The following is a 55771-nucleotide window of genomic DNA, read 5'->3' on the forward strand; positions in this document are numbered from 1 at the left end:
CCGCCAAGCTCTACAAGTCGATGATCGACGAAGGCCTGACCGAGCCTGGCGTCACCTCGAACAACCGCGAGGACGTGCAGAACCTGTTCAAGCAGGGCAAGGTCGGCATGATGATCACCGCGCCCTTCCTGTCCAACCAGGTCAAGGACGAGGCGCCGAACCTGAAATATGGCGTGGCGGCGATTCCCGCCGGGCCGACCGGCGCGCGCGGCACCTATGGCGTCACCGATTCCATCATCATGTTCAAGAACTCCAAGAACAAGGATGAGGCCTGGAAGCTGCTCGACTTCCTGTTCACCACGGAGCAGCGCGCCAAGTTCACGCAAGGCGAAGGCTTCCTGCCGGTGAACAAGGAAGAAGCGAAAATGGACTACTACGTCAACAATGCCGACCTTGCGGCGTTCACGGCGCTGCTGCCCGACGCCCGCTTCGCGCCGGTCATCCCCGGCTGGGAGGAGATCGCCCAAATCACTTCGGATGCCATGCAGAAGATCTATCTCGGCAGCGCGGAGCCGGAGGCTGCCTTGAAGGAGGCAGCGGACAAGGCCAATGCGGTGCTGAAGAAATAGGGCGTTCACTCCCGACGCCCGTGGCGCGCCCTACCCGTCGGGGCGCGCCACCCCCCGACGCCCTCAGGTCAGCCGATGCAAAATCGCTTCTTGCCCTATCTCCTGACCTTGCCCAGCCTGTTCCTGGCGGCCGTCGTCATCTTCTGGCCGGTCTGGGACCTGATCCAGATCTCGACCCACGATGTCAGCCGCTTCGGCCAGTTGCGCGACTTCAGCGGCCTGACCAATTTCTGGGCGCTCACTGCCGATCCCGACTTCGTTGCCGCGCTCTGGCGCACAGGTGTGTGGACGGTGCTGGTCGTCGGTGGCGCGCTGCTGTTGTCCATCCCGGTGGCGATCATCCTCAACACCGACTTTTATGGTCGAGGCATCGCCCGCGTCATCATCATGCTGCCCTGGGCGGTGTCGCTGACCATGACGGCGGTGGTCTGGCGCTGGGCGCTCAATGGCGAAAGCGGCATGCTCAATTCGGCGCTGATCGGGCTCGGCCTGATCGACCAGAACATCCAGTGGCTGGCGAGCGCCGAGACGGCGTTCCCGATGCAGGTGCTGATCGGCATATTGGTGACGGTGCCGTTCACGACGACGATCTTCCTCGGCGGCCTGTCGTCGATCCCCGACGACCTCTACGAGGCCGCCGCACTCGAAGGCGCGACACCGCTGCAGCTGTTCCGCGAGATCACCTTTCCGCTCTTAAAACCGTTCATCAACATCGCCATCGTGCTCAACACCATCTACGTCTTCAATTCCTTCCCGATCATCTGGGTGATGACGCAGGGCGGACCGGCCAACTCGACCGACATATTGGTCACCCACCTCTACAAGCTCGCCTTCCGCATCGGCAAACTCGGCGAGGCGTCAGCCGTGTCGCTGGTGATGTTCGCCATATTGCTCGTCTTCACCATGATCTATGTGCGGCTGGCGATGCGGGAGCAACGCGCATGAGGAACGGCAAGCTGAAGCGTTCGATCATCGCATGGCTGCTGCTTTCGCCGCTGATCGTGGTGACGATCTTTCCCTTCGCGGTGATGTTTTTGACCGCGGTCAAGCCGCGACAGGAGGTGCTGTCGCCGACCTGGTGGCCGAGCGAATTCCGCTGGTCGAATTTTGCCGACATGTGGGTGGCGACCGGTTTCGGCCAGGCGCTGGCCAATTCGCTCTATGTCTCGGTGATCGCCACCGTCGGCGCCATATTGATCTCGGTGCCGGCGGCCTATGCGATGTCGCGCTTTCGTTTTGCCGGCTACGGTGCCTTCCGCCAGTTCCTGCTGGTGTCGCAGATGATCTCGCCGATCGTGCTGGTGCTTGGCCTGTTCCGGCTGATGGCCGCCTGGGGCCTGGTCGAATCAACCACCGCGCTCGGCTTCATCTACATGGCCTTCAACGTAGCCTTCACCGTGTGGATGCTGCAGAGCTATTTCGACACCATCCCGCGCGATCTCGAAGAGGCCGCATGGATGGAGGGAGCCGGCCGCTGGCTGACGCTGCGCAAGGTGTTCCTGCCGCTCTGCCTGCCGGCGATCGCGGTGACGGCCATCTTCACCTTCATCAATGCCTGGAACGAGTTCGTCGTCGCGCTCACCATGCTGCGCAGCCAGGAAAGCTACACGCTGCCGATCCAGGTCTTCTCGCTGGTCGCCGGCCGCTACACGATCGAATGGCACCATGTCATGGCCGCCACGCTGCTCGCCACCCTGCCGGTGGCGATCCTGTTCATCTGGCTGCAGCGCTACCTCGTCCGGGGCCTGGCGCTCGGGGCCGTCAAATAGCCTTCACTTTCCACGGAGCTTTCATGCGCATCTTCACCGCCTCGCTGGCGACGGAAACCAACACTTTCTCGCCGGTGCCGACCGACCGGGCCTCGTTCGAGATGGCCTTCTATGCCGGGCCAGGCAAGCACCCGGAAACGCCGACTTTGTGCTCGTCGCCGATCGTCGCCTTGCGGCGGCGTGCGGCCAGCGAAGGGCTGACCGTGATCGAAGGCACCGCCACATGGGCGGAGCCCGGCGGCCTGGTGCAGCGGCAGACTTTCGAGGCGCTGCGCGACGAGATCCTCGATCAGCTGAAGGCGGCGCTGCCGGTCGATGCGGTGATCCTCGGCCTGCATGGCGCGATGGTGGCGCAAGGCTATGACGACTGCGAAGGCGACCTGCTCGAACGCGTGCGTGCAATCGTCGGTCCGCAGGTGGTGATTGCCTCGGAGTTCGACCCGCACAGCCATCTGACGCCGAAGCGCGTGGCGGCGTCGGATATCATGGCCTACTTCCTCGAGTTCCCGCACACCGACTTCTACGAGCGTGGCGAACATGTCGTCGAACTAGGGCTGGCCGCGGCGCGCGGCGAGATCAAGCCTTTGATCTCGACCTTCGACTGCCGCATGATCCAGGTGCTGCCGACCAGCCGCGAGCCGATGCGTTCCTTCGTCGACCGCATCAAGGCGCTGCATGGCAAGGACGGCGTGCTGTCGGCCTCCGTCATCCACGGCTTCATGGCCGCCGACGTTCCGGAAATGGGCACGCGCATCCTGGTCGTCACCGACAATGACAAGGCCAAGGGCGATGCGCTGGCGGAAAGCCTGGGACGCGAGCTCTATGCGATGCGCGAAAAGACGGCAATGACGATGCTGAGTGCTTCCGACGGCATCGAGCGGGCGCTGGCCGTGCGGAAGGAAAACACGAACAAGCCAGTGGTCATCGCCGACATCTGGGACAATCCTGGCGGCGGCGTCGCCGGCGACGGCACCATCGTGCTGCGCGCCATGCTGGAGCGTGGCGTCAGCAATGTCGGCGTGGCGACGATCTGGGATCCGATCGCGGTGACGTTCTGTCAAGCCGCGGGCGAGGGCGCCGTCATCGATCTGCGTTTTGGTGGCAAGGCCGGCCCGCTGGCGGGCGAGCCGATCGACGCGCGGGTGCGCGTGCTGAGAGCGGTCACGGAAGGGTGGCAGAGTTTTGGGCCGAGCCGGGTGACGCTCGGATCGACAGCGCTGGTCCGCATCGAAGGCACCGAAGTCGATATCATCCTCAATACCAACCGCACACAGACCTTCGAACCCGATATTTTCTCCAATCTCGGCGTCAATCCACTCAGCAAGGACCTGTTATTGGTGAAATCGACCAATCACTTCTACGCCGGCTTCGCCCCGATCGCCGCCGAGATCATCTACGTCTCGGCGCCGAGTTCGTATCCCAGCAATCCGGCGGTCACCAACTACACGAAGCTGACGCGGCCGGTGTGGCCGCGGGTGGCTGATCCGTGGAAGGGGGCGGCCGGCGAGGCTGCCGATCTCCCCCCTCGTGGGGGAGATGCCCGGTAGGGCAGAGGGGGCGCGAAGGATCGCCAACCCTTCATCACCCTGCGAACCGGCGATAGCAAGCCCGTCGGCGCAAAAAGCCATCAATTGAGAGGCCGGAGGGACAGCGCCCCCCTCTGGCCTGCCGGCCATCTCCCCCACGAGGGGGAGATTGGCTAATTTACACCAGCCCCCGCTTCACCATCATCGCCTCCGGCGACGGCATCTTGCCGCGGAAGGCGGTGTAGAGTTCTTCCGGGTCCTTTGAGCCGCCGGCGGCGTAGATGTTCTTCCTCAGCCGCTCGGCCAGCGCCGGGTTGAAGGGGTCGCCGGTCTCCTCGAAGGCAGCGAAGGCATCGGCATCGAGCACTTCCGACCACATGTAGGAATAGTAGCCGGCTGAATAGCCGTCACCGGAAAAGACGTGGCCGAAATGCGGGGTGCGGTGGCGCATCGCGATGGTGTCGGGCATATCGAGCTTGTCCAGCGTTTCGGTCTCGAAACGAAGCGGCTGTTCCGGTGCATCCGGGCGCGCGTGATAGGCCATGTCGATGAGCGCCGAGGCCGTGAATTCGACCGTAGCGAAGCCGGCGCCAAAAGTGCGCGCCGCCAGCATCTTGTCGAGCAGCGCCTTCGGCATCGGTTTGCCGGTCTTGACGTGCAGCGCGTGCTTTTCCAGCACCGCCGGCGCCGTCAGCCAATGCTCGTAGAGCTGCGAAGGCAGTTCGACGAAATCGCGGCTCACCGAAGTGCCCGACACCGAAGGCCAGGTGACGTCGGTCAGCATGCCGTGCAGTGCATGGCCGAATTCGTGGAACAGCGTCTTTGCCTCGTCGACCGACAGAAGCGCTGCCTCGCCGGCCGGCGGCTTGGCGAAGTTCATTATGTTGTAGATCACCGGCTTCGAGCCATCGCCGAGCTTGTAGCCGGATTTCAGCGCGCTCATCCAGGCACCGGAGCGCTTCGAAGGCCGGGCGAAATAGTCGGCGAGGAAGATGCCGCGCTCGCTGCCGTCGGCGTTCTTCACCACAAAGACTCGGGCATCAGGATGCCAGGCGGCGATGCCTTTCCTTTCCTCGAAAGTGATGCCGAACAGTTTTGCCGCCACGTCGAAGCAGGCGTCGATGACGCGCTCGAGCTGCAGATACGGTTTCAGCTCGGCCTCGTCGAAGGCGAATTTCTCGGCGCGCAGTTTCTCCTGGTAGAAGCGCCAGTCCCAGGCGGCGAATTGTTCGTTGCTGCCGGCCGCGGTCGCCAGCCGCTGCAGTTCGGTCTGGTCGTTGGCGGCCTTCTCCAGCGCCTTTTCCCAGACGGGATCGAGCAGCGCGTGCACCGCCTTCGGCGTCTTGGCCATGGTGTCGTCGAGCTTCAGCGCCGCGAACGAGCCGTAGCCGAGCAGTTTTGCCTTCTCGGCGCGCAGCTTCAACATATCCCGAACGACATTCGTGTTGTCGCTGGCGCCGCCATTCTGGCCGCGCATGGTGAAGGCGCGGAAGGCGGTCTCGCGCAGGTCGCGCCGTTCGGAGAAGGTGGTGAACGGCTCGTAGATCGACCGCGACAGCGTGACGGCGTAGCGGCCTTTCTGGCCGCGCATCTCGGCAGCCTCGGCCATGGCGCTCTTGAGGAAGTCGGGCAGACCGGCAAGGTCGGCCTCGTCGAGGAACAGCGCCCAGTCGCGCTCGTCGGCCAGCACGTTCTGGCCGAAGCGGGTGCCGAGTGAGGACAATTCCTCATTGATCCTGGCCAGCCGCTTCTTGCCATCGGCGTCAAGTTTCGCGCCGGAGCGGACGAAGCCTTTCCAGGTCTTTTCCAACACGCGCAGCGTTTCGGAGTCGAGCTTCAGGGATTCACGCCGTTGGTAGAGGTCGTCGATGCGGGCAAACAATTTCTCGTTCATCGAGATCGCCGAGAAATGCCTCGACATCTTCGGCGAAATGTCGCGCTCCAGCGCCTGGATCGCCTCGTTGGTGTGGGCGCCGGCCCGGCACCAGAAGATCGACGAGACATGGTCGAGCGGCTCGCCTGCAAGTTCGAGCGCGGCCAGCGTGTTGTGAACCGTCGGCGCGTCTGCGTTGCCTGATATCGCCTCGATCTCGGCTTCATGCGCCTTCAGCGCCGCGTCGAACACTCCGGAAAAATCACTGTCGCCGATGCGGGAGAAGTCGGGCAGGCCAAGCGGCCCTTGCCATGCGGTCAGCGGATGGGCGGCGAGGTCGACATCTTTGGTGGATGGCATGGATGATCTTTCGGCTGTTGGCGGCAAGGCAGGGCGGGATCGCCACCGATGTAGGGCGCGGGCCTGTTGCGCGCAACATCGCGGCCAGTCAGGTTTTCGTCAGTAACCGTCGCAGCTTTCCGCGATCGCGGCCTGCGAACTGGCGGTGATGCGGCTGTCGGTGACGGAGAACGTCTCCTGCATCAGCATGTCGTTGTTGGGGAAGTCGTAGCAGGCGATCACCGTGGTGACACCGCCTTCGCTCTTGGCGATGCGATGCCGGATCGCCGCACCGGCGACAGCACCTTGCCAGTTATCGATCGAGGCGATGAACTCCTGCTTGTTCTGCACGACGCCGAGGTCTTCGAGCTTGATGCGCACGTCGTCGGCTAGCAGGTCCGACAATTCGGTGCGGTCGGCGACAAGCAACGCCGAATACCAGCGGTCGATGATCGCACCGTCATCGGCGCGAGCAGCGGTGAGCGTCGGCATCAGTGCCGCCACGACGAAAGTGATCGCACGCCAATTCCGCATTGCCACCTCCATGTTTGACCATGATCCTATCCGAAAACCGGTCCCGCTTTTCGCTGACGCGGACCTTCGGTTCCGGGATCATGGTCTATGCCATCTCCGGCCGTTCGAAATCGCCGGTCTCCTTGTTCATCACCCAAAGCTCGCCGGTCGAGATGTCGAACCAGGCGCCGTGCAGCGACAGCCGGCCCTTGCCTTCAAGGATGGAGACGCAAGGAAAGGTCCTGAGATTGGCGATCGAATAGCGGATCGAGATGCGCTCCAGCGCGGTTTGGCGCTCCGTCGCCGTCATGAAGGTGCTGGACGACACGGTTTCGGCCGCCGGCGCGATCAGGCTCATCCATTTGCCGATGAAGTCGCCAGGCGACAGTGGCGCGGAGTTGGTGTCGAGTGCGGCGCGGATGCCTCCACAGCGGCCGTGCCCCATCACCACGATGTTTTTCACCTTGAGGCTCTGCACGGCGAACTCGAGCGCCGCCGAGGTCGAGTGGAACTGGCCGTCCGGCGCATAGGGCGGCACCAGATTGCCGACATTGCGCAGCACGAACAGCTCGCCCGGCCCGGCGTCGAAGATCGCCTCGGGCGCCGAGCGCGAGTCGCAACAGGCGACGATCATGGTTTCCGGCGCCTGGCCCTCGCGGGCGAGCGAGCGGTAGCGTCCGCTTTCGGCAAGGTAGCGGCCCTTCATGAAATTGCGGTAGCCGGCGAGCAAGTGTTCAGGGAGGTGAGGCATGGGCGGCGTCTGGACCCTTTCCGGGTTGGATGCGGCGGCACGTTTCAGTTTGGAATGGCTCTAACGGCAAAAGCCCGTCGCGAGCAATGCCGAATTGCGGATGGTTTCGTCGCAAAACGCGATGCGGCGCGCATAGCTCAGGCGTCGCTTCACGCCCAGATGGCGACGGGAATGCCGAAACGGTCGGTCAGCGGCGGGTCCGGGAACGGCCGTGCCTCGCCGCTGGCGATGCGGCCGGCGATCAGCATCATCACTGCTGCGTCGAGGAAATCGTCGGCGGCCGCGCCCTTCGGCGGCGCCCCGTCGAGGAAGTCCTTCTCATAGCCATGCCGGCACAGCAGCGCCTTGCGCTCTGCCATGCCGGCGGGGTTGACCATACCCTTGATCTTCTTCGGCAGCGACATGGCCTGACCGTCGTTCAGCCTGCAGAAGGCGACTTCCGGATGTGATTCGAAGATGCGACCGCGCAGCTCCGGCCGGGAGATCAGAAGTGAGTCGATCTCGCGGATCTTGGCGAAGATGCCAAAAGCCTGGATCGAGACGCCGCGTGGCGGATCGGAGGTCGTCTTGGCCACTTCGCTGGCGCGGCGATGCGCGACATACCAGGCTTCGACCGTGGTGAAGTCATCCGTGTCTGTGTAAAGGGCGGCGCGCGATGGAATGGCGAAGACGCTGGATTGGCGCTGCCCGAGCAGCGGCCGCACCAGCGCTTCCGGCCCGCGTCCGCCTTTTTGCGAATGATCCGGCAGGCCGATCGGCATGTCGACGGCGACCACGGCATCGGCGGGCAATGCGTCGACCAGCATCGCGAAGGTTGGAAAGACCGAGACCGACGGCCAAGCGCCCGGATCGCGGCGGACGGCGATCCAGCCGGCCTTGCAGCCGTCGACGCCAACAAGAGTCACGCCCTTTTGTCCCGCCCCGGGTGCAGGAGGTGGCGAAGCTGCACCATTGCCATCGGGTGCGACAGGCTCTGGGCGTCGGTCTCGAGCTGCAACTCGTCGCCGCCGCGCTTGGCCGTGCGCGCCAGAATCTCGTAGACCGCCGCCGTGGTCGACTGCAGCGCCTTGATCGCCGGCTGGCCGGAGAGGATGCGCGCCAGATAGACAGCCGCTGTCAGGTCGCCCAGCCCGTTGGGCGGTTTGTCGATGAGGCGGTGCTCGGCGAGCAGCGCCTGTCTGGCGTCGAGCAGCAGATTTCCGGTACCGCCAGCCATCATCGACGGCGCCGAGGTGACCAGCATGGTCCCAGGCCCCGCGTGAAGGGCGGCCGCGATCACCGATTTGAGGTCGGGCAGCGGCGCGCCGGCCATCCATTCCAGCTCGTAGCGATTGGGGGTGGCAATGTCGGCGATCGGCATCAGCCGGTCGCGTAAGGCGATCGCCGTCGCTTCAGGCACATAGAGCCCGCCCGAATCGCCCATTACCGGATCGCAGATATAGACGGCATCCGGCGTCCTGTCCTTGACCGCGGCGACCAGCGAGGCGACGGCTTCGGCCTGGCCGGCCTCGCCGAGATAGCCCGACAGCACTGCGCCGACCTCACCCAGCCAGGGCGCGCGCTCGAGATCGGCCATCAGCGCCTTGAACTGGTCGAGCGGCGGCACGATGCGGGTGGCGCGGCCATGGCCGGGGTGCCAGGGCAGCACGATGGTCGGCACCGCCCATACCGGAAAGCCGAGCGTCTCCAGTGCGAAGACGGCGGCGCGGTTGCCGACCGAGCCGCGGGCGACATGGCTGGAAATGACGATGACCGCACGCGGCGCGTCGTTTTTTTCGTTCATTGATCCTGATTCCTAACGGGTGGCGAAATACACGAGCCAGGCCAACAGGCCGATTGCAATGATGAGCCCCAGTCCCCGGCCGATGCGGGTGCCCCAAACTTCGATAGGGTCCGCGCGGTCGGCATCCGCGGCCGTGACGTGGTCGCTCGCGCTCTTCGCGGTCCGCGCGACGAACGAGGTGCCGCCAGGCGCGGTTTCGTGTTCCACACGCTCGAGAATGCGGCGCGATTCGGTGTCGCTGTCCTGGCGCTGCGCCATGGCAATATCCTGTTTTGCCGGGACCTTAGCCTGTTCGCGAGGCCATTCACAGGGCCTCGTGCCGGACGCGGAGATGCCAGCGGAGGCGTCCGGGCCGAGGTCATTTTCTTGCGCGCAGATTGTGGTAATGCTTCGCGTGCAACTTCCGACGAGGGATCCAAATCATGTTTGCCCAGCGCCTCACTTCACCCTCCATTGCCCGCAAGCTGCCGGCCTTCCTGATGATGGCGATCGTGCTGCCGCTGCTTGCCGGCTGCGGCTACAACACCATTCCGACGGCGGAGGAGAATGCCAAGGCGGCCTGGAGCGAGGTGCTGAACCAGTACCAACGCCGCGCCGACCTGATCCCCAACCTGGTCGAGACGGTCAAGGGCTATGCGGCGCATGAGAAGGATACGCTCGACGCGGTGGTCGAGGCGCGCGCCAAGGCGACGCAGGTGACGGTGACGCCGGAAACATTGAAGGACCCGGAAGCTTTCAAGAAATTCCAGGACAGCCAGTCCAGCCTGACCAGCGCGCTGTCCAGGCTGCTCGCGGTGGTGGAGAACTATCCCGACCTCAAGGCCAACCAGAATTTCCTGGCGCTGCAGGCGCAGCTCGAAGGCACCGAGAACCGCATCGCGGTGGCGCGGCGCGACTATATCCAGGCGGTCAGGGACTACAATTTGACGCTGAGGACCTTCCCGTCGGTGCTGTGGGCAACCTTCTGGTTCCGGAGCAACGAGCCGTTCGCGAACTTCACCATCGAGGAAGACAAGCTGCAGACGCCCAAGGTCGATTTCGGGACGAAACAGGGCGGGTGAACGGCGAAGCCGGCAAATCCAATACTTGCGACGAGACGGACCGCAGGCGTGTCCACACCCCCCTCTGTCCTGCCGGACCCAGCCCTCCGCTATCGCTCCGGGCGTTCGTCGTTCGGAAAGCCAAGCAATTGGCTTCCCGTCCGCTGCGCGGAGCACTCCTCACCCCCCTCAAGGGGGAGATGGCCGGCAGGACAGAGGGGGGTGGGACGGAACGCCACTCTGACGTTTCTGGCGATCATTCTAAGCTTCCTTTTCTTCCCCCTCGCCGCCTTCGCCGCCGATCTTCCCGCCCTCACCGGTCGCGTCGTCGACAATGCCGGCATCATCGATGCCGCGACCAAGGCGGTGCTGACGCAGAAGCTCGCCGATTTCGAGAAAAAAGGCTCCGACCAGATTGTTGTGGCGACGATCCCCAGCCTCGACGGCGAGGAGATCGAGCCCTACGCCAACCGCCTGTTCCGCTTCTGGAAGCTCGGCCAGGCCAAGGAGAACAACGGCGTCCTGCTGCTGGTGGCGCCGAACGACCGCAAGATGCGCATCGAGGTCGGCTATGGGCTGGAAGGCACGCTGACCGACCTGCACACCAAGCTGATCATCGAAAACGACATGGTGCCGGCCTTTCGCGCCGGCGATTTCTCCGGCGGCATCAGCAAAGCCGTCGACGACATGATCATGGTGCTGGAAGGCAATCCGGAGGAACTGGAAGCCCGCGGCGAGCGCAACCAGCAGGCACCGTTCAATTCCGACGACCTGTTCTTCACAATTTTCATCGCCATCTGGATCACCATCCTGGTCGGCAGCCTAGCCGCCTCGATCCTGCCGCCGATCTTCGGGCAGAAGATCGGACCCGGCCGCTATCGCTGGCTGGGCATGACCTTCGAACCCAGCCGGCGCTCGTCCAGCGGCTCGAGAAGTTCCGGCGGCGGCTGGTCGTCGGGGTCAAGCGGCGGCGGTTTTTCCGGTGGCGGCGGCTCGTCCGGCGGCGGCGGCTCCTCGGGAAGCTGGTGACGGCATGACGGGACGCGCCCTCGCAACATCCGGCTCTGTCGCCACGCGGATCGATGCCGCCCTGCTGGCCCTGGCGCTGCTGCTGTTCCTCGGCTTCACGGCTTTCGCCGCGGAGTTGCCGGCGCTAACCGGGCGGGTCGTCGACAATGCCGGCATCATCGATGCCGCGACCAAGGCGGCGTTGACGCAGAAGCTCGCGGATTTCGAGACGAAAGGTTCGGACCAGATCGTCGTCGCGACGATCCCCAGCCTCGACGGCGAGGAGATCGAACCCTACGCCAACCGACTGTTCCGCTTCTGGAAGCTCGGCCAGGGCGGCGAGAACAATGGCGTGCTGCTGCTGGTGGCCAAGAACGACCGCAAGATGCGCATCGAGGTCGGCTATGGGCTGGAAGGCACGCTGACCGACCTGCACACCAAGCTGATCATTGAAAACGACATGGTGCCGGCCTTCCGCGCCGGCAATTTCTCCGGCGGCATTTCCAAAGCCGTCGACGACATGATCATGGTGCTGGAAGGCAATCCGGAGGAGCTCGAGGCGCGCGGCAAGCGCAATCCGGCTGACGACAGCTCGCCCATCGACCCAATCGTCGCGCTGTTCCTCATCCTGTGGGCGACGATGTTCTTCGGCGGCATGGCGATGGCCTTCCTGCCGCCGATCTTTGGCACGAAGCTGTCGCCGGGCGTGTATAAATGGCTCGGCATGACCTTCCGCTATGGCTCTTCGTCTTCCGGCAGTGGCTGGGTGACGGGATCCTCATCCGGCAGCGGCTGGTCGTCGGGCAGTTCCGGCGGCGGCTGGTCTTCCGGCTCGAGCAGCGGCGGTGGCGGATTTTCAGGTGGCGGCGGCTCGTCCGGCGGCGGCGGGTCTTCAGGGAGCTGGTGAGACGAGATGGCAACACGACCGATCAGCCCGCTGGACCATGACCGCATCGCCGAGGCGATCCGCGCCGCCGAGACCAAGACCGACGGCGAGATCTATTGCGTCGTGGCGCAGGCCAGCGACGGCTATTTCTTTCCGGCCGCCTTCATGGCGACACTGGCGATGCTGATCGTCAGTCTCGCCGTCGCCTACGGGCTGGAGGTCTGGTGGCTGTCGATCCGCCTGCCGCATTTCGTCTTCGACCAGCTGCTGGCGCTGGCCTCGGTGCTTGTCCTGCTGTGGGCGCTGCCCGGCTTGCGCATCCATCTCGTGCCGCGGCGACTGCGCTACCAGGCGGCGCATGCCAACGCGATCAAGCAGTTCCTTGCCCGCAACGTCCACCGCACCACGGCGCGCACCGGCGTGCTTGTCTTCGTCTCGATCGCCGAGCGCTATGCCGAAGTGATCGCCGACAGCGGCATCGACGCCAAGGTCGGCCAGCATGTCTGGGATGACGTGGTGGGCGACCTCACCCGGCATGCCGGCGACGACCGGCTCGCCGACGGTTTCGTCAAGGCGATCGAATCAGTCGGCGCGGTGCTGGCCGAGCATTTTCCGGTCACGGCCGGCGACGGCAACGAGTTGGACGACCACCTGGTCGAAATCTAACTCTTCAGTCAGCTCAACCGCGGCTTTTGCCTGCCGATCGTCTGTGCGAAAGCGTTGCAGCCGGCGACCGGACTCTTTGCAATCGGCCGATGCGGGTTTATGGTTAAGCAATTATGAACACGCTGACCATCGACATCAGGAAAGCCGAGCCGCGCGACGCCGGCGCCATCGCCGACGTGCACCAGGAGGCCTGGCGCGGCGCCTATTCCGGCATCATCCCGCACCGCACGCTGACATCGATGATCAACCGGCGCGGCCCCGACTGGTGGGCGAACGCCATCCGCCGCGCCGCCACCGTGCTGGTGGTCGAAATCGGCGGCAAGATCGCCGGCTATGCCACGATCGGCAAGAACCGCGCCCGCGAACTCAGGCAGCAGGGCGAGATCTACGAGCTTTACCTGCGCCCGGAATACCAGGGCATCGGGCTCGGCAGCCGGCTGTTCAAGGCGGCACGCGCGCGTCTCGCCGACCACGGCCTGAAAGGCATGGTGGTGTGGGCGCTGGAGGACAACCAAAACGCTCTCTCCTTCTATGCCGGCGCTGGCGGCCGCGATGTCGCCGAAGGCGTCGAGATCTTCGAACAGAAGGCGCTGAAGAAGGTCGCTTTCGTCTGGGAATGACGGCCTGAAAGCCTGCCGCCAGGTCCTGAGCACCATTCGCCGCATTGCACCATGCCGCGTCGCCCGCTATCGATCTCGGAAATCGAGAGAGGGAAAACCATGCGTATCGAAGCGATAGCCACCGGAAAGAACCCGCCGGAAGACCTCAACGTCATCATCGAGGTGCCGATCGGCGGCGAGCCGATCAAGTACGAGATGGACAAGGAGGCCGGCACGCTGTTCGTCGACCGCTTCCTGCACACCTCGATGCGCTATCCCGGCAATTACGGCTTCGTGCCGCACACGCTGTCGGGCGACGGCGACCCGATCGACGTGCTGGTCTGCAACACGCGCGCGCTGGTGCCGGGCTGCGTCATCAATGTGCGGCCGATCGGCGTGCTGATCATGGAAGACAATGCTGGCCAGGACGAGAAGATCATCGCCGTGCCGTCGCCCAAGCTGACGCTGCGCTACGAGAACGTCACCGAGTACACGCAGCTGCCCGACATCACGCGCCAGCAGGTGCAGCACTTCTTCGAGCACTACAAGGATCTCGAACCCGGCAAATGGGTCAAGATCGAAGGCTGGCACGATTCGAAATATGCCAAGAAGATGATCGTCGAGGCGATCGAGCGGGCGAAGGCGAGCAAGTAGTCGACGTTCGAGGTTGCGAGCAGGCGCTAAGCGCGGCGCTGCCCCTCATCCGCCTGCCGGCACCTTCTCCCCGTATAGTGACGGGGAGAAGGGGATGTCCGCAGCCTTGGTGCACTTTCTGCAGCGCTGACGATTGGCGAAATCCGTGACCGCAGCGTCTTTCTCCCCGTCACTATACGGGGAGAAATGCCCGGCAGGGCAATGAGGGGCGGCGCGGACCGACGATATGCGATCAACTTGCTCCGCAAGGCGTCTTAAGCGCAACTCGCTTTAATTATCCACCCGGCCGAAATCGGGCGCGTCGCCGATCACAACGCGCTTGTCCTTGCCGCAGGCAAAGCTCCTTGCCTTGTCGTCGGCCAGCTTGCGTGCTTGGTCGTTGGCTTGCGGGTTGCCGGTGGCCAGCACCAGTCCGACGGTGCAGCCGTCATGGGCCTCCGGCTGCGCGACCTTGGCCACGACGAGCACCTCGGCCGGCTTGTTCTCGTCCTCGGGATTGCTGATCGAACGACGGTGGATGACGGCGAAGGGGATGGCGATGTCGCCCTTGGTCTCGATGCGCCATTCGATCTTGGGACCGGCCGAGTTGAAGCCGGAAAAGCTCTCCCAGACCGCGGTCATGTCGTCGGACGGGAAGCCGTAGTAAAGCGACTCGCGGGCGTCGTCATAGGCGACCAGCACCGGATAGCCGCGATAGCCCGAGCAGGCGAGATTGGCCCAGTCGCCTTCGCCTTCCTCGGCTTTCGCATAGGTGACGCAATCCTTCTTCCAGTCGAGGTCGGTGTAGGCGCTGGATATGCCGTCGGCGTGGGCCGCCTGGCAGAGACCGGCGAGAGCAAGCGGGATCAGAAGAAAGCGCATGCGGACAACTCCGTTTCGAGCTGCCGCAGCGTATCGTCAAACGCTATTTCTTCAAGCTGGCTTCGATCAGCAGGTCCGCGTTGCGCGCCACCGACTGCGCCGGTCCGCCTAACCCGAACAGCTGGCCGCTGATATAGGCGCCCTCGATCAGGAGCAGCAGTCCGTCGCCGAGCGTGTCGGCGTCGGCGGCGCCCATGGCCCTCGCCATGGCGCGCAGGCGGCGGCGTAGTTCCTGCTTGTTGGCCTCGCTCACCACGCGGGCCGGGTGGCCGTGCTCGGGATATTCGATCGCCGCATTGGTCATACCGCAGCCGCGATAGTCGGGTCTTTGCGTGCGCTTGCCGACGCGGGTGAGGAAAGCGTTGATCTGCGCGCGCGGGTCGCCGGGATGGGCGGCCACCGCCTCGTCGAAGCGCTCCCAGAACTCAAGGTCGTATTGTCGCAGGTAGGATGCGGCCAATTCGTCCTTGGACGGAAAGCTGCGGTAGAGACTTGGCTTGGTGACGCCGGCGCGCTTGACGATCTCGTCGACGCCGATCGCCCTGATGCCTTGCCGGTAGAAGAGGTCGCGGGCCACGTCGAGGATCTTCTCGCCGGCTCTCGGCAGGACCGACGCGTGAGGGTCCTTGATGGACGGTTCAATTTTATTGTCCGATGGCATGCAAAAGACTCGCTTGACAATGTTACTGACCGGTACGTATGGGTATTGCCATCCAATTGCAACGTACCGGTCAGTAACATGATAGCTCAATCCCATCCGTTTGGCCAGCGCTACGCTTTCGTCGTGGTCGGCGTCATCTTCCTCTGCCTGCTGATCGCGGCCGGGCTGCGCTCGGCGCCCTCGGTCATGATGCTGCCGCTGGAAGAGAGTTTTGGCTGGCGGCGCGATGTCGTTTCGCTGGCAGCGGCCATTGGCATCTTCCTCTACGGCCTGACCGGGCCGTTTGCCGCGGCTCTGATGGAGCGCATCGGCCTGCGCCGCACGCTGCTCGCCGCGCTGCTGATCATGTCGGGCTCGACGGCGCTCAGCCTGCTGATGACCAAGCCGTGGCATCTGCTGATCACCTGGGGCGTGTTTTCCGGCATCGGGTCGGGTGCGGTCGCCACTGTGCTCGGCGCCACCATCGTCAATCGCTGGTTCAAGACCAATCGCGGCCTGGTGATGGGGCTGATGTCGGCCTCCAGCGCCACCGGCCTGCTGGTATTCCTGCCGCTGCTGGCTGCGCTCGCCCAGTCGGGCGGTTGGAAGCCGGTCGCCATCGCCATCGCGATCGCCACCGCCGCTCTGGTGCCGCTGGTCTGGCTGCTGGTGCCGGAGCGTCCGGCCTCGATCGGCATGGTGCGCTTTGGCGCGGAGGCCGACGACGTGCCGCCGACATCGCCGGCATCGCAGGGCAATTTCCTCGCGCATACGCTGGGCACGCTGCGGCGTGCCGCCGGCACGCGTGTGTTCTGGTATTTGTTCGCCACCTTCTTCGTCTGCGGCTTCACCACCAACGGGCTGGTCGGCACGCATCTGATCGCTTTCTGCGGCGACATGGGCATCGGCGAGGTGCAGGCCGCCGGCCTGCTGTCGATGATGGGTATCTTCGACCTGATCGGCACGACGCTGTCGGGCTGGCTCACCGACCGCTTCGATCCACGCAAGCTGCTCGGCGTCTACTATGCCATCCGCGGCCTGTCGCTGATCTACCTGCCCTATTCCGGCTTCTCGGCGACCAGCCTGATCATCTTCGCCGTGCTCTATGGCCTGGACTGGATCGCCACCGTGCCGCCGACGCTCAGGCTCGCCAACGAGGCGTTCGGCGACCGCAGCGGCCCGATCGTGTTCGGTTGGATCGTCGCCGGGCACCAGGTCGGTGCAGCCAGCGCCGCCTTCTTCGGCGGCACCATGCGCGAACTGCAAGGCAATTACGAACTCGCCTTCATGATCGCTGGCATGACCGCGATTGCCGCGGCCTGTCTTTCGCTGCTGATCAACACCAGCAGGCCGGCCTTCGATCCGGAGCCGCAGGCGGCCTAAGGCGGCTGGGCTAGGCTCTCCCTTCTCCCACAGGAGGAGAAGGGAAGAGGCCTGTTCACTGTTACGAAACCTTCATGGTTCCGAGATGCGCCTGAAACATTGAGGCTGGACCTTGGTGGCACCGTTCGCAGCCATCCAGGAGACAGCCATGAACACAATTTCCCGCCGCGCTTTCGTCACTTCCGCCAGCGCCCTTGGCCTGGTCGGCGCCTCGGGCCTCGCGATGCCCTATTATTCGCGCGCCAATCAGCGGCCGGGCTTCACCCATGGCGTCCAGTCGGGCGACGTCGACGCCGCCAGCGGCATGGTTTGGACGCGCACCGACCGTCCGTCGCGTGTCATGTTCGAAGTCTCGACGACGGAGAATTTCGCCAATGCGACGCGGCTGGCGCCGCTCGATACCTCGCCGGCCAGCGACTACACGGTGAAGCGGCTGCTCACCGAGCTTGCTTCCGACCAGGACATTTTCTACCGCATGATCGCCGCCGATCTCGCCGACATCAACGCCGTCTCCGAACCGATCGTCGGGCGCTTCCGCACGGCACCGGCCTCCAAGCGCGACATCAAGTTCGCCTGGTCGGGCGATACCGCCGGCCAAGGCTGGGGCATCGACGAGACCGGCATGAAGACCTACGCCACGATCGGCAAGCACACGCCCGACTTCTTCCTGCATTCCGGCGATACCATCTATGCCGACGGCGCGATGAAGGACGAGGTCGACCTGCCCGGCGGCGGCAAGTGGAAGAACGTCGTGCTCATCGACGGCAAGCGCAAGGTGGCCGAGACGCTCGACGAATACCGGGACCAGTGGAAGTACAACATGATGGACAGACATGTGCTCGGCCTCAGCGCCATCTGCCCGACCTTCTACCAGTGGGATGACCATGAGGTGCTGAACAACTGGTCGGATTCGAAGGATTTGAGCGCCGACAACCGCTATTCGGAAAAGTCCATCCATGTGCTGGCGGCCCGCGCTGCGCGCGCCTTCCATGAGATGACGACGATCCGCTACGAGCCGTCCGAGCCCGGCCGCGTCTATCGCAAGATCGCCTACGGACCGCTGCTCGACGTGTTCTTCCTCGACATGCGTTCCTATCGCGGCCCCAACGGCCCGGACATGCAGGACACGATGACGCCGCAGTCGCGCATGCTTGGCGAACAGCAGACGAAATGGCTGAAGCGCGAGTTGGCCAACTCCAACGCGACCTGGAAGATCATCGCCGCCGACATGCCGCTCGGCCTCGTCGTCTGGGACGACGGCACCAAGAAGGCCGGCGCCGAAGCGGTCAGCAATGGCGACAATGGTGCGCCAAAGGGTCGCGAGCTCGAGATCGCCGACCTGCTGCGCTACATCAAGAATGCCAGCATCAGCAACACGGTGTGGCTGACCGCCGACGTGCACTACACGGCGGCGCATTACTACAACCCGGACAAGGCACAATTCCAGGATTTCAACCCGTTCTGGGAATTCGTCTCCGGCCCGATCCACGCCGGCACGTTCGGCCCCAATGGTTTTGACATGACCTTCGGGCCGGAGCTGAAATTCATCAAGGCGCCGACCGCCGAACAGGGCCAGAACCTGCCGCCGTCGGCCGGCCTGCAGTTCTTCGGCCTCGTCGACATCAACGGCGCCAGCGAACAGATGACGGTGCGGCTGATGGATCGTGACGACAACGAGCTCTACAAGGTGACGCTCGATCCGGTGCGGTCGGCGTAAGCGACCGGCCGCAGGCGGCGGTCGTCAATCCGGATAGCAGGCGACGGGAATCTTCGGCCAGACCGCACTGTCGCAGCCGGCGGCCTTCTGCTGTTGCTTGAAGGCGGCGCTGACCGGGCCGGTCACCATGGGATCGACGCCATCGGGAGCGTCGGCGTAGAGCTGTTCGGCCGTCTGCGTGTCGGACGGCAAGGCAGGATTTCCCTTGAGCGTCGCGGCGGACTGCGCACCACCTGCCGCAAGTACGACGGCGAGCGCCGCCCAAGCGAGAATCGGCCGGAATTTGCTGACTTGATCGGTCATGACGTTCGAACTGCCCGGACCCCGAAAGGTTCCGCCTTGGTTAACAGAATCATTTCACACGCGGATGTTTAAGATTTGATGAGTATTTGGTGACGAGCCTCCTCTTTCGCAAATGCGAAAAACCCTGTATGAGCCGCGCAACCGAAAGAGGCTGCGCCTTTGGGCCTGCTGCCTGCAACGCTCCCGAGACCGTAAAATGAAAATTCGTAATATCGCGATCATCGCGCACGTCGACCATGGAAAAACCACCCTCGTCGACCAGCTTCTGAGGCAGTCCGGCTCCTTCCGCGACAACCAGCGCGTCGCCGAGCGCGCCATGGATTCCAACGACCTCGAAAAGGAACGCGGCATCACCATCCTGGCCAAGGCGACCTCGGTCGACTGGAAGGACACCCGCATCAACATCGTCGACACCCCCGGCCACGCCGACTTCGGCGGCGAGGTCGAGCGCATCCTGTCGATGGTGGATTCGGCCATCGTGCTGGTCGACGCCGCCGAAGGGCCGATGCCGCAGACCAAGTTCGTCGTCGGCAAGGCGCTCAAAGTCGGGCTGAAGCCGATCGTCGTCATCAACAAGATCGACCGGCCGGATGCCCGCCATGTCGAGGTGGTCAACGAGGTGTTCGACCTGTTTGCCGCACTCGACGCCACCGACGAGCAGCTCGACTTCCCCATTCTGTACGGTTCAGGCCGCGACGGCTGGGTCTCGGAAAACCCCGAGGGCCCGAAGGACCAGGGCCTGGCGCCGCTGTTCGACCTCGTCATCAAGCATGTGCCGGCGCCGACCGTGCATCCCGGCCCGTTCCGCATGATCGGCACCATCCTGGAAGCCAATCCCTTCCTCGGTCGCATCATCACCGGCCGCATCGAATCCGGCACGTTGAAATCCAACCAGCCGGTCAAGGTGCTGCACCATGACGGCACGCTGGTCGAAACTGGCCGTATCTCCAAGATCCTCGCATTCCGAGGCCTCGAGCGCCAACCGATCGAGGAAGCGCAGGCGGGTGACATCGTCGCCATTGCGGGCCTGTCGAAGGGCACTGTCGCCGACACGTTCTGCGACCCGGCGGTGACCGAGCCGCTGCATGCGCAGCCGATCGATCCGCCGACGGTGACGATGTCGTTCCTCGTCAACGATTCACCGCTGGCCGGCACCGAAGGCGACAAGGTGACCAGTCGCGTCATCCGCGACCGCCTGCTGCGCGAAGCCGAAGGCAATGTCGCGCTGAAGATCGAGGAATCGCCCGACAAGGATTCGTTCTTCGTTTCCGGGCGCGGCGAATTGCAGTTGGCCGTGCTGATCGAGACGATGCGCCGCGAAGGTTTTGAGATCGCCGTGTCGCGGCCGCGCGTCGTCATGCAGAACGGCGACAATGGCGAATTGCTGGAGCCGGTCGAGGAAGTCGTCATCGACGTCGATGAGGAGCATGCCGGCATCGTCGTGCAGAAGATGTCGGAGCGCAAAGCCGAGATGGTCGAACTGCGCCCGTCCGGCGGTAACCGCCAGCGCATTGTCTTCCACGCGCCGACACGCGGACTGATCGGCTACCAGTCGGAGCTGCTGACCGATACGCGCGGCACCGCCGTGATGAACCGGCTGTTCCACGCCTATCAGCCCTACAAGGGCGAATTGCCGGGCCGCACCAACGGTGTGCTGATCTCCAACGAACAGGGCGAGGCGGTGGCCTACGCCATGTGGAACCTGGAAGACCGCGGCCCGATGGTCATCGATCCGGGCGTCAAGGTCTATCAGGGCATGATCATCGGCATCCACAGCCGCGACAATGACCTCGAAGTGAACGTGCTGAAGGGCAAGAAGCTGACCAATATCCGTGCCGCCGGCAAGGACGAGGCTGTCAAGCTGACGCCGCCGATCCGCATGACGCTGGAGCGTGCGCTGGCCTGGATCCAGGACGACGAGTTGGTCGAGGTGACGCCGAAGACCATCCGGCTGCGCAAGCTCTATCTCGACCCGAACGAGCGCAAGCGTTTCGAGAAGTCGGCCAAGGTGGTCGGCGCGGCGTAAGTTTTTCGTCGAAGCATTTTCAGGGAGGGAGCACGCGCGTGCTCCCTCCCTTTGTTTTGTCTGCCGTTACCCCAGCGTTGAACCGTTTGCGGTGACGTAGACCGCGTACAGCGATGTCGTCGCGGTGATGAAGAGCCGGTTTCGGCGGGCACCGCCGAAGGTCAGGTTGGAGACGGCTTCGGGGATGTGGACCTTGCCGATCAGCGTTCCGTCCGGATCGTAGCAATGGACGCCGTCGCCTGCGCTGCACCAGAGGCGCCCCTTGGTGTCGACGCGGAACCCGTCGAACAACCCGTTCGTGCATTGGGCAAAAACCTCGCCGCCGCTCAGCCTGCCGTCATCGCCGACCCTGAAGCGGCGGATGTGGCGCGGCCCGTCCGGCAGATGCGAGGCGCCGGTGTCGGCGACATAGAGAAGCGTTTCGTCGGGTGAAAAGGCGAGGCCGTTCGGCTTGGCGAAATCATCGGCGACACGCATCACCTCACCGCTCGCGGGGCCGGCCCGGTAGACGTGGCAGCCGCCGATTTCCTCCTCGCCATACTCGCCCTCATAGTCGTGCATGATGCCGTAGGACGGATCGGTGAACCAGATTGCGCCGTCGCTCGCCACCACGACATCGTTGGGCGAATTGAAGCGCCTGCCTTCGAAGCGGTCGGCGATCACCGTCACCGACCCGTCGAATTCGGTGCGCGTCACCCGCCGCATCAGGTGCTCGCAGGTGACGAGCCGCCCTTGCCGGTCGACCGTGTTGCCGTTCGAGTTGTTGGCGGGCTGGCGAAACACCGAGACGGCGCCTGTGGTCTCGTCCCAGCGCATCATGCGGTTGTTGGGAATGTCGGACCAGACCAGATAGCGGCCCGGCGCGAACCACGCCGGCCCTTCGTGCCAGCGTCCACCCGTCCACAGCCGCTCGACCCGTGCATGGCCGACGAAGCAGCTGGCAAAGCGCGGATCCAGCACCTCGAATCCCGTACCCTCGATTTCTCCGAACATTCCGATTGCCTCTCTGCCGCGTTTCACTTTCCCGGCGCCGCGCGCTTTGCTAATTCGGGATCGAACTTCGCGGCGTGGTTGTTGTCAGATCGATGTGATATCGATAACATACCTAACACAATCCGATTTCCAAGGGGGATGCATGAACGACGCCGGACGCCCGATGCAGCCGCCGTCCAGTGGCCCGGCATCCGTCTGGACCGGGTCGACGCCGGCGGCTTGCGAGGAACACTGATGGGCAGGGCAGCATCGCCGAGACCGGGGGAGAACCAGACGCCGACGATGGCCGACGTGGCCGAGCGGGCCGGTGTGTCCGCAATGACGGTCTCGCGGGCGCTGAAGGAAGGCAGCCGTGTCTCCAAGGCGACGCGTGAAAAGATCATGGCCGCCGTCAACGAGCTCGGTTACGTGCTCGACCAGTCGGCCGGCAGCCTGTCGTCGCGCAAGACCGGCTTCGTCGCGGCGATCGTTCCCTCGATCAACAATTCGAACTTCGCCGACACGGCGCGCGGAATCACCGACGAGTTGGAGAGCACCGGGCTGCAGCTGCTGCTCGGTTACACCGACTACACCGTCGAGAAGGAAGAGAGGCTGATCGAGGCGATGCTGCGGCGACGGCCGGAAGGCATCATCCTGACCGGCGGCGCCCATACCGACCGCGCCCGCCGGCTGCTGGAGAGCGCCGGCATCCCGGTGGTCGAAACCTGGGAATTGCCGGCCAAGCCCATCGACCAGGTGGTCGGGTTCTCCAACGAAGAAGCGATGGGGCTGCTGGTCAAGACGCTGGCCAGAAAAGGCTACCGCAAGTTCGGCTATATCGGCGGCACGACGTCGCGCGATACGCGCGGCAGCCAGCGGCGCGAGGGTTTTGTCAGGGCCATCGAGGAGCTCGGCCTGCCGCCGGGCCGGCTGGTTTCCTTCGGTGTGCCGCCCATCTCCATCGAGCAGGGCGGCCAGGCCGTCGTCTCCATGCTCGAGCGCTGGCCCGACACCGAGGCGGTGCTGTGCGTATCGGATCTTTCGGCCTTCGGCGCGCTGATGGAATGCAAGCGCCGGGGCATGCGGGTGCCGCAGGACATCGCCATTGCCGGCTTCGGCGACTATGAGGTTGCCGCCTTCTGCCATCCCGGCATCACCACCGTGAATGTCGATTGCTACGGCATCGGCCGCGAAGCGGCGCGCCGGCTGATCCAGCTTATCCGCGGCGGCGAGAAGCAGCGCGGGCAGGAAATCGTCCTGACCAGTTATCGCATCGTCGAGCGCGAGAGCACCTGATTTCGCTATCATGCTCTAGCTAAATGCGATCTGGACTTTCATCGATTTGTTGCGGTCGCCGGCGATTTCGAACGCCGCGACCGCCTCGTCCATCGGATAGATGCCGGTCAGCAGCGGCTTGACGTCCACGCGACGGCGATTGATCAGGTCGACGGCAAGGGCGAACTCGTCGTGGAAGCGGAAGCTGCCGCGCATCTCGATTTCCTTGGCGACGATCTGATTCTGCGGCAGCGACACATCGCCGCCAAGGCCGAGCTGCATGAGCACGCCGCGCGGCTTCAGGACATCGAGCCCCGCCCACACCGCGCGCTCGTTGCCGGAGGCCTCGAACATTACGTCGAAACTGCCCTTGTCGGCATTGTAGGCGGCGAGCTTGTCGCCGTCGGTGGCGACATTGATGGTGCGGTCGGCGCCGATCTCACTAGCCTTGGCCAGCACGCCGTCCATGACATCGGTGGCGACGATCTCGCGCGCGCCATGGGCGCGTGCGGCGAGGATGCACAGCGCGCCGATCGGGCCGCAGCCGGTGACCAGGACCCGTTTGCCAAGCAGCGAGCCGGCGCGGTTCACGGCATGCAGCGTGACCGCGAAGGGCTCGGCGAAAGCAGCCTCGTTGATGGAGACATGGTCGGCGATCTTGTGGCATTGCCATGCTTCTGCGACGAGGCGCTGGCGGAAGGCGCCCTGGATATGCGGCATCGGCATGGCGCTGCCGTAGAAACGCATGTTGAGGCATTGGTTCTGCATGCCCTGCAGGCAGTAGCGGCAGGCATTGCAGGGTCGGCTGGGCGAGATGGCGACGCGGTCGCCGACGGCGAGGCTCGAGACGCCGGCGCCAAGCGCCTTCACCGTGCCGGCGACCTCGTGGCCGAGGATCATCGGCTCGCGAAGGCGAACCACGCCGAAGCCGCCATGGTTGTAATAATGTAGGTCCGAGCCGCATATGCCGCCGGCCTCGACAGCGATCTCGACCTGTCCGGCGCCAAGCATGCCCGGCTCGGTCTCTTCGATCCGCAGGTCCTTTGCCGCGTGGATGACGATCGACTTCATGGCCACGATCCTTTCTCAAACCACCGGCGTCAGCAAGGACTGGCCGCTGAAATGGGCGGCAAGATTGTCGCGCACGAGCTGGCCCATGGCCTTGCGGGTCTCCACCGTGCCGCTGGCGTGGTGCGGTTGTAGCACGACATTGGCAAGCCGCAGGAAGCGCTCGTCGATGGTCGGCTCGTTCCAGAACACGTCGAGTCCGGCGCCCTTGATGGCGCCGGTTTCCAGGGCGGCGAGCAAAGCGGTCTCGTCGACCGTGCTGCCGCGCGAAATGTTGATCAGGATGCCGTCCGCTCCGAGCGCGGCGAGAATCGCCGCATCGATTATGTGCCTGGTGCTGTCACCGCCGGCGAGCGTCACGATCAGGAATTCGCTCTGCCGCGCCAGCTCGACCAGATCACCGATGAATGCGTAGGGCAGGTCGTCGCGCTCATTCCGGTCGAAATAGGCGATGGTGCAATCGAAGGCCGCCGCACGCCTGGCCACCGCGGCGCCGACGCGGCCCATGCCGACAATGCCAAGCTTTTTTCCGCAGACGCGCGTGACCAGCGGCATGTTGCCCTTGCGCCAGCTGTTATTGCGCACATGGGCGTCGGCCTGCGGGATCTTGCGCGCCACGGCGAGCAGCAGCCCGATGCCGATATCGGCCACGTCCTCGGTCAGCACGTCGGGCGTGTTGGTGACGCGGATGCTGTTTTCCCTGGCATAGGCAAGGTCGATGGCATCGGTGCCGACACCATAGCAGGAGACGATCTCCAGCTTCGGCAGCTTTGCCATCAATGCGGCACTCGCGCCGAGCTCGCCGCGTGTCGCGATGGCGCGGATTGCGCCGGCGTGGCTTGCAATCAGCGCGTCCTTGTCCTCGACCTGCCACAGCTTGTGGACGCGATATCTCGCTTCCAGGTCCGCCATGTCCCAATCCGGGTAGGGGCCGGTCATCAAGATCTCGGTCACGGCGTCGTCTCCTCCAGCAGCGGCAATTTTTCCATTGACTATGTTATCGATAACATTCATGTCAATAGGCACTGGCGGTGGCGCGGCGGAAATCGTATCCGCTTCAGGCGACATGTCCTCAGGAGGAGCAGGTGAGCGGTTCTTTGTTCAATTTGTCCGGCATGCGGGCTTTGGTTACCGGCTCGGGGCAGGGCATCGGCCTGGCGCTGGCGGAAGGGCTGGCGCAGCACGGCGCCGAGATCGTGCTCAACGGGCGCGGCGCCGAAAAGGTCGCGGCCGCCGTCGAGACGCTGATGGCCAAGGGGCACAGGGCGCATGGCGCGGTCTTTGATGTGACCGATCACGCGGCGGTCGCCAAAGGTGTCGAAGAGATCGAAACCACCATCGGCGCCATCGATATCCTCATCAACAATGCCGGCATGCAGTTCCGCACGCCGCTCGAGGATTTTCCCGTCGACAAATGGGACGAATTGCTGCGCACCAACATTTCGAGCGTCTTCTTCGTCGGCCAGGCGGTGGCGCGGCACATGATCCCGCGCAAGCGCGGCAAGATCATCAACATCGCTTCGGTGCAAAGCGAACTGGCGCGAGCGAACATCGCGCCCTACACGGCGACGAAGGGCGCCGTGCGCAATCTGACGCGCGGCATGTGCGCGGACTGGGCCAAGCACGGGCTGCAGGTCAATGCCATCGCACCGGGCTATTTCAAGACGCCGCTCAACCAGGCGCTGGTCGACAATCCCGAATTCTCGGCCTGGCTAACCAACCGTACACCGGCTGGGCGCTGGGGCGATGTCGGCGAACTGGTCGGCGCGGCGGTGTTCCTGGCCGGCCCGGCCTCATCCTTTGTCAACGGACACACGCTCTATGTCGATGGCGGCATCACAACCTGCCTTTGAGGCTTCGCTCATCGTCGTGATGGGCGTCAGCGGCTGCGGCAAGACCAGCGTCGGCATCGACATCGCCGCGCGGCTAGGCTTTAGCTTCGTCGAGGGCGACACGCTGCACCCGCGCGGCAATGTCGAGAAAATGTCACTGGGCATCCCGCTCTCTGACGACGACCGCTGGCCCTGGCTCGATCTGGTGGGCGCCGCCTTGCGCCTAGCGCATGAGGAGGGAAGCGGGCTCGTCGTGAGCTGCTCAGCGCTGAAGAAATCCTATCGCGACCGGCTTCGCCATGCGGCGGGCGGGCCTGTGTTCTTCGTATTCCTTCAGGGGTCGCGCAGTGTCCTGCAGGCCAGGATGGCCGACCGCCGCGGGCACTTCTTTCCGCCGGCCTTGCTCGACAGTCAGCTCGCCGCGCTGGAAAATCCGGCCGGCGAGGAGCTGGTGGTCACTGTCGACATCGATGCTCCGGTCGACAGGATCGTCGATCGGGCGCTGAACGGGCTTGGCGCCGCACCCGCTGCCAGGACCAGGAAAGAGGCACGTTGAGATGACGCAAGCAGCAAAGGTCGCCCTTGTCGGCGCCGGCATCATGGGATCGGCAATCGCCACCCGGCTGATCGAAACCAAGCAGACGGTCACGGTGTTCGATCTCGACAAGGTCAAGGTCGCCGCGCTCGCCGCAAAAGGCGCTGCCGCCGCCGCGTCGGTCGCCGAGGCAGTGCGGGCGAACGACTTCGTCATCCTCAGCCTCAACCATGCCGATATCGTGCGTTCAGTGGTGTTCGGCGACGACGGCGTCGCGACTGCTGCTTCGCCGGAGAAGCTCTTGATCGACATGTCGTCGATCGACCCAGCCGACACCGCGCAGATGGCCAAGAAACTAGCGGCCGAGACCGGCATGAAATGGGTCGACTGCCCGCTTTCAGGCGGCGTTCCCGGTGCGCTCGGCGGCCGCTTGACGGTTATGGCAGGCGGCGAAACGGCAGACTTCGAACGCGCCCGCACGGTGATGCAGCACCTTTGCGCCAACTACACGCTGATGGGGCCAAGCGGCGCCGGCCAGACGACGAAGCTGATCAACCAGCTTTTTTGCGCGGTTCAGTTCCAGGCGGTTGCCGAGGCGGTGAAGCTCGCCGAAGCCGGCGGCGTCGATCCCAAGGTGATCCCCGCCGCACTCAAGGGCGGCCGTGCCGATTCCAGCATCATGCAGGAGTTCATGGCAAAGTTCGCCGCCCGCGATTTCTCGCCGACCGGCCGCATCGACAACATGCTGAAGGACCTGGATTCTTTGCAGTCATTTGCGCTGAAGACCAAGACGCCGTTGCCGATGACTGGCCAGCTTGTCGAGATTCACCGCCTGCTTTGCGCGGCTGGCCTGGGGCCGAAGGATTCGGCCGAAATGATGCGCCTGCTCGACGGCAAGATCGGCTGATCGGGGCCCCCTGATTTTGTTGCTTGACGCTCAGAAATGTTATCGATAACATCATTTGGCGATCTCGGGAGGAACGCGTTTTGGCCGCAGAGAAACTGATCGAGTTCAAGTCGATTACCAAGGAGTTCGGCGGCACCCGCGCGCTCTCCGACGTGTCGCTCGATCTCGGCAAGGGCGAGATCCTCGCGCTGCTCGGCGAGAACGGCGCCGGCAAGTCGACGCTGATCAAGACGCTTGCCGGCATCTACCGGCCGGATGGCGGCAGCATCCTGTTTCGCGGCGAGCCCTATCACCACCGCCCGCCGCAGCCGAACCAGCGCCAACCCGTCGCCTTCATTCACCAGGATCTCGGCCTTATCGAATGGATGACCGTCGGCGAGAACGTCGGCCTCGCCCAGGGATTTTCGCTGCGCTCGGGCCTCATCGACTGGCGCACCACCGAAGAACGGGCACGCGAGGCGCTAAAGCTCGTCGGCTGCGATTTCGATCCGACGACGCGGGTCCAGGACCTGACCCGTACCGAGAAATCACTGGTCGCCATCGCGCGCGCCTTGGCCACCGAGGCCGATGTGCTGGTGCTCGACGAACCGACCGCCAGCCTGCCCGCCGACGAGGTCGATCGCCTGTTTGACGCCATCCGCCCGCTCAAGCAGCGTGGCGTCGGCATGATCTATGTCTCGCATCGCCTCGACGAGATTTTCCGCATCGCCGATCGCGTCGCCGTGCTGCGCGACGGCCGGCTGGTCGGTCAAAAGAAGGTCGCCGACACCAGACCGGACGAACTGGTCGAGATGATCGTCGGCCGCCCGGTCAGCCAGGTCTTCACCAAGGCAGAGACGCAGGCCGGCGAGACGGTGTGTGCTGTCCGCGACCTCGTCTGCGCCGGGGCCGGGCCGGTGTCGTTCGACGTGCGCATGGGCGAGTTGCTCGGCCTCGTCGGCCTGCGCGGCGCCGGGCAGGAACTGGTCGGCCGGGCGCTGTTCGGCTGCCAGGGCTTTTCCGGTTCGGTGACGATCAACGGCGTCGTGCCCGATTTGTCGAGCCCGATCGCCGCCATGGGCTCCGGCGTCGGCCTGATCGCGCGCGACCGGACCGAGGAATCGATCGCCGCTTCACTGTCGATCCGCGAGAACAGCTTTCTCAATCCCGGCGCCGGCAAGCGCGGCCTGTTCTCGTTCCTGGCGCCTTACAAGGAGGCCGCGCTGGCGCGCGAGATCGGCGGATCGGTCGGGCTGCGTCCCAATGATCCGAGCCTGCCGATCGAGTCACTGTCGGGCGGCAACCAGCAGAAGGTGGTGGTCGGTCGCTGGCTGCATACCGGCCGCAAGCTGCTGATCGCCGAAGACCCGACCGCCGGCGTCGATGTCGGCGCCAAGGCCGAGATCTACCGGCTGATCGGCCGCGCGCTCGAAGCTGGCCTCGCCGTCGTCGTGGTGTCGACCGACTTCGAGGAGATCGCCCATATCTGCCATCGCGCTTTGGTGTTTTCGCGCGGCCGGATCGTGCGCGAACTCACTGGACCCGAACTGACCACGTCCGCGGTGATCACCGCGGCATCGGCTTCCGAAGCCGCCTGACTGTCCCGGAGGATCTCCATGCCATCGATCGAATCCAGCGCACTCGAGCCGACCCGCGGTGAAATGGCCAGCCTGCCGGCACGGCAGAAGATCACCCGGCTGCTGCCGGTCTACGGCCTGGTGATCCTGACCGTGTTGCTGATCCTGTTGTTTTCGATTCTTTTGCCGAATACATTTCCGACGCTGCTCAATTTGCGCTCGATCATCTCCGACAAGGCGATCATCGCGCTGCTCTCGCTGGCGGCCATGATCCCGATGGCCTCAGGTCGCATTGATCTGACCGTCGGCTACGGCATCGTGCTGTGGCACATCCTGGCGATCAGCCTGCAGACCATGTTCGGCATTCCCTGGCCGCTGGCGGTGCTGATCGTGCTTTTGCTCGGCGCCGCGACCGGCTTCCTCAACGGCCTGCTGGTCGAGGTCGCCCGTATCGACTCCTTCATCGCCACGCTGGGCACCGGCACCGTGCTCTATGCGCTGGCGCTTTGGCACACGGGTGGCCGGCAGGTCGTCGGCGTGCTGCCGGAAGGTTTTTATGCGCTCAACGGGACGATGGTGTTCGGGCTGCCGGTCACCGGCCTCTATGTGCTGGCAATCGCCGTAGCGCTGTGGGTCATCCTCGAATATCTGCCGATCGGCCGCTATGTCTATGCCATCGGCGCCAATCCGAAGGCGGCGGCGCTGAACGGCATTCCGGTGCGCCGTTTCGTCATCGGGGCCTTCGTCTCGTCCGGCTTCCTGACGGCGCTGACAGGCGTGCTGCTGGCGTCCAAGTTGCGCATCGGCCAGGCCAGCGTCGGGCTGGAATATCTTCTGCCGGCACTGGTCGGCGCCTTTCTCGGCTCAACCACCATAAAACCAGGGCGCGTCAACGTCTGGGGCACGATGACCGGCGTCATCATCCTGGCCGTCGGCATTTCCGGCATCCAGCAATTCGGCGGCTCATTCTTCGTCGAGCCGCTGTTCAACGGCGTGACGCTGCTCGTTGCCATCGGCATCGCCGGCTACGCCCAGCGCAAGCGCGGCGCGGCCGGAATTGTCCGCAAACCAGATCCGTCCGGAGGCTGAATACCGGACGGTCAGTCTGTTTCAAAAACCCAAGGGAGGAACCCAGCATGCAGCGCAGAACATTCCTGAAATCGTCCGTCGCCCTGATGGCGGTGGCCATCGCCGCACCGGCCCTGTTCGCCGGCCAGGCACGGGCAGACGCGATGGCCGACGCCATGGCGGTCGTGCAGAAATACGCCCAGAAGGTCACCGCTTGGGACGGTCCGACCACAGGTCCAAAGGCGCAGGAAGGCAAGACCATTGTCGTGCTCGCCGGCGATCTCAAGAATGGCGGTATTCTCGGCGTCACCACCGGCGTTGAAGAGGCGGCCAAGGCGATCGGCTGGGAAGTCAAGGTGATCGACGGCGCCGGCTCGATCGGCGGCCGCACCGCGGCCTTCGGCCAGGCGATGGCGCTGAAGCCGAACGGCATCGTCATCAACGGCTTCGACGCGGTCGAGCAGGCGCCGGCGCTGGAACAGGCGAAGGCCGCCGGCATTCCGCTGGTTTCCTGGCATGCCGGGCCGGTGATCGGACCCGACGACAAGAACGGCGTGTTCGCCAACGTCTCGACCGATGCGATGCAGGTTTCCACGGCCGCCGCCGACTGGGCCTATGCGGACGCCAAGGGCAAACCGGGAGTCATCATCTTCACCGATTCCACCTATGCCATCGCCATCGCCAAGGCCGACAAGATGAAGGCCGAGATCGAGCGGCTGGGCGGCAAGGTGCTCGAATATGTCGACACGCCAATCGCCGAGACGTCGCAGCGCATGCCACAGCTCACCACCTCGCTGCTGCAGAAATACGGCGATGCCTGGACGCATTCGCTGGCGATCAACGACCTCTATTTCGACTTCATGGGACCCTCGCTCGCCGCGGCGGGCAAGGCCGGCACCGACGCGCCGATCAATGTCGCCGCCGGCGACGGTTCGGAATCGGCCTATCAGCGCATCCGCGCCGGTCAGTTCCAGAAGGTCACGGTCGCTGAGCCGCTCAACCTGCAGGGCTGGCAATTGGTCGACGAGCTGAACCGCGCCATCGCCGGGGAAAAATGGTCCGGCTATCTGTCGCCGCTGCATGTCGTGACGGCCGACAATGTCGAATTCGACGGCGGACCAAAGAACGCCTTCGACCCCGACAACGGCTATCGCGACCAGTACAAGAAGATCTGGGGCAAATAGGCATCCACCGAAGCGGGCGCATGACAGGCGCCCGCGTCCCTACCCAAATCCAACCGGTCCTACAGGCCGTACGGTTGTTCGCCGTACGGCCGCGGAATTCTGTCGTGCAAGGAGAGACCATGATCGTCCGCTATGCCCTGTTCGAGGGCGAGATTCATCCGGGCAGCGAGGCCGAGTTTCGTCGCTTCGTGAAGGAGAGGCTGGTGCCGCTGTGGACGCAGTTTCCCGGAGCGCAGGAAATCCGCGTCCTCGACGGCGCGGCGCGTGACGAAGGCGCGCCGGTCTACGCCATGGCGCTCGCGATCCGCTATCCCGACATGGCGACGTGCGAACGGGCGCTTCAATCCTCGGTCCGGTTCGAGAGCCGCGAAGTGACCGGCGAACTGCTGAAGATGTTCACCGGCCGCGTTCACCACCATGTCTTCGATATGAACGAATACGCGCCGGCGGGATGATCCTACCGCGCGATGCGGCCGCGTACTCCCGTGCTTGCCGGCTCATCCGCCTGCGGCCGTCATGATGGCTTGCCGGTCGGGTTCGCTGAACAGATCGATACGGACCACCGTTCCGGTTCGGACCGGCTTGCGCAGAGCCTTTGCGCCGTCCGAGTCGACGCTCAGCGAGCGCCGCTGCTCCAGCGCCTGAAGGCGCGACCTGGAGATGCCGAGCTCGCCGGCGAGCAGGCGGTCAAGCCGCAACGACGTTGGCGTTTCAAGCGCGAGCCGAAGCTCGAGAGCGGTTGCGGCTTTCGGTCCATCGCCGAGCCTCTGCTTGTGGACGGCGACTTCTGGAAATTCCTCGATGCGCCCAGTTCGGCTGCGCAGCGCAACGACATCGAAGGCATGGCGGCGCGCCAGTGCCGGATCGTTGCTTTCGAAACCCTGCAGCAGGTCAGGTTCGATGTCGCGGCGGTTGCAGCGCTCCAGAATGCCGAAATTCCAGGAATTGTCGCAATCGATGCAGCGGTAGATCAGCCAGGCGTCGATGCGCTTGCCGTTGGCGTTGACGCGGAATTTGCCGCTGCATTGATACGCCTTGGTGCCGCCGCAGCGGTTGCAGTTGATGAGAGGTCGAGGCGCCATTTTGGGCGTGATCGCCCAGCGGATACGCAAGTAAGAAGACATGCCGATAAGCCCTTCCCGTCGGGAAGTTCGTCAGATCGGCGATGTCGAGAGCCCATGCGGGCACGGCGTGGCGAGAGGCTGCGGCGATTGGAAAACAGGCGTCACGGGCGGCTTGCGCGCGCGACAGCGGTTCAGCAGTGCCAAACCGGTCTCGAACCGCCACCCTGAGGAACATATGAAATGAAAACAGGCGCCGCGGATGCGGTGCCATGCATTGTGTCGGGGGAGTTGACGAGACCGGCGGTTACGTAGGCAAAGTGAAGCTCGAAAATCGTGTCGGGGCGGCATTTCTAGCCGCGCAGCGCCGGGCCGGCAAGGCTCCTGATTCCACAAACGCCGGCGCTGCCCCTCATCCGCCTGCCGGCACCTTCTCCCCGTGAACGACGGGGAGAAGGAAGAAGCTCCAACGTCGGCGGCGCCTCTCCCCGCTTTTTACGGGGAGAGGGTAAGGGTGAGGGGCAGCACCAACCCACGCGATTGTCTTGCCTTGCCAGCCTCCACAGTTGGGCTAGTCTTGGGCCGACCGCCTCGGAACAGGGATCCCGCCATGCAGCTCACGTCGCTCATGATCTTTGCCGCCGCTCTCTTCGTCGCTGCCGGCTCGCCCGGACCGTCGATCGCCGCCCTTGTGGCGCGGGTGATCGCCAAGGGGTTTCGCGATGTGTTCCCGTTCCTGCTCGCCATGTGGATTGGCGAAGGCATCTGGCTGTCGCTGGCGGTGTTCGGGCTGGCGGTGGTGGCGCAGACCTTCCATTTCGCTTTCGTCATCGTGAAATGGATCGGCGTCGCCTATCTCGTCTATCTGGCCTGGAAGATGTGGACCGCACCAGTCGAGGCGAAGGAAGGCGAGATGCCGCGCGAGGATTCACCGGCAAAGCTCTTCCTCGCCGGCATAGCGGTGACATTAGGCAATCCCAAGATCATGATGTTCTATCTGGCGCTGCTGCCGACCATCATCGATCTCGCCTCGGTCAGCGTCGTCGGTTGGGTCGAGCTGACGGCGACCATGGCCGTAGTCCTGGTCGCCATCGATCTTGCCTGGGTGCTCGCCGCGGCGCAGGCCCGCAAGCTGCTCAAGAGCAAGCGCGCGATGAAGATCGCCAACCGCATCAGCGCCGGCACCATGGCCGGCGCCGCTGCTGCAATCGCCGCGCGCTCCTGAACACGTCACGTCATTTCGATGATCGGCGCGATCTCGACGCTGAAGGCCGGATCCATCAGGATCGGGCAATCCTTGGCCTTGGCGACGGCATCGTCGATGTCCTTCGCTTCGACGATCGTGTAACCGGCGGTCGGATTGCTGCCGCCATTGTTCTCGACCTTTCCGCCGGGCAGCACCATCTTCGACATGCCGACCGGATTGCCGCCGTCGACCACGGCCGAGCCGAGCTTGCCGTACCAGCCGGTCCAGGCGTCCATTGCGGCCTTCCGCTCGGCCTCGTCGGTCGGCATCTTGCCCGAGCCATGATAGACATAGAGAAACTTCGCCATGTTCTCCTCCCTTGATCAGCGGCATCGAACCGGCATGCGGTCCATGCCGCCCGCTGATCATCGGACCAAACTGGCGAACACGCAACGAGAATGCGTAACTTCTAATGTACGGTGCGAGATCGTTACCGCGCCATGGCGTGGTATTCGTCGTTGGGCCGCATGTCGATTGCCGCCGCCACCCGGTTCGACATGTTGAAGAAGGCGGCGGTCGAAGCGATGTCCCAGATGTCGCGGTCGGAGAAACCGGCCTTTCGCAACGCTGCCCGGTCGGCCTCGACGATCTTTGCCGGCTCTTCGGTCAGCTTGACCGCGAATTCGAGCATGGCGCGCTGCCGGTCCGACAGGTCGGCGGCGCGGAAGTTCATCACCATCATTTCGCCAAACGTCGGGTCGCCGGAAAGCTGGCGCACGGCCGCGCCATGCGCAGTCAGGCAGTAGTAGCAATGGTTGATCGAGGAGACGACGACCGCGATCATCTCGCGCTCCAGCTTCGACAGGCCGGAGTCGCCCAGCATCAGATCGTTGTACGTATCGGTGAAGGCGCGCAGCTTCTTCTCGTCGAAGGCATAGGACAGCAGCACATTGGGAACGAGGCCGAGCTTCTCCTCGCATTTGGCGAAGTAGGCTTTTGTCGTCTCGCTCAGCTCCGCCTGTGCAAGGTCAAGCGCCATAATCTTGCCGGTCATCGGTATTCCTCCTCATGCGTTCGACGGTCAGTTTCGGCGCTGCGATATTTCTTCGCAAGCCGTCAAACCTTTGTCGCCAAATACCGGTCATCTGCTACCATAGTCGCAAAAGCATATGACGGGAGGGATTTGACACCATGGCCAGCCTCAAAACAGCAAGCCAGTCGAAAAAGGCGAGTCCGGCCAAGAAGGACGCGGCAAGGGGGAGCGAAAAAGCCGGCAAGCTTGCCGATTACCTGCTTGCCCGGGCGCCGGCCGAAGACGTCGCTGCCTATGATTCCTCCGACCTCGAACGCGCCGCCGATCTGGCCGGCCGTGCCGTCGCCAGGCACAGGAAGGGCGAATGCGTCGTCGCCATAGACGTCGAGTCCGGGGTCGTGCGCCAGGGCCGGCCGCTGACGGTCATCACCGTCGTCAACGACAACATGCCGTTCCTGTTCGATTCGATCCTCGGCGAGATCACCGAGAGCGCCGGCGAGCCGCTGCTGGTCACCCATCCGGTCGTCGTCGTCAGGCACGGCAAGAGCGGCGTCGATGAAATCCTCGGCGATGGCGGCTTTGCCAAGGGCGATCTCAGCCATGACCGTCTGAGCGTCGTCCATGTCCATATCGGTCGCATGTCCGCTGACCAGGCCGAGGCTTTGGCCGGACGGCTGAAGAAGCTGCTGGGCCAAGTGCGCGCCGCAGTCACCGACTGGAAGCCGATGCTGGCCCGCCTCGACCAGGCAATCTCGGAGTTCCGCTACGCGCCGGTGCCGCTCGACAAGGCGCATGTCACCGAGGCAATCGCCTTCCTCGAATGGCTGCGCGACGACAATTTCACCTTCCTCGGCATGCGCGAGTTCAAATATACCGGCGGCGAGAAGAGTGGCACGCTGGAGCGCGCCGAGAAGCCCGGCCTCGGCATCCTGTCCGATCCGGACGTGCTGGTTTTGAGGCGCGGCACCGAAGCGGTGACGACCACGCCCGAGATCCGCGCCTTCCTGCATGGGCCGGAACCGCTGATCGTCACCAAGGCCAACGCCAAGTCTTCCGTGCATCGGCGCATCTATCTCGATTACATCGGCGTCAAGACCTACACCGCCAAGGGCACGCTTTCGGGCGAACTGCGCATCGTCGGCCTGTTCACTTCGACCGCCTACACGCGCTCGGTGATGAAGATCCCCTATCTCAGGTCGAAGGCCGAGACCGTCATCACGAAATCCGGCTTCAATCCCGGCGATCACTCCGGCAAGGCGCTGATCAACGTGCTGGAAAGCTATCCGCGCGACGAGCTGTTCCAGGTGCCGATTCCGATCCTCAGGAAGCACGCCGAGGCGATCCTCGGACTGATCGAACGGCCGCGCGTCAGGGCGCTGGTGCGCGCCGACCAGTTCGACCGTTTCGTCTCGATCCTCGTCTTCGTGCCGCGCGACCGCTACGACAGCGTCGTGCGCGAGAAGGTCGGCACGTACCTCAAGACGGTGTTCGAAGGCCGGCTGTCGGCCTATTACCCGGCCTTCCCGGAAGGCGGGCTGGCGCGCGTGCATTTCATCATCGGCCGCTCCGGCGGCAAGACGCCGAAGGTCGAGCAGGCGGCGATCGAAGCGGCGATCCGCGACATCGTGCGCACCTGGGACGACGCGCTGCGTGAAACTGCGGCCGAGACCGGCACGGAAGCGGCGCTCACCGCGATCGCCGCGCGCTTTTCGGAAAGCTATCGCGATAGTTTCCCGCCGGCGGTGGCGCTGGCCGATGCCGGGAGCATCGCCAGGATCAGTGCCGCCAATCCGATCGCCATCGACTATTACCGGCATGCCGACCAGCAGCCGCACCAGGCGGCGCTGAAGATCTATCACCATGGCAGCCCCGTGGCGCTGTCGAGGCGGGTGCCGGTGCTGGAAAACATCGGCTTCCGCGTCATCAGCGAGCGCACCTTCGAGGTCGGTGAGGAAGCGACCGACAAGGTCTTCATCCACGACATGGAGCTCGAGAACAGCTACGGCAAGCCGATCGACCTCGGCGATGGCGGCGGGCTGTTCGAGGACGCCTTCCTGTCGGTCTGGCGCGGCGACATCGACAATGACGGCTATAACGGCCTGGCACAGACCGCCGGACTGTGGTCGGACGAAGTCACCATCCTGCGCGCCTATGGCCGCTATCTGCAGCAGGCCGGCATCCCGCAGAGCCAGGATTTCATCGCCGCAGCGCTCAACCGCTATCCGGATATCGCGCGCGGCCTGCATGCGCTGTTCGTCGCCCGCCTCGGGCCAACGGCCGAGACAGAAGGCGTGGTGGCGGCCAAGCACCTCAAGGCCAAGATCAGGGATGCGCTGGAAGAGGTGCCCAACATCGATGACGACACCATCATCCGCCGCTACCTCAACCTGATCGAAGCTTCGCTGCGCACCAATCATTTCGTTGCCGATACGAAAGCGAAGGGCCAGTCGCTGGCGATCAAGCTCGACTCGCAGGCGGTCGACGGGCTGCCGGCGCCACGGCCGTGGCGGGAGATCTTCGTCTATGGCTCGGAGGTCGAAGGCGTGCATCTGCGCTTTGGCCCTGTCGCGCGCGGCGGCCTGCGCTGGTCGGACCGCGCCCAGGACTACCGCACCGAGGTGCTCGGCCTGGTCAAGGCGCAGCAGGTCAAGAATGCGGTGATCGTGCCGGTCGGCGCCAAGGGCGGTTTCTATCCGAAGAAGCTGCCGATGAGCGCCGGCCGCGACGCCATCTTCGAGGCCGGAACCTCGGCCTACAAGAACTTCGTCTCCAGCCTGTTGTCGATCACCGACAATATCGGCATCGACGAGGTCATTCCGCCGGCCGGCGTGATCCGGCGCGACCAGGACGATCCCTATTTCGTGGTCGCCGCCGACAAGGGCACGGCGACCTTCTCCGACACCGCCAACGCGATAAGCGAGAAGCACGGCTTCTGGCTCGACGATGCCTTCGCCAGCGGCGGCTCGGCCGGCTACGACCACAAGAAAATGGGCATCACCGCCAAGGGCGGCTGGGAAGCGGTGAAGCGGCATTTCCGCGAGATGAACCGCGACATCCAGACCGCGCCCTTCACCGTCGTCGGTGTCGGCGACATGTCGGGCGACGTGTTCGGCAACGGCATGCTGTTGTCGCCGCAGACAAGGCTGATCGCCGCCTTCGACCATCGCGACATCTTCATCGATCCCGATCCGGACATGGCGGCCTCGATGGCGGAACGCCAGCGCGTGTTCGCTTTGCCGCGCTCGAGCTGGCAGGACTATGACAAGACCAAGCTGTCGGAAGGCGGCATCATCGTCTCGCGCAGCCAGAAGTCGATCACGCTGCCGGCGGCGGCTGCCGCGGCCATCGGCCTTGGCAAGACCACCGCGACGCCGGTCGAGATCATGAACGCCATTCTCAAGGCGCCGGTCGATCTTTTGTGGTTCGGCGGCATCGGCACCTATCTCAGGGCCTCCACCGAAACCAATGCGGATGTCGGCGACCGCGCCAATGACGCCATCCGCATCACCGCGCTCGACGTGCGCGCCAAGGTCATTGGCGAGGGCGCCAATCTTGGCGTGACGCAGCGGGCGCGCATCGAGTTCGGGCTTGCGGGCGGCCGCTGCAATTCCGACGCCATCGACAATTCGGCGGGCGTCAACTGCTCCGACGTCGAAGTCAACATCAAGATCGCGCTGGCTTCGGCCATGCGCAAGGGATCGCTGACCCGGCCGGCGCGCAACAAATTGCTCGCCGAGATGACCGATGAGGTCGGCTCACTGGTGCTGTCCAACAACTACCAGCAGACGCTGGCGCTTTCGATGGCGCGCAAGCGCGGGCTCGCCGATATCGCGCATCAGAGCCGGTTCATGTCGGCACTCGAAGCACGCGGCCTGCTCGATCGCGCCGTCGAGACGCTGCCGTCGCCGGCGGCGCTTGCCGAGCGCGAGGCGCGCGGCGAGCCGCTGACCCGAGCCGAGCTCGGCGTGCTGCTCGCCTATGCCAAGATCGTGCTGTTCTCCGACATCGTCGCCAGCGACGTGCCGGACGATGCGCATTTCGACCGCGACCTGATGGGCTATTTCCCGGACCGGATGGCGAAGAAATACGCCGCCGAGATCCGCGGCCACCGGCTGCGCCGCGAGATCATCACCCGCGTCCTGGCCAACGACCTGGTCAATCGCGGCGGACCTTCCTTCGTCAACCGGCTGCAGGAAGCCACCGGCCGAACCGCCGCAGACGTAGTGCGCACCTTCGCCGTGGTGCGTGACGGCTTTGCCTTGCCGGCGCTCTACAGCGAGATCGACGCGCTCGACAACCAGATCGACGGCCAGGTGCAGCTCGACCTCTATCAGGCGATTAGCCGGCTTATCTTCGTGACAAGCGGCTGGTATCTTAAGAACGATGCCGGCACGGCGGCGCTCGGCCAGCGGATTGCCGAGCTCCAGGAGGCGCGCAAGGCACTGGAGCCGAAACTCGCCTCGCTGCTGCCCGCCTTCTCGCGCGAGCGGATAGAGGAGCGGCGGCATGGTCTGTTCAAGGCCGGCGCGCCGGAGAAGCTCGCCGCGCAGCTGGCGCTGACCGATGTGGCGGAACTGATCCCCGACATCGCGCTAACGGCGCGCATGGCCAATGCCGATATCGTCGTCGCCGCCAAGGCCTTCTTCGCCGTCAGCGACGCCTTCCGCATTCCGCGAGTCGAGGATGCGGCGCGCTCGATCACGCCCTCCGACTACTACGACCAGCTCGCTCTGTCGCGCGCGACCGACACGATCGGCGCGGCCAGGCGCGGCATAGCGGTGGCGGCGCTCACCGGCCATGCCAAGGCGGCCGACCCGGTGGCGGCCTGGCTGGAGGCCGGTGGCGAGCGGGTCGGGCGCATCCGCGAGCGGCTGCAGGCGCTGACCGAGGGCGGCGACATCACCGTGTCGCGGCTGTCGGTGGCGTCAGGGCTGATGAGCGATCTGACGGGGATGTGAGCCAGATCGGGCGAGATTGCTGGCAGGAACTACGCTATAGAGCTACACGGCGCCCTGCTTCGGGCGCCGTTCTGCGGGAGGGGACATGACCGAGGTGGCAGTGCAGCGGGCATCGGGACGCGGCATCTGGGGATGGATGCTGTTCGACTGGGCGGCGCAGCCGTTCTTCACGGTTGTCACCACCTTCATCTTCGGGCCCTACTTCGTCTCGCGCATGGCCAGCGATCCGGAGACGGGCCAGGCGGCCTGGGGTTACGGCATAGCAGCGGCGGGCCTGGCTATCGCCGTGCTGTCGCCGATCCTCGGCTCGATCGCCGACCAGACCGGACCGCGCAAGCCGTGGATCGCGTTCTTCGCTGCGATCAAGATCACCAGTCTGACCCTGCTTTGGTTCGCCGCGCCCGGTTCGAACCTTTTCCTGATCGTGGCGCTGTTCTCGATCGCCTCCGTCGCGGCTGAGTTCTCGACGGTGTTCAACGATTCCATGATGCCGCGCCTGGTGCCGAAGAGCGAGATCGGCCGAATTTCCAACATGGCCTGGGGCCTTGGCTATCTCGGCGGCATGATCGCGTTGATCTTCGTCGTCGCCTGCATGGCCGGTTCGCCGGAGACCGGCAAGACCATCGTCGGTCTCGATCCCATCTTCGGGCTCGATCCGAAGCTCGGCGAGGATGCGCGGGCCACCGGACCGCTCTCGGCCGGCTGGTACTTCCTGTTCATCCTGCCGATGTTCTTCTTCACGCCGGACGCCATCAGGGGCATTGCGATCGGGCCGGCAGTGCGCGAGGGCCTGTCGGAACTGAAGTCGACGCTCGCCGAAGTGCGCCAGCGCAGCGGCATCTTCCGGTTCCTCATTGCCCGCATGATCTATCAGGACGGCGTCAACGCGCTGCTGGCACTGGGCGGCACCTTTGCGGCGGCAATGTTCCATTGGTCGATCACCGAGATCGGCATGTTCGGCATCATCCTCAATGTCGTCGCCATCGTCGGTTGCCTGGTTGCCGCCCGTCTCGATACGGCGCTTGGCTCCAAGACCATCGTGCTTATCTCGCTCGTCCTGCTCAGCATCGCCACCATCGGCATCGTCTCGACCGGCCCGGGCTATACGCTGTTCGGCGCCTGGATGATGCCCGAAACCGATAGCGGCGGATTGTTCGGCACGCCGGCTGAAAAGGCCTATATCTTCTACGGCCTGCTGATCGGGCTTGCCTTCGGTCCGGTGCAGGCCTCATCGCGCTCCTATATGGCGCGTAGCGTCACCGCCGCCGAATCGGGCCGCTATTTCGGCATCTATGCGCTGGCTGGTCGAGCGACCAGTTTCGCCGCACCCTTCATGGTGGCAACCATCACCTTGGCCAGCGGCTCATCGCGGCTCGGCATGGCGGCCATAGTGCTGTTCCTGGGCGCTGGCATGGCGATATTGATCAGGACGCCATATCCGGCCGACCAGCCAGTGGAGTGAGCCCTTTTTCCCTCTCCCCCTTGTGGGAGAAGGTGTCGCCGAAGGCGACGGATGAGGGGTGCTGGACAATGAGGCGTTGAGTTTCTTCCAACACCCCTCATCCGTCTCGGCGCTGCCCGCCGATCCACCTTCTCCCGCAAGGGGAGAAGGAAAGAGCGCGCCTCAATGCCGGAAGTGCCTCACACCCGTAAACACCATGGCGATGCCATGTTCGTCGGCGGCGGCGATGACGTCGTCGTCGCGCATCGAGCCGCCCGGCTGGATGACGGCGGTGGCGCCGGCTTCGATCGCCGATAACAGCCCGTCGGCGAAGGGGAAGAAGGCATCGGAGGCGACGACCGAGCCCTTGGTCAGCGGTTCCGCCAGCCCGGCCGCCTCGGCGGCGTCGAGCGCCTTGCGGGCGGCGATGCGCGAGGAATCGACGCGGCTCATCTGGCCGGCGCCGATGCCGACGGTGGCGCCGTCCCTGGCGTAGACGATGGCGTTCGACTTGACATGCTTGGCGACGCGGAAGGCGAATTTGAGATCGGCCATCTCGGCCGGCGTCGGCGCGCGCTTGGTCACCACCTTCAGCTCAAGGTCGTCGATCACCGCATTGTCGCGGCCCTGGACGAGCAGTCCGCCGGCGACGGATTTGACCGTCGTGCCGGCGGCGCGAGGATCGGGCAGGCCGCCCGCGACCAGCAAGCGCAGGTTCTTCTTGGCGGCGACGATGCGAGCCGCTTCCTCGGAGGCGTCGGGCGCGATGATCACCTCGGTGAAAGTCTTCACGATCTCCTCGGCCGCTTCGGCGTCGAGGATGCGGTTCATGGCGATGATGCCGCCATAGGCAGAGACCGGGTCGCAGGCCAGCGCCTTGGCATAGGCCGCCTTCAGCGACGCCCCCTCGGCGACGCCGCACGGGTTGGCATGCTTGATGATGGCGATCGCGGCCGAGCGGGCCGGGTCGAACTCGCCTGCCAGTTCGAAGGCGGCGTCGGTGTCGTTGATGTTGTTGTAGGAGAGCTGCTTGCCCTGCAACTGGCGGGCGGTGGCGACGCCCGGCCGCTTGTCGCCGTTGACGTAGAAGCCGGCGCCCTGGTGCGGGTTCTCGCCATAGCGCATCACCTCGACCAGCCGGCCGCCGAAGGCGCGCCATGTCGGATGTTCGATCTCCAGCGCCTCGGCGAACCAGCCGGAAATCGCCGCATCGTAGCTGGCGGTACGGGCGAAGGCCTTGGCCGCCAGCTTCTTGCGGAAATCCAGCGACAGCGAGCCGATATTCATCTCCAGCGCGTTGAGCACCGATGCATAGTCGCCGGGGTCGGTGACGATGGCGACATAGGCGTGGTTCTTGGCCGAGGCGCGGATCATCGCCGGGCCGCCAATGTCGATGTTCTCGACGATCGAAGCATAGCCGGCGCCGGAGCGGCGGACCTCCTCGAACGGATAGAGGTTGGAGACGACGAGGTCGATCGGCTCAATGCCGTGGGTCCGCATCGCGCTGGCATGCTCGGCGTCGTCGCGTATGCCGAGCAGGGCGCCATGCACCGACGGATGCAGCGTCTTGACGCGGCCGTCCATGATCTCGGGAAAGCCGGTCAGCTCGGAGACGTCGCGCACGGCCATGCCGGCTTCGGCGATCGCCTTCGCGGTGCCGCCGGTGGAGACCAGCTCGACTCCGGCCGCGGCGAGCGCCTTGGCGAAATCGACGAGGCCGGTCTTGTCGAAGACGGACAGCAGCGCGCGGCGGATCGGGACGAGGTCGGGCGCTGGAATGTTTTTGCTGGCGACGGCCATGGGCTGGCGGCCTTTCACGGCTGGATTGGGAAGCGTGACCGGGCCGTAGCATATGAGGCCCGGAAATCAAGCCGGGCGCTTCGTCACGGCAGGCACTTAAAGCGCGTCGATCCAAACGGATTCATACGCCGCGCATTAAGTTCTTGGTTCTTTGCATGTCGTTATCGCAAAACCGCTGCGCACTTTTTGCGCGACATGCACTAGTTGTTTTCGGGATAGCCGGCGATGCTGGTCCGTGTCAGCTGCCAGTGAACCTCCGATATCTCGGAGGCCTTGAAGGCCAGCACGATCTGGCGGCTGCGGCGCGGGCCGCCAAGGCCGGCGAAATAGATCGATTCCTCGACCTCCGGCACGACCTCCTTGCAGGTCAAGACCCAGGTGTCGGTCTGATCGCCGGTCAGCACCAGCCGGTCATGCTCGTCCTGCAGCAGATCTACATCGGGATGGATGTGGAAGCGCACCGTGACAAAGTCGCGGCCGTTGTTGCGGATCGCAGCACCGCCGGGGCGCAGGAAGCGGTCCCTGCCGGTCAGTACATTGCCGTTGTTCGCCAGCGTCAGCTCGCGCTCGTGCAGGAAGCCGAAGCGCGCGGCATAGCCGTCGTGGCGGGCGATGAAGCCCTGGCTGCCCTTCTGGTCGGTGCGTTTGCAGGGCGTATGCTGCGGACCGCCGATCAGCGGCGAGCCCAGGAGATCGTTGACGCGTAGCGAATGGCTGAAACGCGCCGACGAGGTGTCGTTGATGGTGGCGGTGGAGTGCGCGGCCGTGGCGCGGGCCAGCGGCCGGAATTCGGCGGCGCCGTAGGTGTCGATGCCGGCATTGACGACATAGTGCTGGCGGCCGGAGGAGAGTTCGAAGGCGAGGCAGCCGGCATGCGCGGCGTTGGAAACATCGATGGGCGGCGGCAGGCCGGTGTCGGCGATGACGGTCACGCCGCCCATCGACAGGCGCTCATAGCCCGAATGCGGCGCATGCAGCAGCGGCGCGCCGACAGTGTCGTCGTGGCGCAGGATGGTGGCGATGCGGTCGTGGATGGTGGCGCCCATGCCGTTGAAGCGGGCGAGGCTGCCGTCCTGGTGGCGAAAGAAACGCAGCGCCGGCAGCATGCGGTCGATGGCGCCCATCAGCGCCGGCGGCGGCGTCTCGGCCTGGTTGGCGTAGGTCTGGCGCAGCGGAAGGAGGTCGGCGAGAAGTTCGAGCACCGTCATCGGGTTGCGCGAAATATGGCCGCCATCCGGGAGGATCTGGCGCTCGAGCTCCTCCGCCAGGTTGCGGGTGGCAATGCGCAGCGCCGATGCCGGCGCTGGCAGGGATAAAGCGGCGAAGGCGAGCGCGATACGGGCGCGCAGCCTGTCCTTGCCATCAGGCATTTCGCGCGCCATCGACCGGAGATAGCGTATCTGCATGGCAAGTGATTTCAGGAAGGCGCGATAGAAGGGAAATTCCGCACCTTGCAGCACCACTGACGAATGCTGCAGCCAGGCAATGACCCGCTTGGCCGTCGTGCCGGGTTCCCAGGCGATGCCCGAAATCTGGTTGCCGTGTATGGCGATCCAGTCGGAAACCAGGGCGCGGGCGTTGGCGGCGGCAAGCTCGGTGCCGGCGGCGCGCATGTGGCGAAGCCAGCGAAAACCGTGCAGCGTCTTTTGCCAGCCGCGATTGGGCACGGCGATCTGGAACGGCGACTTGCCGCCGGTCTCGACCATATGGCCCGACAGCGGATAGCGGCCGTAATAGATCTCGAGCGCAATCTGCGGATCGGCGAGCCTCAGGTCCGGTGGTGCGATCAGGACGCGTTCGGGCGTGCGGCCGGAGTAGCGCCAGCGATAGATCGGCCCGGCACGCAGGCGCCGGCGCGTCTTGCGCCAGAACTCCCTCGCGACAAGCGTCCAAAGACGCGTCGTGCTGCCGGCAGCAAGTGCCAAATCCCCTCCTGGTCGTCCATACCCAAGGACAAGCTTATATGATTCAAGAACTTATGCGAAGGTGGATTTCGCCATCGTGAAGGAGTTCACGCTGCTGCGGCCTGATTCTCCTTAGAAAAGTCAGCAAATTTTAGTGAAAAACGATTTTAGCCGGCCCGGCGCATGCGGGCGGCGAAGAAGCCGTCGAGACCGGAAATCCCAGGCGTTTCAAGCATCAGATCGGCGGGCGTGGTGCGCAGCGTGCCCTGCGGCGTCAGGAACGCATCGATGCCGGCAAACTCGCCAGGCCGAACGGGATCGTCGACGACATCAGCCGTGCCAGCAAGGAAGGCGCGGTAAAGGTCCTCGCCTTCGATCGGGTCGAGCGAACAGTTGGAAAAGACGATCCGCCCGCCCGGTTTGACCAGGCTGACGGCGCGGGCGAGCAGCCTTGCCTGCAGCCCGGCGAGCTTTTCGACATCGGCCATGGTCTTGGTCCATGGCACGTCGGGATGCCGCCGCACCGTGCCGGTCGAGGAGCAGGGCGCGTCGAGGAGAATTGCGTCGAACAATTCCTCCGGTTGGTAGTCGAGCAGGTCGGCCTGGACGATCTCGGCGGAGAGGCCGAGCCGCTCGAGATTCTGCGTCAGCCGCGCCAGCCGGTTTTTCGACGTGTCGACCGCGGTGACCTTGGCGCCGGCAAGAATGAGCTGCGCGGTCTTGCCGCCGGGGGCGGCGCAGAGATCGGCGACACGAAGCCCTTTCACTTCGCCGAACAGCCGGGCCGGCAGGCTGGCGGCGGCGTCCTGCACCCACCAGGCGCCGTCGGCGAAGCCGGGCAGGTCGGGGACGGAGGCACAGAGTTTTTCCACGCGCACCGTGCCGGTCGGCAGCACTATGCCGCCGAACCGTTCGGCCCAAAGTGCCGGATCGGACTTGACGGTGAAATCGACCGGCGCCTCATGGCGATGGGCAGCCAAGATCTGCCCGGTCCTGTCGGCGCCATAGGCCGCCTTCAACCGGTCGGAAAACCATTTTGGCGCTTCGTCGGTGGCGGCAAGGGCGGCAGGCAATTCCGCCTCCTTGGCGCGCGCCAAGGTGCGCAGCACGCCGTTGACGAGGCCAGAAAAGCGCAGCGTGCGCGGGTCGGACTTGGCGTGGGTGACGGCGAGGTCGACAGCGGCGCTGTCGGGAATGTCGAGGAACAGGATCTGCGCCGCTGCCACATGCAGTATGTGCGACAGCACGGTGGCATTGGCCGGCAGCGGCTTTTCCAGGCGCCGCGCCAGCAGGCCCGCAATCGTCATGCGATAGCGCAGCGCGGTGACCAGTATGGCGCGCACCAGCGCGCGGTCGCGCAGGTCGAGCGCCTTGTATTGCGGGTGGCCGTTCTCGTGATCGGTCAGTCCGTCGAGCGGCGTGCGCGCATCGATGACGGCGGCGAGCAGGCGCGCCGCCGCCATGCGCGCGGCGAGGCCGGCTACCGCCTCGCCGCCTGCGCTGTCTTCACGATCGCCTGGTGTCCTCTGCCGGCGTTTGGCGCCGCTCACGACCACGGACCTTTGGGTCCGGTCGGGTTGCGTCCCCACGGGTTGGACTTGGGCCGCGCCGGCTCGGCCGGCTGCTCCTGCTCAGCTTGCTTGCCCCACGGTCCCGCCGATGGCTGCTCGTCCGCCTGGCGTGGCGTCGGCGCCTGGCGCGGCGCTGCCTGCGACGCACCGCCGCGCGCCATCGCCTGCAGGGCGGCGATGCGGTTGTCGGTGTTTGGATGTGTGGAGAACAGATTGTCCATGCGCTCGCCGGAAAGCGGGTTGATGATGAAGAGATGGGCCATGGCCGGGTTGCGCTCGGCATCCGGGTTGGGGATGCGTTCGGCGCTGCGGGCGATCTTGTCAAGGGCCGAAGCCAGCCAAAGCGGGTTTCCGACGATCTCGGCACCGCGCCGGTCGGCCTCGTATTCGCGGGTGCGGCTGACCGCCATCTGCACGATCATGGCGGCGAAGGGCGCCACCAGCATGGCCACCAGCACGCCGACGAAGCCGAACGGGTTGTTGTTGTCGCGGCTGCCGCCGAAGAAGAAGGCGAAATTGCCGAGCATCGAGATGGCGCCGGCAAGGGTGGCGACGACGGTCATGGTCAGCGTGTCGCGGTGCTGCACATGGGCAAGCTCGTGCGCCATAACCGCCGCGACCTCCTCATGCGACAGCCTCTGCAACAGCCCGGTCGAAGCGGCCACCGCGGCATTCTCGGGGTTGCGGCCGGTGGCGAAGGCGTTGGGCTGAGGGTTGTCGATCAGATAGGTTTTCGGCATCGGCAGACCGGCGCGTTGGGCGAGCGCCTGGACGATGGCGTAATATTCGGGCGCATTCTTCTCGTCGACCTCGACGGCGCGGTTCATCGACAGCACCATCTTGTCGGCGTTCCAGTAGCTGAACAGGTTGGTGCCGGCGGCGATCAGCAGAGCGATCATCATGCCGCCCGTTCCGCCGATCAGAAAGCCGACGCCCATGAACAAAGCCGTCATCGCGGCGAGAAGCATGGCGGTGCGAAGGGTGTTCATCGGCTGCTCCGTCCGTGGCGGCGAAAAGGGGTCGATCCAAGCGGGCTCATCGCTATATGATGGGAAACGCCTGCCCCTGTTTCAATCCGCCGGGACTATCGCATGACCGACCAGACCAGCAAAGCCGACACCGGCCCGGATCGCGACACACCGCAAAAAACGCTGACGCCGGCGGCCAGCCGCGCGCTGGCGGAAGCGCGGGCAAGGCGCGAGGCATATCGCGAAAAGGAAGCGGCGCTGCCGAAGGAAATCGGCGGCCGCGGCGGCAAGGAGCCCGGCCGCTATGGCGACTGGGAACTGAAAGGCCTGACCAGCGATTTTTAGGCTGGGCTGATGTTCAGGTGATGCCGGCCTGCAAATGGCGGCTTCCTGCGCTTCCGGTGCTTGTGTTGCCGATCACGCACTTCGGAGATTAGCGGAAACGCCCCTCCCATTCGTCATCCCAGGGTCTCCGCGACGTCGCTTCGCTCCTGCTTCGCCCTGGGATGACGAAGCTAGGGGCCTTAAGCCGCGGCCAGCTCCGGTGCGGGAGCGATCCAGCCGCGATCGTCGACGGCGATGCCGAGCCCGTCGTAAGAGGCGATTGCCATGTGTGGCGTCTGCAGCGGATAGCCGTGCGTGGCGCTGATCACCATGACCGTGGCTTCGGCCGCCTCGGCCGCGGCAATGCCGGCTGGGGCATCCTCGAAGACGAGGCAATCGCGCGCATCCACGCCGAGCCGTTCGGCGGCCAGCCGGAAGCAATCGGGCGCCGGCTTGCCGCGCGTGACATCCTCGGCAGCGACTATGACGGCTGGTATCGGGATGCCGGCCGCCTTCATGCGCAGCAGCGCCAGCTCGCGCGGCGCCGACGTGGCGATGGCCCAGCGTTCGGGTGGCAGCGACTTCAGAAAGGCGACCGCGCCGGCGATCGGGAGGATGCCGTCGAGGTCGGCCGCCTCGGCCTGCAACAGCGCATCGGCCTCGCTTACCGGGTCGACGCCTGGAAGATTGAGCCGGCCGATGGTCTCGATCGCCCGCACCCCATGGATCGTCGGCAGGAAGGTGGCGACGTCGAGGCCCTGGCGCTGCGCCCACTGCGCCCACCCCCTTTCGGCGGCGGCAATGGAGTTGATCACCGTGCCGTCCATGTCGAACAGAAAGGCCGCGAATTTTCTGCCTGCAAACATCTGATATCCTGGCGTTGTTTTGGGGGGTCGGTTCGGGAGGGTGCGACCCTAGCGTCATGGCCTTGCCATTGGAAGCCGTGGCGTCACCTTTTCGACCCGTCGCGGGGGAACCATGGTCCTCTTGGCGCGTTGAGGTCATTCACTTTCAAGAAGACCGAAGGGGGACCGCGATGCTGATCAGGCTCGGCTACGAAATTGCTATTGAGAGTGACGCTGCAACGCCGATCATTTCACTGCTCGACATCCACCGGGAGCGCCAGGCCGACATCAAGCGGCAGACCCGCGTGCTGACGTCGCCTTCGGTCCCGACCCGGGTCTATCACGACCGCCATGGCAACAGCTGCCGCCGTTTCACCGCGCCCGCCGGCGGGTTCCGCATCCTCTACGACGCGGTCATCGAGGACAGCGGCGAGACCGACGACGTCAACACGCTGGCCGGGGAAACGCCGGTGGCGCAACTGCCCGATGAGGTGCTCGTCTATCTGCTTGGCAGCCGCTACTGCGAGACCGACCATCTCAGCGACCTCGCCTGGCAGCTGTTCGGCAACCTTCCGCCGGGCTGGGCGCGGGTGCAGGCGATCGTCGACTATGTCCACAGCCGCCTGTCGTTCGGCTACGGCTATGCGCGCTCGACCCGCACGGCGGCGCAGGCGCATGAGGAGCGCGTCGGCGTCTGCCGCGACTTTGCCCATCTGGCGATCACGCTCTGCCGCTGCATGAACATCCCGGCCCGCTACGTGAACGGCTATCTCGGCGATATCGGCGTGCCGGTCGATCCAGCGCCGATGGATTTCTCGGCGTGGATGGAAGTCTTCCTCGACGGCAAGTGGTACACGTTCGATCCGCGCCACAATCGCCCGAGGATCGGCCGCGTCGTCATCGCGCGCGGCCGCGACGCCACCGACGTGCCGCTGCTGCACAGTTTCGGCCAGCACCGTCTCAGCCTGTTCAAGGTCTGGACCTATGAGCAGGAGCGCAATCTGTTCAATCCGCCCCATCATGGCGTCGACAGGACCGTCAGCGCCCAGATGCTGGCCTGACGACGCCGCCCGAGACCGGCCTGAGATCGACGGGTGATCCGCTTCGGGACAGTCGGTCTGTGCCGGACCGGGACCGAAAAGCACCACGGGCGGGATCATGGTAAGCACTTCGTAAAGGAAGTTGCGGCTCGGGTTTTCTGTTTACCGGCCATTCACCTTGCCCGACTTCGAAGCCGAGTGAAAACAATGGCTTGACAGGAGATGGCGGCTTTTGCGGTCGCGGCAGCGCCATCCGGCCGGATTCCTGCAACTCCCCTCATGCGGTTTCGAGGCCGCGGCAAGTGGAGGCGGAAAGATGCGGCGGTTCAGAGGTCTTGTTCAGGCGGCCGGCGGCTTTGCCAGGGATCGTGGCGGAAACTTTGCCATCGTCTTCGGCTTCGCGGCGTCGGTGCTGGCGCTGGGCGTCGGCTTCGCAGTCAATGTCTCCCAACTCTACAACGCCAAATTGAGCCTGCAGAGCATCGTGGACGCGGCGGTTACCTCGACGGCGCGCGATCTCACCACCGGCGTCATCAAGGAAGCCGATGCGAACAAGTCCGTGCAGGCCTTTCTCGATGCCAACAGCGCGGCCGGCATCCTGCAGACCGACCAGATCGTTCTCGACAAATTGACGGTCGACAAGACGGCCAAGACCGTCCGGGCGGACGTCCATGCCGATGTCGCCTTCTATTTCCCGCTGTTCAGCATGGGCGACATGCAGCGCGTGGGCGTCTCCACCACGGCACTTTATTCGGACAAGACGATCGAGGTGGCAATGATGCTCGATGTGACCGGATCGATGACCGGTCAAAAGATAAAGGACTTGAGGGCCGCCGCCGCAAATGCGGTCGACAGCTTCCTCGACAATCAGAACCAGGCCAACCCCAGGGTGCGGGTGTCGATCGTGCCCTACGCCAATTCGATCAATGCCGGTTCGCTTGCGGAAAGCAGCGTCTATGTCGAAACCAAGGCCGGCCAGCGCAAACAGGCTCCGGGCAATGACGACCCGAAATATGTCGCGGCCTCGTCGCGCCCGGACAATTGCGCCACCGAGCGCAAGGGCACCTATCAATATTCGGACACCGGCCCCGACGTCAGCATGGTCAATCGCGACTATTTCCTGTCGGACTTCGCAAAGAGCAGCCGCACGGCAGCTTGCCCGGCCGCTGCCCTGATGCCGCTGACGGCGGATGCCGATGCGCTGAAGAATGTCATCAAGACCTTTGCCGCCTCGGGCGGCACTGCCGGTCATATCGGCGTGCAATGGGCCTGGTACATGCTTTCCGAGAACTGGGGCAGCGTGATGAAGGCTTCGCAGCGGCCGGCAAAGATGGACCCGAAAAGGGTCGCCAAGATCGCGATCCTAATGACCGACGGCGAGTTCAACCTGTCCTATTTCGACGCCAGCAGCGTCGGCGAGGTCTACAACGACGCCGGCAAGGAACCGACCCGCACCGCGGCAAAGACACTGTGTGCCGCCATGCGCGACCAGGGCATCGAAATCTTCACCATCGGCTTCGACCTCCAGGAGAAGAACGCTAAGGCGACGCTGCAGGATTGCGCGAGCGCCGACACCGGCAAGATCAAGCACTTCTATCAGGCGGCCAACGGGACCGAACTCAACGCAGCATTCCTTGAAATCGCACGCAACATCGAGACGCTGACTATCAAGCGCTGATCCGCCGACTTCGGGCAGTCCGTGAGAACGGAAAAGGCCGCCGCTTCTTTCGAAGCCGGCGGCCTTCCGTGTTTCCGTCCATGGCGCGGTCTCTGGCGGCGACGCTCTCACGTCACCTGCCGCGCATCTCGCGCCTTAACGGGAAGACTGCTTCCCGAAAGTGCAATCCGCTGAGGCCACGTTCTGGAAAACGAAATCACTCGACATCGGATCACCTCCTTTCGATCTGTTGAACACACCCTCATGATGGGGTGCGTTGCAGCAAAAGACAAGACGCAGGTTTGAAAAAGCCAGAGGCGCCTTGTCAGACGAACCGCATCGGCGCGCCAACCTCGACCCGCCCCGGCCGGTCGACCGTGCAGTAGACGCCGAGATTATGGGCGTTGTGGCGCACCAGGTTGCGCAGGATTCCGGGATCGTTGTCGAAACCGTCCTGGGCGATGATGGTAAAGCCGCAGCGGCGGCAGGGTTCGGAGATAGTCAGCAGCAGGTCGCCGATCGCTAGCTTGCGGCCGATCCATTCCGTTTCGGGGAACGAGCCTTCGACCGGCTCCATGTCGACGACGATGTTGGGGCGGAAGCGGCGAGGATCGGCGGCACCTTCCGGATGCAGTGCCTTCAGCCGCGCCAGCGAGGCGGTGGTCAGCAGATGGATGGGGTTCTTGGCGTAGCGCTCCGCGGTCAGCGGGCCGGCATAGTCGGGCGCGGCGTTTTCGCGGCGGAACGGCCGGATCGAAGCTTCAAAGCCGAGAAAGGCTGAAATGGCGCGGTCGCTTTCGGCGCCGGATGCGGCCAGCCAATCGCCGTCGGGGAGGGCGATCTCCAGTTCGCGGTTGTTGGTCAGCCGGGTGCGGATGCGCGGCACCTTGTGCCATTTCACGTCGCGGTCGGGCCGTGCGATCTCATTGTCCGATCGATCGACGAGGCCGAACATGCGGTCTCCGTCGATGCTTTCGGGGCCGACCGAGATCGCGTCCAGGCGCTCGCCGGCGAGCGAGCTCGCCGGATAGCGCCAGAGCTGGGCAACCGCACCCAGGGCAGTCTTGTCCTGCATCATGCCTTCTTGTTCTGCCGGTTGGCGACAAGATCATCGACGACGGCCGGATCGGCCAGCGTCGAGGTGTCGCCGAGCGCGCCGAAATCGTCCTCGGCGATCTTGCGCAGAATGCGGCGCATGATCTTGCCGGAACGGGTCTTGGGCAGGCCCGGCGCGAACTGGATCTTGTCAGGCGTGGCGATGGCGCCGATCTCCTTGCGGACATGGTCGACCAGTTCCTTGCGCAGCGCCTCGCTCGACGCCTCGCCTGCCATCAGCGTGACATAGCAGTAGATGCCCTGGCCCTTGATGTCGTGCGGGTAGCCGACGACGGCGGCCTCGGAAACCTTGTCGTGACTGACCAAAGCCGATTCGACTTCCGCCGTGCCCATGCGGTGGCCGGAGACGTTGATGACGTCGTCGACGCGGCCGGTGATCCAGTAGTAGCCGTCTTCGTCGCGGCGGCAGCCGTCACCGGTGAAGTACTTGCCCTTGTAGGTGGAGAAATAGGTCTGCACGAAGCGCTCGTGATCGCCATAGACGGTGCGCATCTGGCCCGGCCAGGAATCGGTGATGCAGAGATTGCCGTCGGCCGCAGCCTCGAGCACCTTGCCATCGTTGTCGACCAGCTGCGGCTTGACGCCGAAGAAGGGCCGTGTCGCCGAACCCGCCTTGAGGTTGGTAGCGCCGGGCAGCGGCGTGATCAGGATGCCGCCGGTCTCGGTCTGCCACCAGGTGTCGACGATCGGCACCTTGCCGTTGCCGACGACGTTGAAATACCACTCCCAGGCTTCCGGATTGATCGGCTCGCCAACCGAGCCCAGCACGCGCAGCGACTTGCGCGAGGTCTCGGTGACGTGGCTGTCGCCGGCGCCCATCAGCGCGCGCAACGCCGTCGGCGCGGTGTAGAAGATGTTGACCTTGTGCTTGTCGATGACTTCCCAGAAGCGCGACTGCGACGGGTAGTTGGGCACGCCCTCGAACATCAGCGTGGTGGCGCCATTGGCGAGCGGCCCGTAGACGATGTAGCTGTGGCCGGTGACCCAGCCGACATCGGCGGTGCACCAGTAGATGTCGCCATCATGGTAGTCGAAGACATATTGGTGCGTCATCGAGACATAGACGAGATAGCCGGCGGTGGTGTGCAGCACGCCCTTCGGCTTGCCGGTCGAGCCCGATGTGTAGAGGATGAACAGTGGATCCTCGGCCTTCATCTTCTCCGGCTTGCAGTCGGCCTTGACCGTCGCGATCTCGTCATGGTGCCAGAGGTCGCGGCCCGCCACCCAGTTGATCTTGCCGCCGGTGCGGCGCACGACCAGCACCTTCTCGACCTTGGTGCCGGCCTTGGCGGCGATGTCGATCGCCTTGTCGGTGTTTTCCTTCAGGGGCACGTGCTTGCCGCCGCGCAGGCCCTCGTCGGCGGTGATGACGAAGGTCGATTTGCAGTCGTCGATGCGGCCGGCCAGCGCATCCGGCGAGAAGCCGCCGAAGACCACCGAATGGATGGCGCCTAGCCGCGTGCAGGCGAGCATCGCATAGGCCGCTTCCGGGATCATCGGCATGTAGATGGTGACGCGGTCGCCCTTCTTGACGCCGTGCTTCTTCAGCACATTGGCGAAGCGGCAGACATGCGCGTAGAGCTCGTTGTAGGTGACCTTCCTGTCGTCATAGGGATTGTCGCCTTCCCAGATGATGGCGGTCTGGTCGCCGCGCTTCTTCAGGTGCCGGTCGATGCAGTTGTATGAGACGTTGGTCTCGCCGTCCTCGAACCATTTGATCGAGACCTTGCCGTCGAAGGAGGTGTTCTTGACCTTGCTGAAAGGCTTGAACCAGTCGATGCGCTTGCCGTGCTTGCCCCAGAACTTGTCCGGGTTCTTGACGCTGTCTGCATACCATTTGAGGTAGGTGTCGTTGTCGATCAGCGCGTTCTTCTTCCACGCCGGCTGGATGCGATGGACATGAACCTCGGACATTTTTATTCCCCTCCCGAAACCAACGCGCCGGCTTGGGCGCCGGCGCCATCGCGGCAAAGCGGCCGCGAATTCGCGCGCATTATTAACAGTTCCACGATGACGGCAATATTAGACGTTGGATTCGCGCGGCGGGATGCCGCAGGGGCATGATCCGATGCTGTCAGCACTCGACCACGGTCGCTGCTAACTGCATGTTTTGGCGAGGAAAACCCGGATACGATCAGGAAAAATCAATAGACAGTTAAATAACAAGGCGCACAATCTGATGTCGGGAGGAAAGGAGAATCGACCCAGGGGGCTGCAATGCATGACCATTCCGAAATGGACCTGATGCTCAAAGGCTATGGCTTGACCACGGCCAAGATTCTTTATCATTTTCCCGACCATCCGCATCTGCTGCAGAGCTACATCTGGCAGGACTACGACATCGCGCCGAAATTCCCGGTGCTGATCCGCTTCATCGAGTTCTGGAAGACCAAGCTCGACGGCCCGCTGCATTCGGTGACCTATACGCACCAGAAGCTGATCGCGCCGAATGAGTGGCGCAAGGTCGATGGCGAGTTCGTGCTGCACTGAACGGCGAAGGCCGCCGTTCGGTGCGAGATCGCCGGTTTCAGACGGCGGGCGGGTTCAGCCGGGCGAAACCTTCCTGGCGGCGATAGGGGAAATAGGGGTAGGGCGCGGTGACCTCGCTTGCGGCATCGAGCCTCTTGATCTGCTCGGCGGTGAGCGTCCAGCCCACGGCGCTGAGGTTCTGGCGCAATTGCTCCTCGTTGCGGGCGCCGATGATGACGGAGGAGACCGTCGGGCGCTGCAGCAGCCAGTTGATGGCGATCTGCGGCGCGGTCTTGCCGGTTTCGGCAGCCACAGCGTCGAGCGCATCGATCACCCGAAAGAGAATCTCGTCCTCGACCGGCGGCCCGAAGCTTGCCGTGTCGTGCAGCCGGCTCTTTTCCGGCAAGGGCTGGCCGCGGCGGATCTTGCCGGTCAGGCGGCCCCAGCCGAGCGGGCTCCATACCAGCGCGCCGACGCCCTGGTCGAGGCCGAGCGGCATCAGCTCCCACTCATAGTCGCGCCCGACCAGCGAATAATAAACCTGATGGGCGATGTAGCGCGGGTAGCCGTGCCTGTCGGCGAGGCCGAGCGATTTCATCACCTGCCAGCCGGAGAAATTGGAGACGCCGACATAGCGCAATTTGCCGGCGCGCACGAGGTCGTCCAGCGTCGACAGCACCTCCTCGATCGGCGTGCCGGCATCGAAGGCATGCAGCTGCAGAAGGTCGATGTAATCGGTGCCGAGACGCCTCAGCGCATCTTCCACCGTCCTGATAAGCCGCGATCGCGAGGAGCCGAAGTCGGTTGGTCCATCGCCCATCGGCAAAGAAGTCTTGGTCGAGATCAGCACGGCGTCGCGGCGACCCTTGATGGCCGCGCCGAGTACCTCTTCCGACGCGCCGTTCGAATAGACGTCGGCGGTGTCGAAGAGATTGACGCCTGCCTCGAGGCAGATGTCGACCAGCCGCCGCGCTTCCTCGGCGTCGCTGTTACCCCAGGCCCCGAACAGCGGTCCCGAGCCGCCGAAGGTGCCGGCGCCGAATGAAAGCACGGGAACCTTCAGGCCCGATGCGCCAAGACGTCGATAGTCCATTT

General features: G+C 64.6%; 51 protein-coding genes (1 of these 51 cut by a window edge). 28 read left to right on the forward strand and 23 right to left on the reverse strand.

Annotated features, from left to right (window positions below):
- The 4 genes from ACFX5Q_RS13730 to ACFX5Q_RS13745 all read left to right on the forward strand — a co-directional run.
- A protein-coding gene (locus tag ACFX5Q_RS13730; protein ID WP_404278618.1) for an ABC transporter substrate-binding protein crosses the window boundary here: on the forward strand, nucleotides 1–569 show its final stretch. It extends 667 nt beyond the left edge of the window; 569 of the gene's 1236 nt are visible here — the last part of the coding sequence; the start codon falls outside the window, past its left edge; its stop codon occupies nucleotides 567–569.
- Nucleotides 570–644: 75 nt separating this feature from the next.
- The gene (locus ACFX5Q_RS13735) at nucleotides 645–1514 is read left to right on the forward strand and encodes a carbohydrate ABC transporter permease (protein ID WP_404278620.1); all 870 of its coding nucleotides are present in this window, start codon (nucleotides 645–647) and stop codon (nucleotides 1512–1514) included.
- Nucleotides 1511–2338, forward strand: coding sequence for a carbohydrate ABC transporter permease (locus tag ACFX5Q_RS13740; RefSeq protein WP_192181918.1), 828 nt, complete (start codon nucleotides 1511–1513; stop codon nucleotides 2336–2338). Before ACFX5Q_RS13735 ends, ACFX5Q_RS13740 begins: the two co-directional genes overlap by 4 nt.
- Nucleotides 2339–2361: 23 nt before the next feature.
- Nucleotides 2362–3885, forward strand: coding sequence for a M81 family metallopeptidase (locus tag ACFX5Q_RS13745; RefSeq protein ID WP_404278623.1), 1524 nt, complete (start codon nucleotides 2362–2364; stop codon nucleotides 3883–3885).
- Between the two features lie 157 nt (nucleotides 3886–4042).
- On the opposite strand, the gene ACFX5Q_RS13750 is transcribed toward ACFX5Q_RS13745, so the two are convergent.
- The 6 genes from ACFX5Q_RS13750 to ACFX5Q_RS13775 all read right to left on the reverse strand — a co-directional run bounded on the left by ACFX5Q_RS13750 (nucleotide 4043) and on the right by ACFX5Q_RS13775 (nucleotide 9381).
- Entirely contained in the window at nucleotides 4043–6097 is a 2055-nt protein-coding gene (locus ACFX5Q_RS13750) for a M3 family metallopeptidase (protein WP_404278625.1), read from the reverse strand.
- Between the two features lie 99 nt (nucleotides 6098–6196).
- On the reverse strand, nucleotides 6197–6610 hold the full coding sequence (locus ACFX5Q_RS13755) for a nuclear transport factor 2 family protein (protein ID WP_404278627.1): 414 nt from the start codon (nucleotides 6608–6610) through the stop codon (nucleotides 6197–6199).
- A gap of 85 nt (nucleotides 6611–6695) precedes the next feature.
- Complete coding sequence (locus ACFX5Q_RS13760; protein ID WP_404278629.1) at nucleotides 6696–7340, reverse strand: carbonic anhydrase; 645 nt, start codon at nucleotides 7338–7340, stop codon at nucleotides 6696–6698.
- Between the two features lie 149 nt (nucleotides 7341–7489).
- Nucleotides 7490–8245 carry a DUF429 domain-containing protein gene (locus tag ACFX5Q_RS13765; RefSeq protein WP_404278631.1) on the reverse strand — a complete coding sequence of 252 codons (756 nt, stop codon included), beginning with the start codon at nucleotides 8243–8245 and terminating at the stop codon, nucleotides 7490–7492.
- A complete protein-coding gene (gene pdxY, locus ACFX5Q_RS13770; RefSeq protein ID WP_404278633.1) occupies nucleotides 8242–9123 on the reverse strand; it encodes a pyridoxal kinase PdxY in 882 nt (293 codons plus the stop codon). The genes ACFX5Q_RS13765 and pdxY overlap by 4 nt, the downstream gene beginning before the upstream one ends.
- A 12-nt stretch (nucleotides 9124–9135) precedes the next feature.
- Complete coding sequence (locus ACFX5Q_RS13775) at nucleotides 9136–9381, reverse strand: hypothetical protein (RefSeq protein WP_404278635.1); 246 nt, start codon at nucleotides 9379–9381, stop codon at nucleotides 9136–9138.
- A gap of 164 nt (nucleotides 9382–9545) precedes the next feature.
- Here ACFX5Q_RS13775 and ACFX5Q_RS13780 point away from each other — a divergent pair, with 164 nt between their 5' ends.
- From ACFX5Q_RS13780 to ppa, 6 genes are all read left to right on the forward strand, one after another.
- Complete coding sequence (locus ACFX5Q_RS13780) at nucleotides 9546–10184, forward strand: LemA family protein (RefSeq protein WP_404278637.1); 639 nt, start codon at nucleotides 9546–9548, stop codon at nucleotides 10182–10184.
- A gap of 201 nt (nucleotides 10185–10385) precedes the next feature.
- Nucleotides 10386–11192 (forward strand): TPM domain-containing protein, encoded by an 807-nt coding sequence (locus tag ACFX5Q_RS13785; protein ID WP_404278639.1) that lies wholly within the window; start codon nucleotides 10386–10388, stop codon nucleotides 11190–11192.
- 4 nt (nucleotides 11193–11196) lie between these two features.
- The gene (locus ACFX5Q_RS13790; RefSeq protein ID WP_404278641.1) at nucleotides 11197–12078 is read left to right on the forward strand and encodes a TPM domain-containing protein; all 882 of its coding nucleotides are present in this window, start codon (nucleotides 11197–11199) and stop codon (nucleotides 12076–12078) included.
- A 6-nt stretch (nucleotides 12079–12084) separates the two neighbouring features.
- On the forward strand, nucleotides 12085–12723 hold the full coding sequence (locus ACFX5Q_RS13795) for a TPM domain-containing protein (RefSeq protein WP_404278643.1): 639 nt from the start codon (nucleotides 12085–12087) through the stop codon (nucleotides 12721–12723).
- Between the two features lie 113 nt (nucleotides 12724–12836).
- Nucleotides 12837–13343 (forward strand): GNAT family N-acetyltransferase, encoded by a 507-nt coding sequence (locus tag ACFX5Q_RS13800; protein WP_192181929.1) that lies wholly within the window; start codon nucleotides 12837–12839, stop codon nucleotides 13341–13343.
- Nucleotides 13344–13442: 99 nt separating this feature from the next.
- Nucleotides 13443–13976 (forward strand): inorganic diphosphatase, encoded by a 534-nt coding sequence (gene ppa / locus ACFX5Q_RS13805; RefSeq protein ID WP_404278646.1) that lies wholly within the window; start codon nucleotides 13443–13445, stop codon nucleotides 13974–13976.
- Between the two features lie 270 nt (nucleotides 13977–14246).
- Here the strand turns inward: ppa and ACFX5Q_RS13810 are convergent, their stop codons facing one another.
- Nucleotides 14247–14837, reverse strand: coding sequence for a hypothetical protein (locus ACFX5Q_RS13810; RefSeq protein ID WP_404278648.1), 591 nt, complete (start codon nucleotides 14835–14837; stop codon nucleotides 14247–14249).
- A 43-nt stretch (nucleotides 14838–14880) separates the two neighbouring features.
- Nucleotides 14881–15498 (reverse strand): TetR/AcrR family transcriptional regulator, encoded by a 618-nt coding sequence (locus ACFX5Q_RS13815; protein ID WP_404278650.1) that lies wholly within the window; start codon nucleotides 15496–15498, stop codon nucleotides 14881–14883.
- Nucleotides 15499–15576: 78 nt separating this feature from the next.
- Here ACFX5Q_RS13815 and ACFX5Q_RS13820 point away from each other — a divergent pair, with 78 nt between their 5' ends.
- Together ACFX5Q_RS13820 and ACFX5Q_RS13825 are read left to right on the forward strand one after the other, a co-directional pair.
- A complete protein-coding gene (locus tag ACFX5Q_RS13820) occupies nucleotides 15577–16860 on the forward strand; it encodes an MFS transporter (protein WP_404278652.1) in 1284 nt (427 codons plus the stop codon).
- Between the two features lie 148 nt (nucleotides 16861–17008).
- A complete protein-coding gene (locus tag ACFX5Q_RS13825; protein WP_404278654.1) occupies nucleotides 17009–18577 on the forward strand; it encodes an alkaline phosphatase D family protein in 1569 nt (522 codons plus the stop codon).
- Between the two features lie 24 nt (nucleotides 18578–18601).
- Here the strand turns inward: ACFX5Q_RS13825 and ACFX5Q_RS13830 are convergent, their stop codons facing one another.
- The gene (locus ACFX5Q_RS13830) at nucleotides 18602–18880 is read right to left on the reverse strand and encodes a hypothetical protein (protein WP_404278656.1); all 279 of its coding nucleotides are present in this window, start codon (nucleotides 18878–18880) and stop codon (nucleotides 18602–18604) included.
- Nucleotides 18881–19076: 196 nt separating this feature from the next.
- Here ACFX5Q_RS13830 and typA point away from each other — a divergent pair, with 196 nt between their 5' ends.
- A complete protein-coding gene (gene typA / locus ACFX5Q_RS13835) occupies nucleotides 19077–20906 on the forward strand; it encodes a translational GTPase TypA (RefSeq protein ID WP_404278658.1) in 1830 nt (609 codons plus the stop codon).
- Nucleotides 20907–20972: 66 nt separating this feature from the next.
- On the opposite strand, the gene ACFX5Q_RS13840 is transcribed toward typA, so the two are convergent.
- The gene (locus tag ACFX5Q_RS13840) at nucleotides 20973–21899 is read right to left on the reverse strand and encodes an SMP-30/gluconolactonase/LRE family protein (protein WP_404278660.1); all 927 of its coding nucleotides are present in this window, start codon (nucleotides 21897–21899) and stop codon (nucleotides 20973–20975) included.
- Between the two features lie 282 nt (nucleotides 21900–22181).
- On the opposite strand from ACFX5Q_RS13840, the gene ACFX5Q_RS13845 reads away from it, so the two are divergent.
- The gene (locus tag ACFX5Q_RS13845; protein WP_006201212.1) at nucleotides 22182–23174 is read left to right on the forward strand and encodes a LacI family DNA-binding transcriptional regulator; all 993 of its coding nucleotides are present in this window, start codon (nucleotides 22182–22184) and stop codon (nucleotides 23172–23174) included.
- Between the two features lie 15 nt (nucleotides 23175–23189).
- On the opposite strand, the gene ACFX5Q_RS13850 is transcribed toward ACFX5Q_RS13845, so the two are convergent.
- Nucleotides 23190–24224, reverse strand: a complete 1035-nt coding sequence (locus ACFX5Q_RS13850) for an L-idonate 5-dehydrogenase (RefSeq protein WP_404278662.1) — start codon at nucleotides 24222–24224, stop codon at nucleotides 23190–23192.
- A 15-nt stretch (nucleotides 24225–24239) separates the two neighbouring features.
- Nucleotides 24240–25160: a 2-hydroxyacid dehydrogenase gene (locus tag ACFX5Q_RS13855; protein WP_404278777.1), complete on the reverse strand. Its 921-nt coding sequence runs from the start codon at nucleotides 25158–25160 to the stop codon at nucleotides 24240–24242.
- Between the two features lie 176 nt (nucleotides 25161–25336).
- On the opposite strand from ACFX5Q_RS13855, the gene ACFX5Q_RS13860 reads away from it, so the two are divergent.
- From ACFX5Q_RS13860 to ACFX5Q_RS13890, 7 genes are all read left to right on the forward strand, one after another.
- Nucleotides 25337–26074 (forward strand): SDR family oxidoreductase, encoded by a 738-nt coding sequence (locus tag ACFX5Q_RS13860; protein WP_404278779.1) that lies wholly within the window; start codon nucleotides 25337–25339, stop codon nucleotides 26072–26074.
- Nucleotides 26043–26609, forward strand: coding sequence for a gluconokinase (locus tag ACFX5Q_RS13865; RefSeq protein ID WP_404278664.1), 567 nt, complete (start codon nucleotides 26043–26045; stop codon nucleotides 26607–26609). The genes ACFX5Q_RS13860 and ACFX5Q_RS13865 overlap by 32 nt, the downstream gene beginning before the upstream one ends.
- Before the next feature lies 1 nt (nucleotide 26610).
- Nucleotides 26611–27495, forward strand: coding sequence for an NAD(P)-dependent oxidoreductase (locus ACFX5Q_RS13870; RefSeq protein WP_404278666.1), 885 nt, complete (start codon nucleotides 26611–26613; stop codon nucleotides 27493–27495).
- Between the two features lie 80 nt (nucleotides 27496–27575).
- Nucleotides 27576–29072, forward strand: a complete 1497-nt coding sequence (locus ACFX5Q_RS13875) for a sugar ABC transporter ATP-binding protein (RefSeq protein ID WP_404278668.1) — start codon at nucleotides 27576–27578, stop codon at nucleotides 29070–29072.
- An 18-nt stretch (nucleotides 29073–29090) separates the two neighbouring features.
- On the forward strand, nucleotides 29091–30140 hold the full coding sequence (locus ACFX5Q_RS13880) for an ABC transporter permease (RefSeq protein ID WP_404278670.1): 1050 nt from the start codon (nucleotides 29091–29093) through the stop codon (nucleotides 30138–30140).
- Nucleotides 30141–30187: 47 nt separating this feature from the next.
- A complete protein-coding gene (locus tag ACFX5Q_RS13885) occupies nucleotides 30188–31303 on the forward strand; it encodes a substrate-binding domain-containing protein (RefSeq protein WP_404278672.1) in 1116 nt (371 codons plus the stop codon).
- Between the two features lie 119 nt (nucleotides 31304–31422).
- A complete protein-coding gene (locus ACFX5Q_RS13890; RefSeq protein ID WP_404278674.1) occupies nucleotides 31423–31758 on the forward strand; it encodes a hypothetical protein in 336 nt (111 codons plus the stop codon).
- A gap of 42 nt (nucleotides 31759–31800) precedes the next feature.
- Here ACFX5Q_RS13890 and ACFX5Q_RS13895 read toward each other — a convergent pair whose 3' ends face one another.
- Complete coding sequence (locus tag ACFX5Q_RS13895) at nucleotides 31801–32427, reverse strand: DUF1062 domain-containing protein (RefSeq protein WP_404278676.1); 627 nt, start codon at nucleotides 32425–32427, stop codon at nucleotides 31801–31803.
- A 547-nt stretch (nucleotides 32428–32974) separates the two neighbouring features.
- Here ACFX5Q_RS13895 and ACFX5Q_RS13900 point away from each other — a divergent pair.
- Entirely contained in the window at nucleotides 32975–33589 is a 615-nt protein-coding gene (locus tag ACFX5Q_RS13900; RefSeq protein WP_404278678.1) for a LysE family translocator, read from the forward strand.
- A 5-nt stretch (nucleotides 33590–33594) separates the two neighbouring features.
- On the opposite strand, the gene ACFX5Q_RS13905 is transcribed toward ACFX5Q_RS13900, so the two are convergent.
- On the reverse strand, nucleotides 33595–33918 hold the full coding sequence (locus ACFX5Q_RS13905) for a YciI family protein (protein WP_192181949.1): 324 nt from the start codon (nucleotides 33916–33918) through the stop codon (nucleotides 33595–33597).
- A gap of 122 nt (nucleotides 33919–34040) precedes the next feature.
- The gene (locus ACFX5Q_RS13910; RefSeq protein ID WP_404278681.1) at nucleotides 34041–34604 is read right to left on the reverse strand and encodes a peroxidase-related enzyme; all 564 of its coding nucleotides are present in this window, start codon (nucleotides 34602–34604) and stop codon (nucleotides 34041–34043) included.
- A 137-nt stretch (nucleotides 34605–34741) separates the two neighbouring features.
- Between ACFX5Q_RS13910 and ACFX5Q_RS13915 the strand changes: the two genes are divergently transcribed.
- Together ACFX5Q_RS13915 and ACFX5Q_RS13920 are read left to right on the forward strand one after the other, a co-directional pair.
- On the forward strand, nucleotides 34742–39541 hold the full coding sequence (locus ACFX5Q_RS13915) for an NAD-glutamate dehydrogenase (RefSeq protein WP_404278683.1): 4800 nt from the start codon (nucleotides 34742–34744) through the stop codon (nucleotides 39539–39541).
- Nucleotides 39542–39626: 85 nt separating this feature from the next.
- A complete protein-coding gene (locus ACFX5Q_RS13920) occupies nucleotides 39627–41003 on the forward strand; it encodes an MFS transporter (RefSeq protein ID WP_404278685.1) in 1377 nt (458 codons plus the stop codon).
- Between the two features lie 162 nt (nucleotides 41004–41165).
- On the opposite strand, the gene purH is transcribed toward ACFX5Q_RS13920, so the two are convergent.
- From purH to htpX, 4 genes are all read right to left on the reverse strand, one after another.
- Nucleotides 41166–42782, reverse strand: a complete 1617-nt coding sequence (gene purH, locus ACFX5Q_RS13925; protein ID WP_404278687.1) for a bifunctional phosphoribosylaminoimidazolecarboxamide formyltransferase/IMP cyclohydrolase — start codon at nucleotides 42780–42782, stop codon at nucleotides 41166–41168.
- Between the two features lie 200 nt (nucleotides 42783–42982).
- Nucleotides 42983–44707 (reverse strand): heparinase II/III family protein, encoded by a 1725-nt coding sequence (locus ACFX5Q_RS13930; RefSeq protein ID WP_404278689.1) that lies wholly within the window; start codon nucleotides 44705–44707, stop codon nucleotides 42983–42985.
- A gap of 146 nt (nucleotides 44708–44853) precedes the next feature.
- Entirely contained in the window at nucleotides 44854–46242 is a 1389-nt protein-coding gene (locus tag ACFX5Q_RS13935) for an RsmB/NOP family class I SAM-dependent RNA methyltransferase (RefSeq protein ID WP_404278691.1), read from the reverse strand.
- Complete coding sequence (htpX, locus tag ACFX5Q_RS13940; RefSeq protein WP_404278693.1) at nucleotides 46233–47246, reverse strand: zinc metalloprotease HtpX; 1014 nt, start codon at nucleotides 47244–47246, stop codon at nucleotides 46233–46235. Before htpX ends, ACFX5Q_RS13935 begins: the two co-directional genes overlap by 10 nt.
- A 102-nt stretch (nucleotides 47247–47348) precedes the next feature.
- Between htpX and ACFX5Q_RS13945 the strand changes: the two genes are divergently transcribed.
- Complete coding sequence (locus ACFX5Q_RS13945) at nucleotides 47349–47570, forward strand: DUF1674 domain-containing protein (RefSeq protein ID WP_404278695.1); 222 nt, start codon at nucleotides 47349–47351, stop codon at nucleotides 47568–47570.
- A gap of 179 nt (nucleotides 47571–47749) precedes the next feature.
- Here the strand turns inward: ACFX5Q_RS13945 and ACFX5Q_RS13950 are convergent, their stop codons facing one another.
- Nucleotides 47750–48415, reverse strand: a complete 666-nt coding sequence (locus tag ACFX5Q_RS13950; RefSeq protein ID WP_404278697.1) for an HAD-IA family hydrolase — start codon at nucleotides 48413–48415, stop codon at nucleotides 47750–47752.
- A 170-nt stretch (nucleotides 48416–48585) separates the two neighbouring features.
- On the opposite strand from ACFX5Q_RS13950, the gene ACFX5Q_RS13955 reads away from it, so the two are divergent.
- Nucleotides 48586–49455 carry a transglutaminase family protein gene (locus ACFX5Q_RS13955; RefSeq protein WP_404278699.1) on the forward strand — a complete coding sequence of 290 codons (870 nt, stop codon included), beginning with the start codon at nucleotides 48586–48588 and terminating at the stop codon, nucleotides 49453–49455.
- Between the two features lie 295 nt (nucleotides 49456–49750).
- Nucleotides 49751–51112 (forward strand): pilus assembly protein TadG-related protein, encoded by a 1362-nt coding sequence (locus ACFX5Q_RS13960; RefSeq protein WP_404278701.1) that lies wholly within the window; start codon nucleotides 49751–49753, stop codon nucleotides 51110–51112.
- 304 nt (nucleotides 51113–51416) lie between these two features.
- On the opposite strand, the gene ACFX5Q_RS13965 is transcribed toward ACFX5Q_RS13960, so the two are convergent.
- Both ACFX5Q_RS13965 and acs read right to left on the reverse strand, forming a co-directional pair.
- Nucleotides 51417–52166: an MOSC domain-containing protein gene (locus tag ACFX5Q_RS13965; RefSeq protein ID WP_404278703.1), complete on the reverse strand. Its 750-nt coding sequence runs from the start codon at nucleotides 52164–52166 to the stop codon at nucleotides 51417–51419.
- Nucleotides 52166–54121 carry an acetate--CoA ligase gene (gene acs, locus ACFX5Q_RS13970; protein WP_404278706.1) on the reverse strand — a complete coding sequence of 652 codons (1956 nt, stop codon included), beginning with the start codon at nucleotides 54119–54121 and terminating at the stop codon, nucleotides 52166–52168. The genes ACFX5Q_RS13965 and acs overlap by 1 nt, the downstream gene beginning before the upstream one ends.
- 303 nt (nucleotides 54122–54424) lie before the next feature.
- Between acs and ACFX5Q_RS13975 the strand changes: the two genes are divergently transcribed.
- Nucleotides 54425–54697: an usg protein gene (locus ACFX5Q_RS13975; RefSeq protein ID WP_192181965.1), complete on the forward strand. Its 273-nt coding sequence runs from the start codon at nucleotides 54425–54427 to the stop codon at nucleotides 54695–54697.
- Between the two features lie 37 nt (nucleotides 54698–54734).
- On the opposite strand, the gene ACFX5Q_RS13980 is transcribed toward ACFX5Q_RS13975, so the two are convergent.
- Nucleotides 54735–55769: an aldo/keto reductase gene (locus ACFX5Q_RS13980; RefSeq protein ID WP_404278709.1), complete on the reverse strand. Its 1035-nt coding sequence runs from the start codon at nucleotides 55767–55769 to the stop codon at nucleotides 54735–54737.
- Nucleotides 55770–55771: the final 2 nt, after the last annotated feature.

This window comes from Mesorhizobium sp. IMUNJ 23033, from assembly GCF_044778005.1.
GTDB lineage: Bacteria > Pseudomonadota > Alphaproteobacteria > Rhizobiales > Rhizobiaceae > Mesorhizobium > Mesorhizobium amorphae_A.

What these genes read in the sequence shown, in the direction of transcription:
- ACFX5Q_RS13735 (WP_404278620.1), top strand. Translation starts at nt 645, where the DNA reads ATGCAAAATCGCTTCTTGCCCTATCTCCTGACCTTGCCCAGCCTGTTC.
- ACFX5Q_RS13740 (WP_192181918.1), top strand. Translation starts at nt 1,511, where the DNA reads ATGAGGAACGGCAAGCTGAAGCGTTCGATCATCGCATGGCTGCTGCTT.
- ACFX5Q_RS13745 (WP_404278623.1), top strand. Translation starts at nt 2,362, where the DNA reads ATGCGCATCTTCACCGCCTCGCTGGCGACGGAAACCAACACTTTCTCG.
- ACFX5Q_RS13750 (WP_404278625.1), bottom strand. Translation starts at nt 6,097, where the DNA reads ATGCCATCCACCAAAGATGTCGACCTCGCCGCCCATCCGCTGACCGCA.
- ACFX5Q_RS13755 (WP_404278627.1), bottom strand. Translation starts at nt 6,610, where the DNA reads ATGCGGAATTGGCGTGCGATCACTTTCGTCGTGGCGGCACTGATGCCG.
- ACFX5Q_RS13760 (WP_404278629.1), bottom strand. Translation starts at nt 7,340, where the DNA reads ATGCCTCACCTCCCTGAACACTTGCTCGCCGGCTACCGCAATTTCATG.
- pdxY (WP_404278633.1), bottom strand. Translation starts at nt 9,123, where the DNA reads ATGAACGAAAAAAACGACGCGCCGCGTGCGGTCATCGTCATTTCCAGC.
- ACFX5Q_RS13775 (WP_404278635.1), bottom strand. Translation starts at nt 9,381, where the DNA reads ATGGCGCAGCGCCAGGACAGCGACACCGAATCGCGCCGCATTCTCGAG.
- ACFX5Q_RS13780 (WP_404278637.1), top strand. Translation starts at nt 9,546, where the DNA reads ATGTTTGCCCAGCGCCTCACTTCACCCTCCATTGCCCGCAAGCTGCCG.
- ACFX5Q_RS13790 (WP_404278641.1), top strand. Translation starts at nt 11,197, where the DNA reads ATGACGGGACGCGCCCTCGCAACATCCGGCTCTGTCGCCACGCGGATC.
- ACFX5Q_RS13795 (WP_404278643.1), top strand. Translation starts at nt 12,085, where the DNA reads ATGGCAACACGACCGATCAGCCCGCTGGACCATGACCGCATCGCCGAG.
- ACFX5Q_RS13800 (WP_192181929.1), top strand. Translation starts at nt 12,837, where the DNA reads ATGAACACGCTGACCATCGACATCAGGAAAGCCGAGCCGCGCGACGCC.
- ppa (WP_404278646.1), top strand. Translation starts at nt 13,443, where the DNA reads ATGCGTATCGAAGCGATAGCCACCGGAAAGAACCCGCCGGAAGACCTC.
- ACFX5Q_RS13810 (WP_404278648.1), bottom strand. Translation starts at nt 14,837, where the DNA reads ATGCGCTTTCTTCTGATCCCGCTTGCTCTCGCCGGTCTCTGCCAGGCG.
- ACFX5Q_RS13815 (WP_404278650.1), bottom strand. Translation starts at nt 15,498, where the DNA reads ATGCCATCGGACAATAAAATTGAACCGTCCATCAAGGACCCTCACGCG.
- ACFX5Q_RS13820 (WP_404278652.1), top strand. Translation starts at nt 15,577, where the DNA reads ATGATAGCTCAATCCCATCCGTTTGGCCAGCGCTACGCTTTCGTCGTG.
- ACFX5Q_RS13825 (WP_404278654.1), top strand. Translation starts at nt 17,009, where the DNA reads ATGAACACAATTTCCCGCCGCGCTTTCGTCACTTCCGCCAGCGCCCTT.
- ACFX5Q_RS13830 (WP_404278656.1), bottom strand. Translation starts at nt 18,880, where the DNA reads ATGACCGATCAAGTCAGCAAATTCCGGCCGATTCTCGCTTGGGCGGCG.
- typA (WP_404278658.1), top strand. Translation starts at nt 19,077, where the DNA reads ATGAAAATTCGTAATATCGCGATCATCGCGCACGTCGACCATGGAAAA.
- ACFX5Q_RS13840 (WP_404278660.1), bottom strand. Translation starts at nt 21,899, where the DNA reads ATGTTCGGAGAAATCGAGGGTACGGGATTCGAGGTGCTGGATCCGCGC.
- ACFX5Q_RS13845 (WP_006201212.1), top strand. Translation starts at nt 22,182, where the DNA reads ATGGCCGACGTGGCCGAGCGGGCCGGTGTGTCCGCAATGACGGTCTCG.
- ACFX5Q_RS13850 (WP_404278662.1), bottom strand. Translation starts at nt 24,224, where the DNA reads ATGAAGTCGATCGTCATCCACGCGGCAAAGGACCTGCGGATCGAAGAG.
- ACFX5Q_RS13855 (WP_404278777.1), bottom strand. Translation starts at nt 25,160, where the DNA reads ATGACCGGCCCCTACCCGGATTGGGACATGGCGGACCTGGAAGCGAGA.
- ACFX5Q_RS13860 (WP_404278779.1), top strand. Translation starts at nt 25,337, where the DNA reads ATGCGGGCTTTGGTTACCGGCTCGGGGCAGGGCATCGGCCTGGCGCTG.
- ACFX5Q_RS13865 (WP_404278664.1), top strand. Translation starts at nt 26,043, where the DNA reads ATGTCGATGGCGGCATCACAACCTGCCTTTGAGGCTTCGCTCATCGTC.
- ACFX5Q_RS13870 (WP_404278666.1), top strand. Translation starts at nt 26,611, where the DNA reads ATGACGCAAGCAGCAAAGGTCGCCCTTGTCGGCGCCGGCATCATGGGA.
- ACFX5Q_RS13880 (WP_404278670.1), top strand. Translation starts at nt 29,091, where the DNA reads ATGCCATCGATCGAATCCAGCGCACTCGAGCCGACCCGCGGTGAAATG.
- ACFX5Q_RS13885 (WP_404278672.1), top strand. Translation starts at nt 30,188, where the DNA reads ATGCAGCGCAGAACATTCCTGAAATCGTCCGTCGCCCTGATGGCGGTG.
- ACFX5Q_RS13890 (WP_404278674.1), top strand. Translation starts at nt 31,423, where the DNA reads ATGATCGTCCGCTATGCCCTGTTCGAGGGCGAGATTCATCCGGGCAGC.
- ACFX5Q_RS13895 (WP_404278676.1), bottom strand. Translation starts at nt 32,427, where the DNA reads ATGTCTTCTTACTTGCGTATCCGCTGGGCGATCACGCCCAAAATGGCG.
- ACFX5Q_RS13900 (WP_404278678.1), top strand. Translation starts at nt 32,975, where the DNA reads ATGCAGCTCACGTCGCTCATGATCTTTGCCGCCGCTCTCTTCGTCGCT.
- ACFX5Q_RS13905 (WP_192181949.1), bottom strand. Translation starts at nt 33,918, where the DNA reads ATGGCGAAGTTTCTCTATGTCTATCATGGCTCGGGCAAGATGCCGACC.
- ACFX5Q_RS13910 (WP_404278681.1), bottom strand. Translation starts at nt 34,604, where the DNA reads ATGACCGGCAAGATTATGGCGCTTGACCTTGCACAGGCGGAGCTGAGC.
- ACFX5Q_RS13915 (WP_404278683.1), top strand. Translation starts at nt 34,742, where the DNA reads ATGGCCAGCCTCAAAACAGCAAGCCAGTCGAAAAAGGCGAGTCCGGCC.
- ACFX5Q_RS13920 (WP_404278685.1), top strand. Translation starts at nt 39,627, where the DNA reads ATGACCGAGGTGGCAGTGCAGCGGGCATCGGGACGCGGCATCTGGGGA.
- purH (WP_404278687.1), bottom strand. Translation starts at nt 42,782, where the DNA reads ATGGCCGTCGCCAGCAAAAACATTCCAGCGCCCGACCTCGTCCCGATC.
- htpX (WP_404278693.1), bottom strand. Translation starts at nt 47,246, where the DNA reads ATGAACACCCTTCGCACCGCCATGCTTCTCGCCGCGATGACGGCTTTG.
- ACFX5Q_RS13945 (WP_404278695.1), top strand. Translation starts at nt 47,349, where the DNA reads ATGACCGACCAGACCAGCAAAGCCGACACCGGCCCGGATCGCGACACA.
- ACFX5Q_RS13950 (WP_404278697.1), bottom strand. Translation starts at nt 48,415, where the DNA reads ATGTTTGCAGGCAGAAAATTCGCGGCCTTTCTGTTCGACATGGACGGC.
- ACFX5Q_RS13955 (WP_404278699.1), top strand. Translation starts at nt 48,586, where the DNA reads ATGCTGATCAGGCTCGGCTACGAAATTGCTATTGAGAGTGACGCTGCA.
- ACFX5Q_RS13960 (WP_404278701.1), top strand. Translation starts at nt 49,751, where the DNA reads ATGCGGCGGTTCAGAGGTCTTGTTCAGGCGGCCGGCGGCTTTGCCAGG.
- ACFX5Q_RS13965 (WP_404278703.1), bottom strand. Translation starts at nt 52,166, where the DNA reads ATGCAGGACAAGACTGCCCTGGGTGCGGTTGCCCAGCTCTGGCGCTAT.
- acs (WP_404278706.1), bottom strand. Translation starts at nt 54,121, where the DNA reads ATGTCCGAGGTTCATGTCCATCGCATCCAGCCGGCGTGGAAGAAGAAC.
- ACFX5Q_RS13975 (WP_192181965.1), top strand. Translation starts at nt 54,425, where the DNA reads ATGCATGACCATTCCGAAATGGACCTGATGCTCAAAGGCTATGGCTTG.
- ACFX5Q_RS13980 (WP_404278709.1), bottom strand. Translation starts at nt 55,769, where the DNA reads ATGGACTATCGACGTCTTGGCGCATCGGGCCTGAAGGTTCCCGTGCTT.